49 protein-coding genes (1 of these 49 cut by a window edge) are annotated in these 57,058 nt (G+C 66.8%); 31 read left to right on the forward strand and 18 right to left on the reverse strand.

Going from position 1 to position 57,058, the window contains the following annotated elements; all coding sequences use genetic code 11:
- Nucleotides 1-127: 127 nt before the first annotated feature.
- A complete protein-coding gene (locus tag FVQ98_RS15120) occupies nt 128-685 on the reverse strand; it encodes a disulfide bond formation protein B (RefSeq protein WP_147914288.1) in 558 nt (185 codons plus the stop codon).
- A 206-nt stretch (nt 686-891) separates the two neighbouring features.
- Complete coding sequence (locus tag FVQ98_RS15125) at nt 892-1,449, reverse strand: NADPH-dependent FMN reductase (RefSeq protein WP_147914289.1); 558 nt, start codon at nt 1,447-1,449, stop codon at nt 892-894.
- A 139-nt stretch (nt 1,450-1,588) separates the two neighbouring features.
- Between FVQ98_RS15125 and FVQ98_RS15130 the strand changes: the two genes are divergently transcribed.
- The 7 genes from FVQ98_RS15130 (at nt 1,589) to FVQ98_RS15160 (ending at nt 8,447) form a co-directional block, all read left to right on the forward strand.
- Nucleotides 1,589-2,440, forward strand: coding sequence for an IclR family transcriptional regulator (locus FVQ98_RS15130; protein ID WP_147914290.1), 852 nt, complete (start codon nt 1,589-1,591; stop codon nt 2,438-2,440).
- Between the two features lie 44 nt (nt 2,441-2,484).
- Nucleotides 2,485-2,925 carry a lysozyme inhibitor LprI family protein gene (locus FVQ98_RS15135; RefSeq protein WP_147914291.1) on the forward strand — a complete coding sequence of 147 codons (441 nt, stop codon included), beginning with the start codon at nt 2,485-2,487 and terminating at the stop codon, nt 2,923-2,925.
- 144 nt (nt 2,926-3,069) lie between these two features.
- Nucleotides 3,070-4,035, forward strand: coding sequence for an MBL fold metallo-hydrolase (locus FVQ98_RS15140; protein WP_147914292.1), 966 nt, complete (start codon nt 3,070-3,072; stop codon nt 4,033-4,035).
- 257 nt (nt 4,036-4,292) lie between these two features.
- The gene (locus FVQ98_RS15145; RefSeq protein WP_147914293.1) at nt 4,293-5,972 is read left to right on the forward strand and encodes an FAD-dependent oxidoreductase; all 1,680 of its coding nucleotides are present in this window, start codon (nt 4,293-4,295) and stop codon (nt 5,970-5,972) included.
- Between the two features lie 15 nt (nt 5,973-5,987).
- The gene (locus tag FVQ98_RS15150) at nt 5,988-6,221 is read left to right on the forward strand and encodes a DUF2783 domain-containing protein (RefSeq protein ID WP_147914294.1); all 234 of its coding nucleotides are present in this window, start codon (nt 5,988-5,990) and stop codon (nt 6,219-6,221) included.
- Nucleotides 6,222-6,253: 32 nt separating this feature from the next.
- Nucleotides 6,254-6,799 (forward strand): VOC family protein, encoded by a 546-nt coding sequence (locus tag FVQ98_RS15155; RefSeq protein ID WP_147914295.1) that lies wholly within the window; start codon nt 6,254-6,256, stop codon nt 6,797-6,799.
- Between the two features lie 322 nt (nt 6,800-7,121).
- Nucleotides 7,122-8,447 (forward strand): hypothetical protein, encoded by a 1,326-nt coding sequence (locus tag FVQ98_RS15160; protein WP_147914296.1) that lies wholly within the window; start codon nt 7,122-7,124, stop codon nt 8,445-8,447.
- A gap of 97 nt (nt 8,448-8,544) precedes the next feature.
- Here the strand turns inward: FVQ98_RS15160 and FVQ98_RS15165 are convergent, their stop codons facing one another.
- From FVQ98_RS15165 to FVQ98_RS15190, 6 genes are all read right to left on the reverse strand, one after another.
- A complete protein-coding gene (locus tag FVQ98_RS15165) occupies nt 8,545-10,068 on the reverse strand; it encodes a rhomboid family intramembrane serine protease (RefSeq protein WP_147914297.1) in 1,524 nt (507 codons plus the stop codon).
- A gap of 250 nt (nt 10,069-10,318) precedes the next feature.
- Nucleotides 10,319-10,741 (reverse strand): DUF6559 family protein, encoded by a 423-nt coding sequence (locus tag FVQ98_RS15170; RefSeq protein WP_147914298.1) that lies wholly within the window; start codon nt 10,739-10,741, stop codon nt 10,319-10,321.
- Nucleotides 10,738-11,094, reverse strand: coding sequence for a heavy metal-binding domain-containing protein (locus FVQ98_RS15175; RefSeq protein ID WP_147914299.1), 357 nt, complete (start codon nt 11,092-11,094; stop codon nt 10,738-10,740). The genes FVQ98_RS15170 and FVQ98_RS15175 overlap by 4 nt, the downstream gene beginning before the upstream one ends.
- A gap of 188 nt (nt 11,095-11,282) precedes the next feature.
- Nucleotides 11,283-12,581, reverse strand: a complete 1,299-nt coding sequence (locus FVQ98_RS15180; protein ID WP_147914300.1) for an O-acetylhomoserine aminocarboxypropyltransferase/cysteine synthase family protein — start codon at nt 12,579-12,581, stop codon at nt 11,283-11,285.
- 360 nt (nt 12,582-12,941) lie between these two features.
- Nucleotides 12,942-14,048: a DUF6817 domain-containing protein gene (locus FVQ98_RS15185; RefSeq protein ID WP_147914301.1), complete on the reverse strand. Its 1,107-nt coding sequence runs from the start codon at nt 14,046-14,048 to the stop codon at nt 12,942-12,944.
- A 68-nt stretch (nt 14,049-14,116) separates the two neighbouring features.
- Nucleotides 14,117-15,037, reverse strand: coding sequence for a LysR family transcriptional regulator (locus tag FVQ98_RS15190; protein WP_147914302.1), 921 nt, complete (start codon nt 15,035-15,037; stop codon nt 14,117-14,119).
- 172 nt (nt 15,038-15,209) lie between these two features.
- Between FVQ98_RS15190 and FVQ98_RS15195 the strand changes: the two genes are divergently transcribed.
- The 7 genes from FVQ98_RS15195 (at nt 15,210) to mnmC (ending at nt 21,856) form a co-directional block, all read left to right on the forward strand.
- Nucleotides 15,210-15,908: a hydrolase gene (locus FVQ98_RS15195; RefSeq protein ID WP_147914303.1), complete on the forward strand. Its 699-nt coding sequence runs from the start codon at nt 15,210-15,212 to the stop codon at nt 15,906-15,908.
- Between the two features lie 74 nt (nt 15,909-15,982).
- Entirely contained in the window at nt 15,983-16,264 is a 282-nt protein-coding gene (locus FVQ98_RS15200) for a XapX domain-containing protein (protein WP_147914304.1), read from the forward strand.
- A 172-nt stretch (nt 16,265-16,436) separates the two neighbouring features.
- A complete protein-coding gene (locus FVQ98_RS15205; RefSeq protein WP_255507803.1) occupies nt 16,437-18,332 on the forward strand; it encodes an amidohydrolase in 1,896 nt (631 codons plus the stop codon).
- Nucleotides 18,333-18,776 carry a DoxX family protein gene (locus tag FVQ98_RS15210; protein WP_147914306.1) on the forward strand — a complete coding sequence of 148 codons (444 nt, stop codon included), beginning with the start codon at nt 18,333-18,335 and terminating at the stop codon, nt 18,774-18,776.
- Nucleotides 18,777-18,954: 178 nt separating this feature from the next.
- A complete protein-coding gene (locus FVQ98_RS15215) occupies nt 18,955-19,227 on the forward strand; it encodes an oxidative damage protection protein (RefSeq protein WP_147914307.1) in 273 nt (90 codons plus the stop codon).
- A 34-nt stretch (nt 19,228-19,261) separates the two neighbouring features.
- Nucleotides 19,262-19,690, forward strand: a complete 429-nt coding sequence (locus FVQ98_RS15220; RefSeq protein ID WP_147914308.1) for a hypothetical protein — start codon at nt 19,262-19,264, stop codon at nt 19,688-19,690.
- A gap of 135 nt (nt 19,691-19,825) precedes the next feature.
- Entirely contained in the window at nt 19,826-21,856 is a 2,031-nt protein-coding gene (mnmC, locus tag FVQ98_RS15225; protein ID WP_147914309.1) for an FAD-dependent 5-carboxymethylaminomethyl-2-thiouridine(34) oxidoreductase MnmC, read from the forward strand.
- A 180-nt stretch (nt 21,857-22,036) separates the two neighbouring features.
- Here the strand turns inward: mnmC and FVQ98_RS15230 are convergent, their stop codons facing one another.
- The 4 genes from FVQ98_RS15230 to FVQ98_RS15245 form a co-directional block, all read right to left on the reverse strand.
- Nucleotides 22,037-23,167: a branched-chain amino acid ABC transporter substrate-binding protein gene (locus FVQ98_RS15230; protein ID WP_147914310.1), complete on the reverse strand. Its 1,131-nt coding sequence runs from the start codon at nt 23,165-23,167 to the stop codon at nt 22,037-22,039.
- Nucleotides 23,168-23,288: 121 nt separating this feature from the next.
- The gene (locus FVQ98_RS15235; RefSeq protein WP_147914311.1) at nt 23,289-23,672 is read right to left on the reverse strand and encodes a hypothetical protein; all 384 of its coding nucleotides are present in this window, start codon (nt 23,670-23,672) and stop codon (nt 23,289-23,291) included.
- Nucleotides 23,673-23,679: 7 nt separating this feature from the next.
- Nucleotides 23,680-24,108: a DNA polymerase III subunit chi gene (locus FVQ98_RS15240; protein WP_147914312.1), complete on the reverse strand. Its 429-nt coding sequence runs from the start codon at nt 24,106-24,108 to the stop codon at nt 23,680-23,682.
- A 42-nt stretch (nt 24,109-24,150) separates the two neighbouring features.
- Nucleotides 24,151-25,695, reverse strand: a complete 1,545-nt coding sequence (locus FVQ98_RS15245) for a leucyl aminopeptidase (protein WP_147914313.1) — start codon at nt 25,693-25,695, stop codon at nt 24,151-24,153.
- 23 nt (nt 25,696-25,718) lie between these two features.
- Here FVQ98_RS15245 and lptF point away from each other — a divergent pair, with 23 nt between their 5' ends.
- From lptF to ligD, 8 genes are all read left to right on the forward strand, one after another.
- Complete coding sequence (gene lptF / locus FVQ98_RS15250) at nt 25,719-26,822, forward strand: LPS export ABC transporter permease LptF (RefSeq protein ID WP_147914314.1); 1,104 nt, start codon at nt 25,719-25,721, stop codon at nt 26,820-26,822.
- Nucleotides 26,819-27,925 carry an LPS export ABC transporter permease LptG gene (lptG, locus tag FVQ98_RS15255; RefSeq protein ID WP_147914315.1) on the forward strand — a complete coding sequence of 369 codons (1,107 nt, stop codon included), beginning with the start codon at nt 26,819-26,821 and terminating at the stop codon, nt 27,923-27,925. Before lptF ends, lptG begins: the two co-directional genes overlap by 4 nt.
- Nucleotides 27,926-27,927: 2 nt before the next feature.
- Nucleotides 27,928-28,311, forward strand: coding sequence for a sirohydrochlorin chelatase (locus FVQ98_RS15260; protein WP_255507804.1), 384 nt, complete (start codon nt 27,928-27,930; stop codon nt 28,309-28,311).
- 71 nt (nt 28,312-28,382) lie between these two features.
- On the forward strand, nt 28,383-29,324 hold the full coding sequence (locus FVQ98_RS15265; protein WP_147914316.1) for a CysB family HTH-type transcriptional regulator: 942 nt from the start codon (nt 28,383-28,385) through the stop codon (nt 29,322-29,324).
- A 262-nt stretch (nt 29,325-29,586) separates the two neighbouring features.
- Complete coding sequence (locus FVQ98_RS15270; protein ID WP_147914317.1) at nt 29,587-30,753, forward strand: pyridoxal phosphate-dependent aminotransferase; 1,167 nt, start codon at nt 29,587-29,589, stop codon at nt 30,751-30,753.
- 201 nt (nt 30,754-30,954) lie between these two features.
- Nucleotides 30,955-31,443 carry an EVE domain-containing protein gene (locus tag FVQ98_RS15275; RefSeq protein WP_147914318.1) on the forward strand — a complete coding sequence of 163 codons (489 nt, stop codon included), beginning with the start codon at nt 30,955-30,957 and terminating at the stop codon, nt 31,441-31,443.
- A gap of 94 nt (nt 31,444-31,537) precedes the next feature.
- Nucleotides 31,538-32,473: a non-homologous end joining protein Ku gene (ku, locus tag FVQ98_RS15280; RefSeq protein ID WP_147914319.1), complete on the forward strand. Its 936-nt coding sequence runs from the start codon at nt 31,538-31,540 to the stop codon at nt 32,471-32,473.
- Entirely contained in the window at nt 32,412-35,195 is a 2,784-nt protein-coding gene (ligD, locus tag FVQ98_RS15285; RefSeq protein ID WP_147914320.1) for a DNA ligase D, read from the forward strand. The genes ku and ligD overlap by 62 nt, the downstream gene beginning before the upstream one ends.
- A 6-nt stretch (nt 35,196-35,201) precedes the next feature.
- Here the strand turns inward: ligD and FVQ98_RS15290 are convergent, their stop codons facing one another.
- A complete protein-coding gene (locus FVQ98_RS15290; protein ID WP_147914360.1) occupies nt 35,202-36,152 on the reverse strand; it encodes a class I SAM-dependent methyltransferase in 951 nt (316 codons plus the stop codon).
- A 241-nt stretch (nt 36,153-36,393) separates the two neighbouring features.
- Here FVQ98_RS15290 and FVQ98_RS15295 point away from each other — a divergent pair, with 241 nt between their 5' ends.
- From FVQ98_RS15295 to FVQ98_RS15310, 4 genes are all read left to right on the forward strand, one after another.
- Nucleotides 36,394-37,311, forward strand: a complete 918-nt coding sequence (locus FVQ98_RS15295) for a Bug family tripartite tricarboxylate transporter substrate binding protein (RefSeq protein WP_255507808.1) — start codon at nt 36,394-36,396, stop codon at nt 37,309-37,311.
- A 645-nt stretch (nt 37,312-37,956) separates the two neighbouring features.
- Nucleotides 37,957-40,566, forward strand: a complete 2,610-nt coding sequence (locus FVQ98_RS15300) for a xanthine dehydrogenase family protein molybdopterin-binding subunit (protein ID WP_255507805.1) — start codon at nt 37,957-37,959, stop codon at nt 40,564-40,566.
- A complete protein-coding gene (locus FVQ98_RS15305) occupies nt 40,566-41,135 on the forward strand; it encodes a (2Fe-2S)-binding protein (RefSeq protein WP_147914322.1) in 570 nt (189 codons plus the stop codon). Before FVQ98_RS15300 ends, FVQ98_RS15305 begins: the two co-directional genes overlap by 1 nt.
- The gene (locus tag FVQ98_RS15310; protein WP_147914323.1) at nt 41,128-42,417 is read left to right on the forward strand and encodes a cytochrome c; all 1,290 of its coding nucleotides are present in this window, start codon (nt 41,128-41,130) and stop codon (nt 42,415-42,417) included. Before FVQ98_RS15305 ends, FVQ98_RS15310 begins: the two co-directional genes overlap by 8 nt.
- Before the next feature lie 312 nt (nt 42,418-42,729).
- On the opposite strand, the gene FVQ98_RS15315 is transcribed toward FVQ98_RS15310, so the two are convergent.
- From FVQ98_RS15315 to aceE, 4 genes are all read right to left on the reverse strand, one after another.
- Entirely contained in the window at nt 42,730-43,068 is a 339-nt protein-coding gene (locus FVQ98_RS15315; RefSeq protein ID WP_147914324.1) for a hypothetical protein, read from the reverse strand.
- Between the two features lie 127 nt (nt 43,069-43,195).
- On the reverse strand, nt 43,196-45,061 hold the full coding sequence (gene lpdA / locus FVQ98_RS15320) for a dihydrolipoyl dehydrogenase (RefSeq protein ID WP_147914325.1): 1,866 nt from the start codon (nt 45,059-45,061) through the stop codon (nt 43,196-43,198).
- 15 nt (nt 45,062-45,076) lie between these two features.
- The gene (gene aceF / locus FVQ98_RS15325; protein WP_147914326.1) at nt 45,077-46,765 is read right to left on the reverse strand and encodes a dihydrolipoyllysine-residue acetyltransferase; all 1,689 of its coding nucleotides are present in this window, start codon (nt 46,763-46,765) and stop codon (nt 45,077-45,079) included.
- Between the two features lie 16 nt (nt 46,766-46,781).
- On the reverse strand, nt 46,782-49,490 hold the full coding sequence (aceE, locus tag FVQ98_RS15330) for a pyruvate dehydrogenase (acetyl-transferring), homodimeric type (RefSeq protein WP_147914327.1): 2,709 nt from the start codon (nt 49,488-49,490) through the stop codon (nt 46,782-46,784).
- A gap of 187 nt (nt 49,491-49,677) precedes the next feature.
- On the opposite strand from aceE, the gene FVQ98_RS15335 reads away from it, so the two are divergent.
- The 5 genes from FVQ98_RS15335 (at nt 49,678) to FVQ98_RS15355 (ending at nt 56,710) form a co-directional block, all read left to right on the forward strand.
- On the forward strand, nt 49,678-52,200 hold the full coding sequence (locus FVQ98_RS15335; protein WP_147914328.1) for a PAS domain-containing sensor histidine kinase: 2,523 nt from the start codon (nt 49,678-49,680) through the stop codon (nt 52,198-52,200).
- The gene (locus FVQ98_RS15340) at nt 52,197-52,823 is read left to right on the forward strand and encodes a response regulator transcription factor (RefSeq protein WP_147914329.1); all 627 of its coding nucleotides are present in this window, start codon (nt 52,197-52,199) and stop codon (nt 52,821-52,823) included. The genes FVQ98_RS15335 and FVQ98_RS15340 overlap by 4 nt, the downstream gene beginning before the upstream one ends.
- Before the next feature lie 119 nt (nt 52,824-52,942).
- On the forward strand, nt 52,943-53,797 hold the full coding sequence (gene folD / locus FVQ98_RS15345) for a bifunctional methylenetetrahydrofolate dehydrogenase/methenyltetrahydrofolate cyclohydrolase FolD (RefSeq protein WP_147914330.1): 855 nt from the start codon (nt 52,943-52,945) through the stop codon (nt 53,795-53,797).
- A 163-nt stretch (nt 53,798-53,960) separates the two neighbouring features.
- Nucleotides 53,961-56,003, forward strand: a complete 2,043-nt coding sequence (locus FVQ98_RS15350; RefSeq protein ID WP_147914331.1) for a M3 family metallopeptidase — start codon at nt 53,961-53,963, stop codon at nt 56,001-56,003.
- 59 nt (nt 56,004-56,062) lie between these two features.
- A complete protein-coding gene (locus tag FVQ98_RS15355) occupies nt 56,063-56,710 on the forward strand; it encodes a DUF4124 domain-containing protein (RefSeq protein ID WP_147914332.1) in 648 nt (215 codons plus the stop codon).
- A 92-nt stretch (nt 56,711-56,802) separates the two neighbouring features.
- Here FVQ98_RS15355 and FVQ98_RS15360 read toward each other — a convergent pair whose 3' ends face one another.
- A protein-coding gene (locus FVQ98_RS15360; protein ID WP_147914333.1) for an AEC family transporter crosses the window boundary here: on the reverse strand, nt 56,803-57,058 show its 3' portion. 692 nt of this gene lie beyond the right edge of the window; 256 of the gene's 948 nt are visible here — the last part of the coding sequence; its start codon lies off the right edge, out of view — the gene reads right to left on this strand; the stop codon is at nt 56,803-56,805.

Genomic DNA, 57,058 nt, shown 5'->3' on the forward strand with positions numbered 1-57,058 from the left:
AAAAGGGAACGTCGTTTCAACGTTCCCTTTGTAAGCCATCAGCGAAGCAGTAGGGCTTAACTGACTGGCATTGGCCCGCGAGGGCCGCTTTTTCATGGTCAGGCTGTTCGCACTGCCCGCGCGGGGGTCAGGCAGGCATCACGCCGTTGCGAGGCCCGGGCTGTTTGAGCAGCGTGATGAGAATCGCCGCGATGAAGATCAGGAACCAGACGAAGGACCAGTTGGCGATGGTGCCGCCCAGCAAGGTCCAGTCGACCGCGCTGCAGTCGCCGCCGCCCTTGAAGATCATGGGAATGGCGCGCTGCAGGGGGAAGGATTCGATCATTCCGTAGATGTCGCGCCCGCAGGTCGCAAATTCAGGCGGGTACCACTGCAGCCAGCTCTGGCGCGCGGCGGTGAAGGCGCCGAAACCGGCCACGCCCACGGCCATCAGGCCCCAGAAGCGCCAGGCTGCGACCTTGCGGCTGAACGCCGCAATGGCGCAGAACACACCCACCACGATCAGCGCGTAGCGCTGCACGATGCACATTGGGCACGGATCAAGCCCCACCACGTTCTGCAGGTAAAGAATGCCGAACGCCAGCATGGCGGCACTGATGGCGGCGATGGCGCCGAACACGCGGCGGGGATGGGCGAAGAAGGCGTTGAGCAAAGCGGTTGTCCGAAAAAAGGTCGGTCTGCACATGGCAGGCTGCCAGCTAGAGCGCTGCGCCGCGCCGAGGTTCCCCACCGGCGCCGAACGCGCTGCGCCATCAGACAGGTGGCGGCCAAGTTTGCTATTTTTTCGATAGCTGGCCGCGCTTTACCCGTCTGCGCAGAAGGCCGATTTTAGGTCAAAACCGCTTGGTGGTCCCGCTCGCCGCCTGGCTTGCGCAGCGGGAGGGCCGGGCCTTACTTGGCCTGCGGGAACTTCCTCACCCAGGCGACGAAGGCGTCCATGATGCCCTGGGCGAATTCTTTGCTCTGTTCGCCCATTTCGCCGTTGACCACCAGCCCGTCCTTCCACTGGATGAAGGCTTCGTTGCCCGCCAGCGTGGGCATGGCCAGGTAGGCCAGCACGTTGCGCAGGTGCTGCTGAGCCAGCGCGGTGCCGATGACGCCGACCGACACGCCCATGACGGCGGTCGGCTTGCCTGCCCACACGCTCTTGCCCCAGGGGCGCGACGCCTGGTCGATGGCGTTTTTCAGCACGCCCGGGATGGACCGGTTGTATTCGGGTGTGACGAACAGCACGCCGTCGGCCTGCTTGATCTCGTCGCGCAGACGTGCCACGGTCGGGACGGCAGGCGCGGCATCGGCGTCCTGATCGTACAGCGGCAGATCGTCGATGCGCACGAACGAGAACTTGAAGTCGGCCGGTGCCAGTTTGACGAAAGCCTCGGCAAACTGACGGTTGAAGGATTCCTTGCGGATGCTGCCGACGACGACAGCGATATGGGTCTGGCTCACGGAAAAACTCCTGAAAATGCGTGGGAAACACGCGGGGGTGTACTGCAACCGCGCATCATGCTGCGCCGCGCAAAACCTTGCAGGCAACGCCCTTCACCAGAACGTGTAGGACGACAGGCTGACCGTGATAATCGCCCACATGGTCAAGCCACTGTCTTCCGACGACCCGCTGGATCTGGCGCCCGACGCCGACCCAGGCCTCTCCGAGCCCAAGCGCCAGCGCCGCATCCAGTCCATCGAGGTCGGCATGCGAGTGCTGCAGGCGCTGACCGAACAGCAGCGCCCTCTGGCGCTCAAGGAACTGGCCGCGCTGGCCGGCATGCCGCCGGGCAAGGCGCACCCTTATCTGGTCAGCTTCATGGCCGCGGGCATGGTCAAGCAGAGCCCGCTCACCGGTCATTACGAACTCGGTCCGGCCGCGCTTCAGATGGGGTTGGCCGCGCTGCAGCAGCTCGATCCACTGACTGAGGCCAGCCAGGAGGCCGCCGTACTCGCCACCCGCGCCGACCTGAGCATCGCGCTGGCGGTGTGGGGCCAACTGGGCCCGACGGTAGTGCGCCTCGACGAGCCGCGCTACCCGCTGCACGTGAACCTGCGCGTGGGCACCGTGATGTCGCTCTTCAACACCATCACCGGGCGCGTCTTTGCCGCCTACCTGCCTGAAAAGATGGTGCGCACCATGCTGGAGGACGAGCACCGCCGCGTGGTGGGCGGCCCCAGTGCGGACTTCGATGCGCCCGAGATCCAGCGCCTGCTGGCCGAGATCCGTGCCAGCGGCATGGGCCGCGGACTGTCGATGCCGCAGCCGGGCGTCAACACCCTGTGCGCGCCAGTGTTCGACGCGGCCGGGCACCTGGCGCTGGTGATGACCATGATCGGCCCGCACGGCGAGTTCGGCGCCGAGATCGACAGCCCGGCCGGGCGCCTGCTGCGTGAACATGCCGCCAACGTCTCGCGGCGCTTGGGCTACGTGGCAGCGCAGACCGATTGATCGACCGGGCACATCCGCCCGTCTTTTCAGGACATCCGATACCCATGGCACTGTATTTCCCCGCTCCCCCCACCCGTAAGTGGGCGCGCTGCAGCGCGTCGGCCGCCGCCTTCGCCTGCCTGCTCGGCGCCTTCAGCGCCGCAGCGCACGCCGATGACAGTGACTATTCGGCCAGCTACCGCAGTTGCATGGACAAGGCCAGTGGGGTGACGGCGTCGATGATCGATTGCATCGGCGTGGAACTGCAGCGCCAGGACCAGCGGCTCAATGCGGCTTACCGCCAATTTCAGCAGACGCTCAAGCCAGCGCGCCGCCAACAGCTGCAAGCGGTGCAGCGCGAGTGGCTGCAGTACCGCCAAGCCAACTGCCGCTTCCAGGGCGACCCCGATGGCGGCACCGCCGCGCGCGTGGCGGGCAATGCCTGTGTGTTGGCGATGACTGCCACGCGAGCGCGCGAACTCGAACAGATGATGCCGGTGCGTTGACGTATTTCGGGTCTGCGCGCCTGGCGGCACCCGGGGTCGCGTGCGCCGCCACTGAAATTAAACATTAACGAACGAATTGACGAATAGATAATTCGCGCGCACAATCCGGCCCACCGATTCCCACCCCACGGAGACCGCATCCCCATGGCCGACAAAAAATTCGCCTCCCACGCCGACCTCGAAGAAAAGCAGATCAGCTGGGACAAGCTCAGCGACAACGCCTACGCCTACACGGCTGAAGGCGACCCCAACACCGGCGTCATCATCGGTGACGACGGCTGCATGATCATCGACGCCACCGCCACGCCCGTGGCCGCGCAAGGCGTCATCCAGAAGATCCGCGAGATCACCGACAAGCCCATCAAGTACGTGGTGCTGACCCACTACCACGCCGTGCGCGTGCTGGGCGCCAGTGGGTACAAGAACGAAGGCTTGGAGCAGATCATCGCCAGCCACGACACCTGGGACCTGATCGTCGAGCGCGGCCAGCAGGATATGGATTCGGAGATCGGCCGCTTCCCGCGCCTGTTCCAGGCCGTCGAAAGCGTGCCCGGCCTGACCTGGCCCACCATGACCTTCACCGGCGAGATGACCGTGTGGCTGGGCAAGCTGGAGGTCAAGATCAAGCAGGTGGGCCGCGGCCACACCAAGGGCGACACCATCGTCTACCTGCCCAGCCAGAACATCTGCTTCTCGGGCGATCTGGTGGAAGCCGACGCCGCCTGCTACACCGGCGACGCCTACCTGGCCGACTGGCCGCAGACGCTGGACAACCTGGCCGCCATGAAGTTCGACAAGCTGGTGCCCGGCCGTGGCCCCACGCTGATGACGCCCGACGCCGTCGCCAAAGGTCTGGCCTACACACGCGACTTCGTCAGCACGCTCTACAGCAGCGCCCAGGAAGCCGTGGCGCAGGGCATGGACCTGAACGCCACCATGAAGCACACGCGCAGCAAGATGGACCCGAAGTTCGCTCAGGTCTTCATCTACGAGCACTGCCTGCCCTTCGACGTGACCCGTGCGCACGACGAGGCCAGCGGCATCCGCGACCCGCGGATCTGGACCGCGGAGCGGGATCAGCAGATGTGGCATGAGCTGCAGAAGGTTTAACCCCCTGAGGCGCTGACGCGCCATCCCTCTTTTGCTGCGCAAGGGGGACGACGCCGATGTGCGGCGCAGGTCCGCACATGGCGTCCGCTGGGCGGGTGCGCACTTTGCGCAGCGTGCGCGAGGTTGGACGGTCAGCGACGTCGCTTTGTGGGACCGCAATTGCTTCTCAATTGATAGCTGCTTGCGCAGGTAGTTGTAGGGCCAGAGGCCAAAAAGACTTAAAAATCGTTCCGATCGCCGGAACACAGGAGACACAGGTGCAAAAGACCTTCACCTACCCCAAGTTCACATACGAGCGGCCGCCGGAGATTGCCGAAGGGCGCCCCGGGCATTACCCGGTGATCGTCATCGGCGCCGGCCCGGTGGGGCTGACGACGGCGATCGATCTGGCGCAGCAGGGGCAGGACGTGCTGCTGCTGGACGACGACGACACGGTGTCGATCGGCTCGCGCGGCGTGTGCTACGCCAAGCGCACGCTGGAGGTGCTGGACCGCATCGGCTGCGACAACCGCTTTGTCGACAAGGGCGTCAGCTGGGACGTGGGCCGCACCTTCTTTGGCGAAGGCGAGGTGTTCAACTTCAACCTGCGCCCGCAGGACCGCCACCTGCGCCCCGGCATGATCAACCTGCAGCAGTACTACCTGGAAGAGTTTCTGGTGCAGCGCTCGGACGAGCTGCCGCAGCTGCACAAGCGCTTCAAGAGCAAGGTGACGGCCGTCGCGCCCGGCGCCGAGCGCGTCACGCTGCAGGTCGAAACGCCCGATGGCCCCTACACGCTGACGACCGATTGGCTGGTGGTGGCCGACGGCGCGCGCAGCCCGGTCCGCACCATGCTGGGCCTGGACATCGACGGCAAGGTCTTCATGGACCGCTTTCTGATCGCCGATGTGGTGATGAAGGCCGACTTCCCGGCCGAGCGCTGGTTCTGGTTCGACCCGCCCTTTCACCCCAACCAGAGCGTGCTGCTGCACAAGCAGGCCGACAACGTCTGGCGCATCGACTTCCAGCTCGGCTGGCAGGCCGATCCGGTGGAAGAGAAAAAGCCCGAGAACGTCATCCCGCGCATCAAGGCCATGCTGGCGGCGCAAGGGGGATCGGAGCGCGAATTCGAGCTGGAATGGGTCAGCGTCTACACCTTCCAGTGCCGCCGCATGAACCGCTTCACCCATGGTCGCGTGCTGTTCGTGGGCGACGCGGCGCACCAGGTCTCGCCCTTCGGCGCGCGCGGCGCCAACAGCGGCATCCAGGACGCCGACAACCTGAGCTGGAAGCTCAAGCTGGTCATGGCTGGCCAGGCGCCCGCCACGCTGCTGGACAGCTACCACGAAGAGCGCTCCTACGCGGCGGACGAGAACCTGCTCAATTCGACCCGCTCCACCGACTTCATCACGCCCAAGAGCGCCACCAGCAAGACCTTTCGCAACGCCGTGCTCAGTCTGGCGGGCAAATACCCGTTTGCGCGCGCGCTGGTCAATTCCGGGCGCCTCTCGGTGCCGAGCTGGCTGGCCGATTCGCGCCTGAACACGCCCGACAGCGACGGCTTTGCCGGCGACATGATCCCGGGCGCCCCGCTGCTGGACGCGCCGGTGCAGGTCGCAGGGCAGCCCACGTGGCTGCTGCACCAGTTGGGCAACCGCTTCCAGCTGCTGTACTACACCGACGACGCCAGCCAGATCGACGCGGCGACGCTGGACGGCCTGGCGGCGCTGAACCGTCTGCCGATCGGCATTGAAGCCGTGGTGGTCGCCCCGCGCGGCCAGGCCGGCGCCGGCCTGAAGACGCTGACCGACGCCGAAGGCTGCGTGCGCGAGCGCTACGACCTGGCGCCCGGCAGCACCTACCTGCTGCGCCCCGACCAGCACGTGGCCGCCCGCTGGCGCGGCTTTGACGCCGCCCGTGCCCAGGCCGCGCTGGCGCGTGCCACCTGCAACGCCTGAAACCCGAGGTCTGCCATGCCCCTGAACACCGACCCCAATTTCCGCGAAGCCGGCAAGCGCTACTTCCAGACCTTCTCGCCGGGCGACGACTTCTATGAAGCGCTGATCGAGATGCACCGCGAGCTGAGCGACGATCAGAGCGCCGTCGTCAACGCGCGCCTGATCCTGCTGCTGTCCAACCACATCGGCGACATTGCCGTGCTGCGCGAAGCCATGCAGATCGCGCGCGCCGATGTTCAAATGGATTGATTGACCGCTACCGACGCAAGGAGACCTTAGCCATGCCCTTCATCGACCGCATCCACCACGTCGCCTACCGCTGCAAGAACGCCAAGCAGACCGTCGAGTGGTACCAGAAGTACCTCGACATGGATTTCATCCTGGCGATCGCCGAGAACGAAGTCCCCTCCACCAAGGAGCCGGACCCGTACATGCACATCTTCCTGGACGCGGGCAACGGCAACGTGCTGGCGTTCTTCGAGCTGCCAACCCGCCCCGAGATGGGCCGCGACGAGAACACCCCGGCCTGGACCCAGCACCTGGCGCTGAAGGTCGATTCGATGGAGACGCTGGACAAAGTCAAGGCCAAACTGGAAGCCGATGGCATCGGCGTGATCGGTCCCACGGACCACACCATCTTCAAGTCCATCTACTTTTTCGACCCCTCTGGCCACCGCCTGGAGCTGGCCGTCGACACCGCCACGCCGCAGATGAACAAGGCGCTGGATGCCGTCAAGTGGGACATGCTCAATGAGTGGGACCGCACCAAGAAAGCGCCGCAGCACGCGCGCTGGATGCACGACGGCAGCGCGGTCGAGTCGCACTGACGCGGCGACGCAAGCGCCCTCGCCCCGAACCAGGCGGTCATTGACCGCCTTTTCATGCCTGGGCAAGGCATGGTCAGCTATGCTTACAGTAGCTGCCAGCGCAGACAGGTCTTTGTCTTTGGGCCCATCTAATTCAACAAATCGACGATCTGGCATGGATGGGCCAGCCAGCGTCCGTCGCCGCACAGCGGCTTGACCCCACCGCCTGGCCGATATCCAGCGGCCCCACCCCGTATTTCGTAGCGTTCTGACACAATTGCGGCTGCCGCCGTCGCTCCGTCTGGGGGTAACCGCGTCCTTTCACCCTTGCCTGCTGTACCCCATGGCCGCCCTTTCTGCCCCTGCCTCCCTCTCCGATGACGACGAACGCCCGGCGGCGATCGCGCCGTTCTGGCAGCGGTTGAACAACTTCTTCCTGTTCCCGTTCCAGGTCGAGCCGCTGATCTTCATGACGCTGCTGGCGCTGGGCAGTTTTGGGTTGTTTTTGCCCTGGGTGGCGCGCATCCTGATCGCCATCGGCCTGCTGCTGGGCGCGAGCCGCTACGCCTTCAAGGTGGCGGCGCTGGCCTCGCGCGGCGTGCTGCACAGCCGCGACTACACCAACGCGCTGAACGACCCGGACTGGAAGGTCCTGCCCTGGAAGTTCTTCGCCGTCCTGCTGGTGCATGGCTTGGTGATCGGCTTTCTGGGCAGCCAGAACGAGTGGCTGGGCTTGCTGGCATCGCTGGTGTCGTCGCTGCTGCTGCCCGCCACGCTGATGGTGCTGATCCAGTCGGCCAGCCTGCGCGCGGCGCTCAACCCGTTCGAGCTGCTGGGCACCATGACCGACATCGGCGCGCAATATCTGTTGCTCTGCCTGTTCCTGTTCCTGCTGCAAGCGGGCTTCCCCAAGGCGGTCGAGCTGCTGCTGCCGATCACGCCGGGCTGGCTGCTGCTGCCCATGCTGACCTTCTGCGCGGTGTACTTCCTGTGGGTGATGGCCGCACTGATCGGCTACGTGATGTACCAGCACCACGGGTCGCTCGACATCGACCTGCTGCGCGAGCCCGAACCCGACGCCGCCGCCGTGGCCGCGCGTCCGGTCAAGACCGAAGCCCAAGTGCGCGACGCGGAAGTGGCCGAGCTGGTGCAAAAAGGCGATCTGAACGGCGCCATCGCCCAGGCGCGCGAATGGGCGCGCGTGGGCTTTGACAACGTTTCTGACCAGCGCCGCTACCACCGCGTGCTGCTGCTGGACGACGTGCATTCCGGCCGGCTGCGCGACCACACCCAGCGCTACCTGCCGCTGCTGCTGATCCGCAAGCTGGGCCCCGAGGCGCTAGAAGCGCACGCCGCCGTGCTGAAGCGGATCCCCGACTTCGCCATCGACAAGGCCGACACCACGCTCGCCCTGGCCGAACAGGCCTGGAAGCGCATGGACGCCAAGCAGACCATCGCCCTGCTGCGCGGCTTTGACCGGCATTACCCTGGCGTGGTGGAGATCCCGCGCGCCTACGAGTTGATCATCCGCGCGCTCAAGCAAGGCCTGGGCAAGGGCGACAAGGCCATGCCGGTGATGCAGGCCATGCAGCGCCGCTACCCCGACCACCCGTCGACGCAGGAAGCCGCCTGGGTGCTGCGCGACGAGCTCGAAAAGCTATCTTCCTGATAGCTGCCTGCGCCGGTGGTTGTAGGGCCAGCGGTCGATTTGGCTTGAAATTTTCAGCGTGACGACCCGGGCCTGATCGGCGCCACGCGCCCCCTTCTCAGCTTGCGCCCTGCCCCGCCAGGCGCCGCGTCAGTGCCTCGTGCGGCGCGTGCCGCTCCAAGAGCGGCAGCCAGGTCTGTGCCTGCTGGTGGCGCCCGGCCTTCATCTGGGCGTTGATCAGCAATTCGAACGTGTCCAGCCAGCCCTCGGGAGGCGGCGCGCTGCGCGCCAGCACGCGCGCCAGTTGCTCGGCGTCGTGGATTTCCCCTTCCAGCACGAAGCTGCGCACCAGCTGCTGCAGCGTCGCCGGGCTGATGCGAATGCCGGGTTTGGCGCGGTCCAAGTACACGCGGTAGCTTTCCACCTGAAGGCGCCGGTGCGGCGCGTGGCGGGTCGACAGCTTGAAGATCTGCCGCGCCGCGGCGTGAAAGCTGTCGCTGGCCGGGTCGTGCCGGGCCGCGTCAAACCAGGCGCGCAGCAGCTCCGGGTCGGTTGGCGCGAGGCGCGCGGCGCGCTGCCAGACCAGCGCAGCGTCGGCAAAACGCAGGCTCTGCGTCAGCGCGCGGGCCTTGTCGACCAGCGGCTTCAGCTCGGCATGGCGCGCAGCCGCCGCCGCATCGGCTTGGCTCGGCGCAGGGGCACTGGGCGCCTCCACGCGGCGCGTGGCCATGATCAGCGCCATCAGCAGCGCGCCGGTGATCAGCCCGCCCAGGTGCGCCATGTAGGCCACCTGCGCGCCGCCCATCAGGTGCTGCACCAGCTCAAACGCCATCCACACCGGCAGCATGACCAGCGCCGGCCAGCGCGCGTAGTTGAAGTAGAAGAACAGCATGTAGAAAAACGGGATGCGCCGCAGCCGGTACAGCACCACGTACATGCCCATCAGCGCCGACACCGCGCCCGACGCGCCCAGGCCCAGCCCGCCGTTGCCCGCGTACACCCAGGCCGCCAGCGCCGACGCGCCGATGCCGCCCAGCAGGTAGCACGCCAGGTACAGGCCGCGCCCCAGCGCCATTTCCAGCGTGAAGCCAAACAGGAACAGGAAGACCATGTTGCCCACCAGGTGCCCCACGCCGCCGTGCAGGAAGGTGTTGGTCAGCCAGGTGATGGGGCGAAACGGCGCGTTGGCGTCATGGTTTTGCGACCAACGTTCGGTGAAGCGGGCGGGCTCGGTCGGCGTGAAGGCGTCGCGCGCGGCCTTCCAGTCTGCGTGGCGCGGGTCGCCCGGGCCGATCAGCCGGCCGTCCAGCAGGCGCTCGCGGAAGGCGCTGTCATGCCACATGGCCTGGTAGACCAACTCGACCATGTCGGCGCGCTGTGCCTGCTCGACGGCGTCGGCGCGCCGGCGGTCGCGCGCCTTGCCCGAGGCGGCAGCCCGTCGATCCAGCTCCTGTGCGTACAACGGCAGCTCGATCTTCGGCAGCGGCGTGTGCTGGTAGCGCTCGGCCGCGCGCTGCACCGCGCGTTCTTCCGGCACCTGCCAGGCGAAGAACACCCAGCAGTTGATGGCGATCAGCAGCAGCGTCATCCACGGCGGCGAGCGCCAGGACGGCTTGGTTTCCAGCGGGATGGCGATGAACATGGCGCGAGGCGCCCTCTCCTGCGCCGTCCGGTCGGGGCCGCGCGGCGCCAGGCACCGGCGCGCACGATCCGCGAGTCGCTACAACTTGTAATAGCTGGCGATTCTAGGGGGTGGCGCGCTGGCAGGCGCTGCGGCGGCGCATTCCCTCGATCATGGAGAAAGAAATACGGCTTTTACCTCAGTGGCGCTTACGCTGGCAGCTATGCAATTCAGAGCGTTTGCCCGGCAGGGTCGCGCTGCGCCTGACGCATCAAAGGTCGAAAAAGTCGAAGATCGACCAGTCCAGGTCGGGCAGCTCCAGCCACGACAGATCCCAGTCGAAATCCAGCCATGACGCCGCGTCGACCTGCACACTGTCTACGCTCAGCGCCTCGGTCAGCTCTGCCTTCATGGCGGCGTAGTTACAGGCCTGGCCGCTGCCCGCGTGCAGGCGGTCGAAGTCGGCGTGGGTGTTGAAGAAAGCGTGCGACCAGCAACCCACGTCGAGCGGGATGGCCTGGCGCTGGTTGGCGCGCCGCACCTGTTCCACCGTGTAGTAGCGCAGCTTGCCGTACTGGCGCACCAGCTCATCGCCCACCTTCTTGATCTGGCGGCGCGCCTGCAGCGGGCGCGTGCTGCAGGCGGGCGGCAGGGGTGTGGCTGGCGCTTGGGCTGTCGGCGCGGCGCCGTTCATGCCATTTTCACGGCGGTGCCGCTGACCGAGACCATCATCATGCCGTTGGTCTCGCCCAGCACCTCGTAGTCGAAGTCGATGCCGACGATGCCGTTGGCGCCCAACTCGCGCGCGGCGGCCTTGGCTTCTTCCAGCGCGGCTTCGCGCGCACCGGCCAGGGCGCGCTCATAACCGCCTGCGCGGCCGCCGACCACGTCGCGCACGCTGGAGAACATGTCGCGGAAGATGTTGGCGCCGATGATGGCTTCGCCGTTCACCAGGCCCAGAAACTGCGCCACCTGCGCCCCGCCCTGCCCTTGCGGCACGACGGTGGACAGGAAGAAGTCGTCGGACGACTTGGAAAACCATCCCATGTTTCACCCTCCTTGAGGGCGGCAGCGCCAGCGTCGGCGCCCCGCCTAGCCCCCCGCGCATCCGATCGGACGCGCAGTGGGTCACTACATTTTACATAGCTGCTCGCGCAGGTGGTACTAGGGCCAGCGGCCGAATTTACCCTGAATGCGCGAATTCGGCGCCGCCCCGGCCCCGTGCGCCCCGCGCCTCAGACCTTGGCCAGCGCCTGGTCCAAATCGGCGATCAAATCGTCGATGTGCTCGATGCCCACGCACAGGCGCACGGTTTCTTCCTTCACGCCGGTCTTGGCCAGCTCATCGGGCGACAGCTGGCGGTGCGTGGTGCTGGCCGGGTGCGTGGCCAGCGACTTGGTGTCGCCAATGTTGACCAGGCGGGTGAACAGCTGCAGCGCATCCAAAAAGCGCGCACCGGCCGCACGGGCGTCGTCACCGGCCGCCGACTTCACGCCGAAGGTGAACAGGCCGGACGCGCGCCCGCCCATGTACTTCTTGGCCAGCGCGTGGTCGCGGTGGTCGGGCAGGCCGGCGTAGCTGACCCACGCCACCTTCGGGTGCTTTTGCAGCCATTCGGCGATCTTCTGCGTGTTCTCGCCAATGCGGTCCATGCGCAGCGCCAGGGTTTCGATGCCCTGCAGGATCTGCCAGGCGTTGAAGGGCGACAGCGCGGCGCCCATGTTGCGCAGCGGCACGACGCGCGCGCGGCCGATGTAGGCGGCGGCGCCCAGCGCTTCGGTGTAGACCACGCCGTGGTAGCTGACGTCGGGCTCGTTCAGGCGCGGAAAGCGCGCTTTGTGCTCGGCCCAGGGGAACTTGCCGCTGTCGACGATCACGCCGCCGATGCTGGTGCCGTGGCCGCCCATGTACTTGGTCAGCGAATGCACGACGATGTCGGCGCCGTGCTCGAACGGGCGCAGCAGGTACGGGCTGGCGACGGTGTTGTCCACGATGACGGGCACGCCGTGCTTGTGCGCAATGGCGGCGACCTTGGCGATGTCGGTCACGTTGCCGGCCGGGTTGCCGATGGATTCGACGTAGACGGCCTTGGTGCGCGCGTCGATCAGCTTGTCAAAGCTGTCCGGGTCGTTGTGGTCGGCAAAGCGCGTTTCGATGCCGTACTGCGGCAGCGTGTGCGCGAACAGGTTGTAGGTGCCGCCGTACAGCGCGGTGCTGCTGACGATGTTGTCGCCCGCCTCGGCAATGGTCTGGATGGCGTAGGTGATGGCCGACTGGCCCGAGGCCACAGCCAGCGCGCCGATGCCGCCTTCCAGCGCCGCGACGCGCTTTTCCAGTACGTCGTTGGTCGGGTTCATGATGCGCGAATAGATGTTGCCCGGCACCTTCAAATCGAACAAGTCGGCGCCGTGCTGCGCGCTGTCAAAGGCGTAGGCCACCGTCTGGTACAGCGGCACCGCCACGGCCTTGGTGGTCGGGTCGGGCGTGTAGCCGGCGTGCACGGATTGGGTTTCAAACTTCCAGGTGTCGGACATGGGGGCTCCTGAGGGTCGCTATTGTTTGAGTAGCTGTATGCGCTGATGGTTGTAGGGCTGGAGGCCGATTTCTTTAAAATCCGGCTTGTGCAGACGCGCGAACAGCGGAATCTTGCAGTCTAGTGCCCTGTTGCGGCGAATCCCCGGACGCGCTGAGACCGTTTCGTCATGAGCTTATGTCAGCTGCGTCGACCCACGTTCGCCGCCGTCGCTGGGCAACGCACCGGGAGGCGGTTTGTCGCCAAGCGACTGCGCACAGCGATTTTTCATTGCCAAATTGATAGCAGCCTGCGCAGGTGGCTGTAGCGCTGGCGTGCCATTTCATTTCGATCAAAACCTGCCTCGGCACCCCGGCGCCACTCAGGCACCCGCGCGCAACGCCACGTTGTTCAACTTGTCCAACCGCTCCGGCCACGCACCCGGGCCGTCGGTGGTCGCGCCTTGCAGCAGGATGCGGGTCCAGGCGATCCAGGCGTCCCATTGCACGCGTTTGTCCCAGGCGTTGCCCCAGCTGCAGAACGCTTGCAGGGCGCTTTCTGCCGCGCGGGCGGCGTCTTCGCGGCGGCCGGCGCTCAGGTACAGCTGGGCCAGCACCATCTGCGGCTCGCCCACCCAGGGGTTCAGGCGCACGGCCTGCTCCAGCACGCCGGTGGCCACGTCCAGGTCGGCCAGCGGCTGGTCTTGCTGGATGACGGACCAATACAGGCTGGCGGCGGCCGCGTCGTCGCTGGCGCTGAACGGCGCGGTGCAGGCCTCAAACACCGGCGGCATCGGCAAACGCCCTTTCAGTTTCGGGTGCTGCAGCGCCAGGCCCAGGCGGTTGATCTGGTGCAGCATGCGGCCGGACGGGCGCATCGGCCCGGGCCAGAGCGAGGCCATCCAGTGCACCTTCTGCTGACGGCTGGTGTCGGTGTCGGGAAAGCGCGAATAGATGTCGTCCTGCCAGCTGAACCATTGCTCGATCGTGTCGGCCATGCTGACGACCAAAAAGGCGGCCACCACGTCCGGCGCCAGCGTGATCGGCTCGCCCTGGTTGGTGTGCAGCGGCAGGCTGCCGTCGGGCTCGATCTGCCCGGCCAGCACCTTCTGCGTGAATTCGCGGCGCGAGGCGGTGCAGAACAGGTAGACCAGCTCTTCCTCGCCCTGGCCGACCAGCGCCTGCAGGCGCCCGCGCTCGGTCGCCATGTCGAACTTGACCAGGTCGACGAAGGCGTTGCCGTACACGCTGTGCAGCAGGCCCAGCAGGCGCACGGCGCGCGGCTGCTGCCACAGCGCCAGGCTGCGCGCCACGCCGATCAGGTGGTGGCGAAAGGTGCCGGCCTTGTGCCAGTCCTGCCCCACACCGCGCGCCAGCACGGTGGGCAGCACGGGCGCCAGGTCGGCGTCGTGCGCCAGCCATTCGTCGTCCAGCAGTGCCTGGGCGCGGGCGAACAGGTCGGGGTCGAGGGCTTGCAGGGGCAGCTTCATCGGGCGCAGATCCAGTCAGAGGGGGGCAAACTCGGTCGCCCGAGCATAGCGCCGACCGGCTTCGCCGCTCAGTCCAACTCTTCGGCCCAGGGGGCGTGCGCGAACTGCTGCACCGCGTAGTCGATGAATGCCTGCACCCGGGCCGGCCGGCTGCGCCCCGACGGGCTGACGAGGTGCAAGCCGATGGCGTCGACCTCCCAGCCCTCCAGTGCGGTTTCGAGGCGGCCATCGCGCAACTCCTGAAACACCAGAAACGACGGTTGCAAGGCCAGCCCCAAGCCAGCCAGCAGCGCGGGTTGCAGGGCCTCGGCATTGTTGACCTGCAGTTGCATCGGCAGCGCCTGGGTGAAGTCGCCGTGTTCGCGGTGACGGAAGGTCCAGTTCATGCCGTAGCGTGCATAGCTGTACTGCAGGCCCTTGTGCTGCGCCAAATCACGCGGGTGCTGCGGGCGGCCATATCGCTCGAAATACGCAGGGGAGCCCACCAGCAGGATGCGCACCTTGCACAGCTGCCGGGCAACCATGCTGGAATCGACCAGGTTGGCGATGCGCAAGGCAACGTCGAATCGGTCGCGGATCAAATCGACCTGGTCGTCGCTGAAGTGCAGGTCCAGCTCGACCTCGGGGTGCGCCTGCATGAAGCCCGGCAGGATGGGCGAAAGCCGCGGCACCCCAAAGGACATCGGCGCGGCGATGCGAATCTTGCCGCGCAAGGCGCTGGACTGGTCAACCACCTCGGCTTCGATCGCCTCGCCTTCCTGCAGGATGCGCGCGGCGCGCTCAACGGCGTACTGCCCCGCGTCCGTCAGGGCGATATGGCGCGATGTCCGCTGAAACAATGTGGTCTTCATCCGGTGTTCCAGCCGGGTGATGGCCTTGGAGACGGTGCCCTGCGAGAGCCCCAGCTCTGCCGCGCTGCGCGCGAATGAACCGGTCTCGGCCACCTTGGCAAAGATGGCCCAGGCTTCCAGATCGGGGAGCTTGCTCATGGGTCGGGCATTGTGCTGCACGCAGCCCGAAAAAAACGGAAAGACTGGTTTTCCGAATTGTCTATTTCTGACCTACCGCAAGGCGCCTAGACTAAAAATGAAGTAGGTGGCACAACGTGACCGACCGCCACCCACCCTTCTTTCCGGCGCCCTCCAATAGAAAGCCCAGCGCATGCCCAACAAGCAATACCAGGAACTGCTGACCCCGCAGAACAGCCAGATCATCTTCATCGACCAACAGCCGCAAATGGCGTTCGGCGTGCAGTCCATCGACCGTCAGGTCCTGAAGAACAACGTGATTGCCCTGGCCAAGGCGGCCAAGGCATTCAACATCCCGACCACCATCACCACGGTCGAAACCGGCAGCTTTTCCGGTCACACCTACCCCGAGCTCCTCAACGTGTTCCCCGAAAGCCCGCTGCTTGAGCGCAGCTCGATGAATTCGTGGGATGACCAGAACGTGCGCGATGCGCTGGCTGCGAATGTGGCCAAAGGCCACACAAAGATCATCGTTTCGGGCCTGTGGACCGAGGTGTGCAACACCACCTTCGCCTTGTCGGCGATGCACGACAAGGACTACGAGATCTACATGGTGGCCGACGCCTCGGGCGGCACCTCGCTCGACGCCCACAACTACAGCATGCAGCGCATGGTGCAGGCCGGCGCTGTGCCCATGACCTGGCAACAGGTGCTGCTGGAATGGCAGCGTGACTGGGCCCGCCGCGATACCTACGAGGCGGTGATGGACATCGTGCGCGAACATTCGGGTGCCTACGGCATGGGCGTGGACTACGCCTACACCATGGTGCACAAAGCGCCCGAGCGCGCCCAGCACGGCCTCAGCATCGGCCCCACGCCCGCCCGTGACTGAACCCGCAGCGACACCTTCCTGCGAGATTCACGGGATCGGCATGGCAGGGGTTGCGCACACAAGGAACCATGCGAATGAAGATGTATGTACTGTCGTTGGGGGCGGGCTTGTTGATCGGTGTGATCTACAGCCTGCTGCAGGTGCGTTCACCCGCGCCACCGCTGGTGGCCTTAGCCGGATTGCTGGGCATTCTGCTGGGCGAGCAAATCATCCCGGTTGGAAAGCAGCTGATGGCGGGCACCGCCTTAAAGGCGGCATGCGAACAGACGCAGGCCACGCAGCACGTGTTGGGGCCGCTGCCCGGCAACCAGGCTTGTCAGGCCACCGTCGCAGCACGCGACACCTCTTCCAACTGACACGGGCGCCGCAGCGAGGGCCGAAGGGCCAGCCGGCGCCGCCATTCGTTGATCTTCCATTTTTGTTAACGCTATGACTTCACGTCGCAAAGTCCTTGGCGCTGCCACTTCGGTAGCGTTGGGTAGTTTGGTGGGCTGCGCTGGCAGCACACCTTCACGTTCAGGAGCCTCCATGTCCTCGTCCCCTGAGATCGTTTTTCACAACGGCCAGTTCACCACGCTAGACAAGACCAAGCCCACGGCCACGGCGGTGGCTGTCCGGGGCGGCAAGTTCGTCGCTGTCGGCTCCGACGCCGAGGTGTTGGCGCTGGCTGGCGACGGCACGCGCAAGATCGACCTGCAGGGCCGCAGCGCCCTGCCCGGCCTGTTTGACAATCACACCCACGTGATCCGCGGCGGGCTGAACTACAACCTGGAATTGCGCTGGGACGGCGTGCGTTCGCTGGCCGACGCCATGGCCATGCTGAAGGCGCAGGTCGCCATCACACCGGCGCCGCAGTGGGTGCGCGTGGTGGGTGGTTTTACCGAACACCAGTTCGTCGAGAAGCGCCTGCCCACGCTGGAAGAAATCAACGCCGTGGCACCCGACACCCCGGTATTCCTGCTGCACCTGTACGACCGCGCGCTGCTCAACGCCGCTGCGTTGCGCGCCGTCGGCTACACCAAGGACACGCCCGAGCCCCCGGGCGGCGAGATCGTGCGCGACAGCAGCGGCAACCCGATTGGGCTGCTGGTGGCCAAGCCCAACGCCACCATCCTGTACGCCACGCTGGCCAAGGGCCCCAAGCTGCCGTTTGACTACCAGCTCAACTCCACGCGCCACTTCATGCGCGAGTTGAATCGCCTCGGCGTGACCGGCGTGATCGATGCCGGTGGCGGCTACCAGAACTACCCCGAAGACTACGAGGTCATCAAAAAGCTGGACGAGCAGAAGCAGCTGACGGTGCGCCTGGCCTACAACCTGTTCACGCAAAAGCCCAAGGAGGAAAAAGAAGACTTCATCAAGTGGACCCAGACCGTCAAATACAAGCAGGGCAACGACTACTTCCGCCACAACGGCGCGGGCGAAATGCTGGTGTATTCGGCGGCCGACTTTGAAGACTTCCGCCAGCCGCGCCCAGACATGCCCGCCAGCATGGAAGGCGATCTGGAAGGTGTGATCCAGGTGCTGGTGCAGAACAAGTGGCCGTGGCGCCTGCACGCGACCTACGACGAGACCATCAGCCGCGCGCTGGATGTGTTCGAGAAGGTGAACCGCGAAACGCCGATCACTGGCCTGAACTGGTTCTTCGACCACGCCGAAACCATCTCCGACAAATCCATCGACCGCATTGCGGCGCTGGGCGGCGGCATCGCCGTGCAACACCGCATGGCCTACCAGGGCGAGTACTTTGCCGAGCGCTACGGCGCCAAGGCGCTCGAAGCCTCGCCCCCCGTCAAGAAGATCCTGGAAAAAGGCGTCAAGGTCTCGGCCGGCACCGACGCGACGCGCGTGGCGTCGTACAACCCCTGGGTTTCGCTGTCCTGGATGGTCACGGGTAAGAGCCTGGGTGGCCTGCAGATGTACCCGCAGCGCAACCTGCTCGACCGCGAAACCGCCCTGCGCATGTGGACCGAGAACGTGGCCTGGTTCAGCAACGAAGTGGGCCAGCGCGGCCAGATCATGGTCGGTCAGTTGGCTGACTTGATCGTGCCCAGCAAGGACTACTTCAAGGTGCCGGAGGACGAGATCTCCTTCCTGACCAGCGACCTCACCGTGGTCGGTGGCCGCGTGGTTTACGGTGCCGGCAACTTCGCCAAGCACGACGACAACCCCTTGCCACCCGCCATGCCCGACTGGTCGCCGGTGCGGCGCTACGGTGGCTATGGCGCCTGGGGCGACCCCGAAGGTGCGGGCAAGAATTCGCTGCACCCGGCGCGCTACCGACAGATGGCCGCCGCTTGTGGCTGCGGCACCGGCTGCGGCATGCACGGCCACCAGCACGCCAGCGCCTGGGCGTCCAACATCCCCGCGTCGGACCTGAAGGGCTTCTTCGGTGCGCTGGGCTGCAGCTGCTGGATGGTTTAAATGGCGGCACCGACGTCCTTCGCCGGCCGCCTGACGCAGTCTGTGCGCCCTGTGCTGGGCAGCCCGGCGATCCGCTGGCTGGCCTACCTGGGCCTGTGTGCGGCCTACCTGCAGGGGGGGCTGAACAAGCTGACCGACTTCCCCGGCGCCGTGGGCGAGATGACGCATTTCGGACTGACGCCGCCCGCCCTGATGGCGGTGCTGGTGATCGTGCTGGAGCTGGGCGCGTCGCTGATGATCCTCACGGGCTGGCTGCGCTGGCTTGGCGCCCTCGCGCTGGCGGCGTTCACGCTGATGGCAACCTTCATCGCATTGCGCTTTTGGGAGCTGCCCGTGGGACAGGAGCGCTTCATGGCGGCCAACAGCTTCTTTGAGCACCTGGGCCTGGTGGGCGGTTTTCTGCTCGTCGCCTGGCTCGACGTGCGCGAGTCTCGCTCGGCTTGAGGCCGGCGGCAGTTCTTCCCGCCGCGCTCGTGTGAAGAACTGCCGGCATCGACCCCGGGAGTAAGGGCACTCCGAGCCATGCGTCGGACTTGTTACAGTGTCGGGTTCACATCCCCTGCTCGGGGGCGTCGCGCGCCGCCGCGCCGCGTCCACCGGCCAACCACGACGAAGGATCCCCATGGCACGCATGGTCAACTGCATCAAACTGGGCCGCGAGGCCGAAGGCCTGGACTTTCCCCCCTACCCGGGCGAGTTGGGCAAGCGCATCTGGGAAGGCGTGAGCAAGGAAGCCTGGCAAGACTGGCTGAAGCACCAGACCATGCTGGTGAATGAGAACCGCCTGAACCTGGCCGACCAGCGGGCGCGCGAATACCTCAAGCGCCAGATGGAAAACCACTTCTTCGGCGGCGGCGCCGACCAGGCGGCCGGTTACGTGCCGCCCGCGGCCTGAGCACCACGCCTCCCCCAGCGCGCGCCTGCACGCCATGACCGGCGCGCCAACCCCGGCCGACAGCGAAGCCGCCCTGGGCGCGCTGCGCCGCCAATACCACTTTCGGCCTGGCCCGCAGGGCCTGCGCGCGTGGGACGTGCACCGGCTGATCCGCCTGGCGCGCGACTTGCCGGTGCAGCAGGTGCCGCTGTCCGCCATCCGCGAGCTGGACGACAACTGGTGGTTTGCCCATGGCGACGCCGTGCCCACACCGCGCGCCATCGTCGAGCACGTGCGCCTGATGGACACCACCGATCTGCGCTGGCCGGTGATCCTGAGTGCCGACGGCGGCGTGATGGACGGCATGCACCGCGTCGCGCAGGCGCTGCGCCTGAGGCACACGCACATCGCCGCCGTGCGCTTTGCCGTCGACCCGCCGCCCGACCATGTGGGCGTGCAGCCTGGCGCGCTGGACTACGGATGAACGCATCGGCATTCGCGCTGGCAAGGCTGCCCATGCCGCGTTGACCTGCATCACGCTGCGCCCCGCGAGTTTCAAGCAAAATCGCCCTCTGGCCTTACAGCAGATTGCGCGACCAGCTCCTCTTACGATAGCAAAATGGCGAACCCGACGGTCGAATGGCGTGCAGACGGCACGCCGTACAGCCCGCGCTTTGGCGACATCTACCGCAGCACCAGCGGCCTGGCGCAGGCGCAAGCGGTGTTCCTTGAAGGCTGCGGCCTGCTGCGCGGGCCAGTGGGCAGCCCGATGGCCGTGGCGCGCCCGCTGTGGGCCCACGCGCCACGCTGGGCGGTGCTGGAAGCCGGCTTCGGCCTCGGCCTGAACTTTCTGGCCACCTGGCTGGCCTGGCAGAGCGACCCCGAGCGCCCGCAGCGGCTGTTCTACAGCGCCGTCGAAGCCTTTCCACCCGACGCCACCGACCTGCTGCGCAGCGCCGCGCCTTACCCCGCGCTGCGCCCCTTGGCTGAAGCGCTGGCCGCCCAGTGGCGCGGCTTGCTGCCGGGCCTGCACCGCCTCAGCCTGAACCAAGGTCGCGTGCAACTGACGCTGGCTGTGGGCGACGTGCGCGCGATGCTGGCCGAGCTGAGTGGCGCCTTCGACAGCGTCTACCTCGACGGTTTCGAGCCTGAGCGCAACCCCGACATGTGGGGCCTGCCGGTGATCAAGGCGATCGCGCGCCTGGCGCGCCCCGACGCGCGCGCGGCGACCTGGTGCGTGGCCGCGCCGGTGCGCGAGGCGCTCATCACCTGCGGTTTCGAGGTCGAACGCGTGCGCGGCCCGGCGCCCAAGGGCGAGGTGCTGCGCGCCCGCCTGGCGCCGCGCTGGTCGCCACGCCGGCGCCAGGCACCCGACGCGCCGGTGCAGGTGGCAGCGCCGGGCCATTGCGTGGTGATCGGCGGCGGCCTGGCCGGGGCGTCAGCGGCCTACAGCCTGACGCAACGCGGCTGGCGCGTCACCGTGCTCGACGCGGCCCCAACGCCCGCCACCGGGGCATCCGGCCTGCCTGCCGGCGTGGTGGCGCCGCACGTCTCACCCGACGACCGCCCGCTGTCGCGCCTGACCCGCGCTGGCGCCCGCGCCACCCTGGCGCGGGCCGCCGCACTGCTGCAAGAGGGAGTGGACTTTGGCGCCACCGGCGTGCTGGAGCGCCACAGCCCCGGCGAGCGCCGTCCGCCCGCCGCCTGGCAAGACGTGGCCGCTGACGGCGCTACCGCACCCGAATCCTGGCCCGACACCGACCCACGCACCCGTGCGCACGCCCAAGCCGCCCACGTACCGCTGGACGACACCCAGCGCGCGCTGTGGCACGAACACGCCGGCTGGATTCGTCCGGCGGCGCTGGTGCGCGCCATGCTGGGCGCACCAGGCGTCGCCTGGCAAGGGGGTCAGGCCGTGGCCAGCCTTCGCCCACACGGCGCGCAATGGCAGGTGCTGGGCGCCGATCGCACCGTGCTGGCCGAGGCCGACCTGGTCTTCGTCACCGCCGGCTTCGGCTCTCTGGCCCTGCTGCCAGCACGCGGCAACGCGGCGCTGCCCCTGCACGCCCTGCGCGGCCAGGTCGCGTGGGGCCCCATGCCGGACGACGCCGCCAGCCTGCCGCCCTTTCCCGTCAGCGGCCACGGCAGCCTGATCGCGCACGTGCCTGGCAACGGTGGTCCCATGTGGGTGACCGGCTCCACCTTCGAGCGCGGTGAAAGCCAGCCACTGCTGCGCCCCGAAGACCACGCCCACAACCGCCAGCGCCTGGCCGAACTGCTGCCCGCCGCCAGCGCGACGCTGGACGCGCAATGGCCGGACGGCCGCGCCCAGGCATGGGCCGGCGTGCGCGCCACCCTGCCCGATCGCCTGCCGGCGGTCGGCGCGTGGCCGGTGTCGATGGTGCCGGATTATGAGAAAAATCGGCCTCCAGCCGTACAACCACCTGCGCAAGCAGCTATTGAAACCGCAGCACGCGACACACCGCTCCCCCTCCACGTGCTGACCGGCCTCGGCGCCCGCGGCCTGACCCTGGCCGTGCTGTGCGGCGAGATCGCCGCCGCCTGGCTGCACGGCGAGCCGCTGCCGGTGGAAGCCTCACTGGCGCGCAAGCTGCGCGCGGGCCGGTTTGGCGGCACCCCTGCAGGCTGAGGCGCGCGGCCGCTTTGGCCCGTCGGTCGGACGCGGCGCGAACGAAGGCCAGCGGGGCACTTCAGAACACACTCGCCTTCAGATGCGTGCGCAGGCGAGAAAAAGAAAAACCACCCCGAAGGGTGGTTGGGCTGACGAGGCTGGCGACGGCGGTGTTGACACCATCGCCTGGCGCCACGATCAGTTCAGCGGCGTCTTCTTGCCGTCCTTGTAGACGTACAGCGTGATGGCCGCGTTCTTCAGTTCGCCGTTCGGTTCGAACTGGATGTTGGAAGTCACGCCCTTGTAGTTGGACTCGGCCAGCTTGGGGATGTAGACCTTGGGGTCCCACGAGTTGGCACGCTTCATGGCGTCGGCCAGCAGCATGGTGGCGTCGTAGGTGTACGGGCTGTAGACCTGGAACTGACCAGGGTACTTGGCGTCGTACTTGGCCTTCCAGGCGGTGCCACCAGGCATCTTCTGGATCGAGGCGCCGCCTTCGGCGCAGACCACGTTGCCCAGCGTCTTGGCGCCGCCGGACAGCTTGGCGATCTCGGTCGTGCAGATGCCGTCACCGCCGAAGTACTTGACGTTGGCCATGCCCAGCTGTTCCATCTGGCGCAGCATCGGGCCGGCCTGGGGGTCCATGCCGCCGAAGAACACGCCGTCCGGGTTCTTGGACTTGATGGCCGTCAGGATGGCCATGAAGTCGGTGGCCTTGTCGGTGGTGAACTGCTCGTCGACGATCTGGATGCCCTTTTTCTTGGCCGTGGCCTTGAACACGTCGGCGACGCCCTGGCCGTAGGCCGTGCGGTCGTCGATCACGGCGATCTTCTTTAGCTTGAGCGCGTCGGCGGCGTAGTTGGCCAGGCCAGCACCCAGCGCCAGGTCGTTGGCGATGATGCGGAAGGTGGTCTTGTAGCCGGGCTTGGTCAGCGCGGGGTTGGTGGCGGCGCCGGTGACGTGCGGAATGCCGCAGTCGTTGTAAACCTTGGAGGCGGGGATGGTGGTGCCCGAGTTCAGGTGACCGACCACGCCGGCGACCTTGGCGTCGCACAGCTTCTGTGCGGCGGCGGTGCCCTGCTTGGGATCGGCGGCATCGTCTTCTGCCTGGATTTCCCACTTGATCTTCTTGCCGTTGATCGTGATGTTCTGGGTGTTCAGCTCTTCAATGGCCATGCGCGAGCCATTCTCGTTGTCCTTGCCGTAGTGCGCCTGGGGGCCGGACACGGGGCCAACGTGACCGATCTTGATCACCTGCTCCTGGGCCATCACGGCTCCGGCCACCAGGGTCAGCACTGCGGCTGCGGTCAACTTCAGCTTCATCTGCATAGAAATACCTCCGAGAAAGGAAATGGGTTGAGATGTATGAGTAAGCTCAACGGGCTCGAACGGTATCGCAATTCGTGTGCCACCACATCAGGGAACACGATAGTGTGGTGGCATGCGCAATTTAGGGGTTTCTCCTGACATCTTCCCCATGCGCACCACGGGCGTGCGCAGTAGCGATGGCATCTCGCACCACTTCGGCCACCGTCTTTTGCACCCGACCATTGAGGCCGAGCAACTGCTCATGCAGCACACGGCCAATGGCTTCGCTGATGAGCCGATCGAGTTCCGGTCCCAAGAGGGCCAGCAGCGCCTGTGCGTCGGGTTGCGCAGACAGGGCATCGGCGGCTGACGCCTGTCTGGGCGCTGGCGCCTGCGGCGTATTGGCAGGGACTTCAGCACCCACGACTTCGGTCAAGGTCGGAACGTTGCGCGGCACGAGGCGCTGCGGCGGGACTTCCTGCTCGGCGCCGGAGGGCTGTTCGGACGGTTGATCTTCCTCAGACATCTTTCGATTACTCCTTGGCGGCCGCATCGTGCCGCTTGATCTCATACCCCCTGTCTGCGTAATGCCGCCAGCGCTGGCGCGCATGCGCCCGGCCCGCCTGGTCTGTGCCGACCAGTTCAATCAATCGTTCAAAGCGCTCGAAGCCAGCGGGCACCGTCTCCCCCAGGTGAACCATGATCTGCGCACCCTCCACCTCTTGAGCGTCGGTGGCCAGCACGACGGGCGTGTGGGCCAGCGTCTCGGGGGGCGCCGAGGCGCGGGCGTGCGGGATGAAGTCGAGCGCAGAGAACGTCCACAGCGCCGTGTCGAGCGCGTGAATCTGCTCCGCCGAGCCGACGACGACCGTGCGACCGCCGGTCGCGTACGCCTTGCGCAGCAGTCGACAGGCGTAGCCCAGCCGGTCTGGTACGTTGAAATGGAAGGCCACTTCGGTCATGGCGGGTCAGCGCGCCGCACGGGCGCTAGATGGCGTCTCAGGTCAGCGCTTGGTCGACGCGGCACGCTTGCCGCCACCAGCTTTCTTGCCGGACGGTTGCTTGGTCGTGCGTTGCGGCGACTGCTGTGCGCCCTGGCCTGCCGTGTCCAGCAGGTACTGCACGAGCAAGCCGACGGGGCGCCCTGTCGAGCCCTTGGCGGCGCCGCCTTTCCAAGCGGTACCGGCGATGTCCAGGTGCGCCCACGGGTAGGCGCTGGTGAAGCGCTGCAGAAACTTGGCCGCGGTGATGGCGCCGGCCGGCCGCCCGGCCACGTTGGCGACGTCGGCAAAATTGGTCTTGAGCCCGTCGGCGTAGTCGTCGTCCATCGGCATGCGCCAGCATGGGTCCTGCGCCTGCTGGCCCGCGGCTTGGAGCGCCTGCGCGAGCGCGTCGTCGCTGGCGAACAGGCCGCTGCGCACGCCGCCGAGGGCGATCACACAGGCGCCGGTCAGCGTGGCGATGTCGATCACGGCACGCGGCTTGAAGCGCTCGGCGTACGTCAGTGCGTCGCACAGCACGAGTCGGCCTTCGGCGTCGGTGTTGAGGATCTCGATGGTCTGACCGCTCATGCTGGTCACGACGTCGCCTGGCTTGACCGCGCGCCCGTCCGGCATGTTCTCGCAGGCAGGTATCAGCCCGACCACGTTAAGCGACGGCTGCAACTCCGCCAGCGCGCGGAACACGCCCAGCACGCTGGCCGCCCCGCCCATGTCGAACTTCATTTCGTCCATCTCGGGCGCAGGCTTGAGCGAGATGCCCCCAGTGTCGAAGGTGATGCCCTTGCCCACCAGCACGACCGGCGCATCGGCCTTGGCCGCCCCCTGGTAGCGCAGCACAATGAAACGCAACTCCTGCGCCGACCCCTGCGCCACCGCCTGGAAGGCGCCCATGCCCAGCTTGGTCACATCCTTGGGACCCAAAACCTCGCAGCTCACGCGCACGGACTTGGCCAGATCCTGCGCAGCCTGCGCCAGCATGGTGGGCGTAGCGTGGTTGGCGGGCCGGTTGGCCCATTCACGCGCAAACGCCACACCACGTGCAACGCCAAGCGCCTGCTGGTAGGCCGCCCGGACTGCGGGCGCATCGGGCACGCCGATCACCAATTTCTTGAGCGGTGACTTGCTCGCGGCACTGCCCTTGCCCTGTCCTTTGGTGGTGGTGTACTGGTAAGCCGCGTCGTTGGCGGCGCACACGGCCGATGCAACGGCTTCGGCCGACGCCGATCCAGCGAAGCAGACGGTGAGCGCCGTCGCCGGGCCGCGCTTGAACTGACCGACCGCGGCCGACACCGCCTTGCTCACCTGCGCTGCAGAGGCACTGCCCACACCCACCAGCATCACCCGCTCGGTCGTGATCCGCGGAGCGCCAAAGCTGGACAACATCGCCCCCGCCTCGGTCTTGAAATCGCCGCTGGCCAGCGCACGCTGGATGAACGCCGACAGCGCGTCTTCGCCGGGCTCAAAGCCGTCGGCCACCAGAACGGCCAAGGCCGGCGATTTGTAAGCCGCTGCTTCAGGCAGCCGCAGCGTCTTCAGTTCGAAGTCCATAATCAGCGTTTTCCTTTCGACCGATGTTATTCGATTCCTCCCTACGCAAGGAGCTTGGCCGCAGCTTCGGTGCGACCCTGGTGGTGCTGGTGACGATCGTGGTCACCGTCATGCTGATCCGCACACTGGGTCAGGCCTCGGTCGGGCGCGTCAACCCCTCCGAAGTCATGCTGGTGATGGGCTACACGGTGCTGGGGCACCTGCCCACCATCCTGACGCTCAGCCTGTTCGTCGCCATCACCGCCACGCTGACGCGCATGTACGCCAGCAGCGAAATGGTGGTGTGGTTTTCTGCCGGCCAGGGGTTGATCAGCTTCCTGCGGCCGGTCCTGCGCTTTGCCTTCCCTGTGCTGGTGGCGGTGTTCGTGCTGGCGCTGTTCGTCTGGCCCTGGTCCAACCAGCAGATCCGCGAGTTGCGCGACCGTTTTCAGGGCCGCAACGACATCGAGCGGGTGGCACCCGGCCGCTTCATCGAATCGGCGGGCGGCCAGCGCGTGTTCTTCATTGACAAGGATACGGCCGACGCGAAGTCGGGCAGGAACATCTTCATCGCGTCGAATGAACGCGGCAAGGAAAGCGTCACAACCGCCGCCAGCGGCCACCTGACGGTGCAGAACGGCGAACGCTACCTGATCCTGGAAAAAGGCAACCGACTGGAAACCGAAGTCAAGAGCGGGGCCACCCGCGTCAGCGAATTCCAGCGCTACGGCAACCGCATCGATGCCCGCGAGCTCGGCCCTACCAACAACAACTCGCCGACCATGAAGCCCACCCGTGTGCTGCTGTCGGACCCCAACCCCACCAACATGGCCGAGCTGTCCTGGCGCATCGGCCTGGCGCTGGCCGCGATCAACTGTGTGCTGATCGCCGTGGCAGCCACCCGCGTGAACCCGCGGGTCGGCCGCAGTGGCGGGTTGGTGTTTTCGCTCTTCGCCTTTGCCAGCTACTACAACCTGCTGAGCGCAGGTCAAAGCTGGATCGGCAATGGGCGCGTCGGCCTGGTGACTTACCTCATCCTGCTGCATGGCGGCATCTTCGTGCTGACCATCGGCTGGCTGCTGGCGCGCAACGGCAACTGGAACCTGCGCCTGCCCGGGCGCGGTCAGCGACGGGAGGCCGCAGCATGAGGACCATTCGGCGCCTGATCTACACCGAGATCCTGCGCTCGGTCGGCTTCGTCACGGTTGCCTTCCTGGCGCTGTTCTTCTTCTTCGACTTCGTGGACCAGTTTGGCGAACTGCGCCGCGGTGCCGAGCACGGCTACAGCGTGGGCTACGCGCTGCTGTATGTCGCGCTGCAATTGCCCAACCACCTGTATGAGTTGCTGCCCATCACGGTGCTGATCGGCACGATCTACGTCATGGCGCGGTTGGCTGAAAGCTCCGAATACACCATTTTGCGCACCAGCGGGCTGGGGCCGCAGCGTGCGCTGGTCACGCTGCTGTCGCTGGGGCTCGGCTTCGTGGCGCTGACATTCGTGTTCGGCGACTACGTGGCACCGGCGGCGAACCGGGCCTCTCAGCAACTGCAGGCGCGCTTTTTGGGCGACATCACCATCGGCCGAACCGGCGCCTGGATGAAGGATCGCCAGGCCAGCCACAACTATTCGGTCAACGTCGGGGCGTTGGCGTCAGATGGCACGCTGGGTCAGGTGCGCATCTTCGAGTTCGACCAGACCGGCGGCCAGCTCACTTCGGCCACCAGCGCGGCCAAGGGCACGTTCGAACCCGATGGCTGGCAGCTGCACGACGTGGTGCGCCGCGTGTATGTCAGCACCGACCCGAACAACCCGACGCTCAAGTTCGAGAAGCTGGCGGACTTGCGCTGGCCGACCACCATCTCCATGGACATGGTCGCGGCCGCCCTGCTCAGCCCCGACAAGATGCAGACGCTGGATCTGTACCAGTACATCAACCACCTGCAGGCCAACGGCCAGAGCGCCCAGCGCTACGAGATCGAGTTCTGGCGCAAGGTGTTTTACCCGCTCAGCTGCCTGGTGATGATGGTGCTGGCGCTGCCCTTCGCCTACCTGCATTTTCGCTCGGGCAACATCGCCGGTTACGTCTTCATGGGCGTGCTGGTGGGCATCAGCTTCTTCCTGCTGAATAACGTGTTCGGCTTTGTGGGCAACCTGCGCAACTGGGAACCCTGGGTCGCGGCGGCCTTGCCCGGCATTCTGTATTCCCTGTTGTCCTTGGGCGCCTTCAGCTGGCTGGTGTTGAGGCGTTAGCGGTGACCTCTGCAGCCACCCCACGCAGCGGCACCGTGCTGTTCGCCCACGGTTCGCGCGACCCGGCCTGGCGTGCGCCGATCGAAGCGGTGGCCGCGCGCATGCGCCAGCTCTCGCCCGGCGCGCTGGTGACCTGCGCCTACCTCGAATTCACCGCGCCCGATCTCGCCGCCGCGGTGCAGGAGCTGTTGGCACAGGGCGCGGCCCGCATCACCGTGTGGCCGATGTTTCTGGGCGCCGGACGCCACGCACGCGAAGACCTGCCCCGTCTCATCGACCAACTGCGGCAAACCCATCCGGACGTGCCGATGCATCTGCAGGCCGCCATCGCCGAGGACCCGCGGGTGCTGGACGCCATGGCCCGCAGCGCGCTCGATTCACCATAGCGCGCCGGCCTGTGGCGTGGAATCTTTAGAACCAATATTGCATAATAAACAGGTTCTATATTCCAAACACCATGAACCTGCACCAGTTTCGCTTCGTTCAGGAGGCCGTGCGCCGCAACCTGAACCTGACCGAAGCGGCCAAGGCGCTGCACACCTCGCAGCCCGGCGTCTCCAAAGCCATCATCGAGCTGGAAGAAGAGCTCGGCATCGAGATCTTCACGCGCCACGGCAAACGCCTCAAGCGCGTGACCGAGCCGGGCGAGAAGGTGCTGGAGGCCATCGCCATCATCCAGCGCGAAGTCGGCAACCTTAAACGCATTGGCGAGGAATACAGCGCGCAGGACACCGGCACCCTGTCGATCGCCACCACCCACACCCAGGCGCGCTACGTGCTGCCACTGCCGGTGGCCAAGCTGCGCGAACGCTACCCCAAGGTCAACATCAGCCTGCACCAGGGCGCGCCCGATCAGGTGGCGCGCATGGTGATCGAGGAGACGGCGGAGATCGGCATTGCCACCGAGTCGCTGGCCAACTACCCCGAGCTGGTCACCCTGCCCTGCTACGAGTGGCAGCACGTGCTGGTGCTGCCGCGCGCGCACCCGCTGGCGCAGAAGACGCGCCTGTCGCTGGAAGACATCGCCGTTGAGCCGCTGATCACCTACCACCCATCGTTCACTGGCCGCACGCGCATCGACAGCGCGTTTGCGCAGCGCCAGCTGACGCCGCGCATCGTGCTGGAGGCGATCGACTCCGACGTGATCAAGACCTATGTGCGCCTGGGCCTGGGCATCGGCATCGTGGCCGAAATGGCGGTGGAGGCAGAGAAAGACCCCGACCTGGTCACCCGCCCGCTGGGCCAGCTGCTGGGCCAGAACGTGGCGCGCATCGCGCTCAAGCGCGGCGCCTATTTGCGCGACTTTGTCTATCAGTTCGCCAGCCTGCTGTCCGACCGGCTCGACAAGGATTTGATCCTGCGGGCGATGAGCGGGCACGTCGCTGATTATGAACTCTGAGCTCCCCCCTGTGGCGCTGACGCGCCTTCCCCCTCTCTCTTCGCGCTCCGCGCTTCGGGAGGGGAGACAACGCCAATGCCCGGCGCAGGTCCGGGCATGGCGTTTGCTGGTTTTGGGGGTATGCGGCGCTGACGTGCACTGCGAGCGTCGGTGAGTTGCCAACGCCCTCATGCTCTTAATTTTCTAGCTGGCCGCGCAAGTCCCACTAGGGATAGACGGCGATTTCTCTTGTAAAACACCTTTTCACTTTCTCGCGACTCCGATGACGACGACGCCTGTTTTTCCTTCCCGGCTGCCGAACGTGGGCACCACCATCTTCACCGTGATGTCGGCGCTGGCGACGGAGCACCAGGCGGTGAACCTGGGTCAGGGCTTCCCCGATTTCGACTGCGACCCCAAGCTGGTGGACGGCGTGAACAACGCCATGCGCGAAGGCCTGAACCAGTACCCGCCGATGACCGGGGTGCCCGTGCTGCGCGAGGCGATCGCCGCCAAGATCCTGGCGCAGACCGGCCGCGCCTACGACGCGGGCAGCGAGATCACCGTGACCGCCGGCGCCACGCAGGCCATCCTGACGGCCATCCTGTGCTGCGCCGGTCCGGGTGACGAGGTGATCGTGCTCGAACCCTGCTACGACAGCTACGTCCCCAACATCGAGCTGACCGGCGCCACCGTCGTGCGCGTGCCGCTGACGCCCGGCACCTTCCGCCCCGACTTCGACAAGATCGCCGCCGCGCTCAGCCCGCGCACCCGCGCCATGGTGATCAATTCGCCGCACAACCCCAGCGGCACCGTCTGGTCGCCCGCCGACATGCAGCGGCTTGACGAGCTGCTGGCGCCGACCAACGTGCTGGTCATCAGCGACGAGGTGTACGAGCACATGGTCTTCGCGCCGCTGCGGCACGAAAGCGTGGCACGCTTGCCGGGCCTCGCCGCGCGCAGCTTCATCGTGAGCAGCTTCGGCAAGACCTTCCACGTCACCGGCTGGAAGATCGGCTACGTCGCCGCGCCCGCGGCGCTGACGGCCGAGTTCCGCAAGGTGCACCAGTTCAACGTGTTCACCGTCAACACGCCCATGCAGCACGGTCTGGCCCGCTACCTGCAGGACCCGGCGCCCTACATCAACCTGCCGGCCTTCTACGCCGCCAAGCGCGATTTGTTCCGCCAGGGCCTGGCGTCGACCAAGTTCCGCCTGTTGCCCTGCGAAGGCACCTACTTCCAGTGCGTCGCCATCGACGGTCTGGGCGTGCCCGAGCGCGATTTGAGCGAAGCCGACTTCTGCCAATGGCTCACCCGCGAGATCGGCGTCGCCGCCATTCCGCTGTCGGCCTTCTACGGCAACGGGTTCGACCAGAAGGTCGTGCGCTTTTGCTTCGCCAAGAAGGACGAGACCTTGCGCGCGGCGCTGGCGCGGCTGGCCAAGCTGTAAGCTGTGGCTGCGAAACGCTATAACTTGAATAGCTGGTTGCGCCGGTGGCTGTAGGGCCAGCGGGTCATTTCTCTTGAATTCAACGTACCTGGCAGACGCGTGTGCCGTGTGCCGTGTGCCAGCTAGCGTGACCGCCGGGTCTGGTTGAGCCATCCACCGTTGCGAGCTTGCGCCCCCAGCCGCTCGCCGCACAATGGCGCAATGGCTTCCACCGCACCGCCCACCGACCGCCCGCCGCGCTACTGGCTCATGAAGTCCGAGCCCGACGAGTGCAGCATCGACGACGCCCTGGCCGCGCCCCAGCACACCGTGCCCTGGACCGGCGTGCGCAACTACCAGGCGCGCAACTTCATGCGCGACGACATGCAGGTGGGCGATGGCGTGCTGTTCTACCACTCCAGCTGCCCCGAGCCCGGCATCGCCGGCATCGCGCGCGTCGCCTCCGCCACGCGGCCCGACCCGACGCAGTTCGACCCCGAATCGCCCTATTTCGACCCCAAGTCGCCCACCGACAGGCCGCGCTGGCTGCTGCTGGACGTGCAGGCGCTGCGCAAGACGCCCTTGATCAGCCTGGCCGAGCTGCGCGCCGTGCCCGCGCTGGCCGAAATGCGCGTGCTGCAGCGCGGCAACCGCTTGTCGATCACGCCGGTCACGGACGCGGAATGGGCGCGCATCCTGACGCTGGTGTGATGCGCTGCCGACGCTCGGCGCCGTCCTACAGCCTGCACCGGCGCGGCGCCCTAAGCTGATCGGGCTTGTACAGCCTGCCAGGCTCTTTCGCGCCATGCCCAAAACCAGCGAATCCACCGACGAAGACGACACCCCGCCCCGCGCCCCGGCGCGTGTGGTGTGGAAGGGCGCGATCAGCTTCGGGCTGGTTCACATCCCGGTGGCGCTGTACACCGCGACCACCAGCGGCGGCGTCGATTTCGACTGGCTGGACCGCCGCACCATGGAGCCGGTGGGCTACAAGCGCATCAACAAGAAGACCGGCAAGGAGATTGCGGCGGCCGACATCGTCAAAGGCGTGGAGGTGGAAGACGGCCAGTACGTGGTGCTGAGCGCAGACGAGATCAAGGCGGCCTTTCCCAAGACCACGCAGACGATCGAGATCGAAAGCTTCATCCACGCCAGCGAGATCCCCTTCACCTACCTGGAACGGCCGTACTACCTGGCGCCCATCAACCGCGGCGAGAAGGTGTACGCGCTGCTGCGCGAGGCGCTGCTGGAGACCGAGCGCGTCGGCGTGGCCCGCGTGGTGATCCAGACCAAGCAACACCTGGCCGTGCTGGTGCCCAGTGGCCCGGCGCTGATCCTGAACCTGCTGCGCTGGGGCGGCGAGATCCGCTCTTTTGAAGCCCTGAAGCTGCCGCCGGCGGGCGTGAAGGCGGCCGGCTTGAAGGAAGGCGAGCTGAAGATGGCGCGCCAGCTGATCGAGGAGATGACCGCGCCCTGGGACGCGGACGACTTCCGCGATTCCTTCCGCGACGAGATCATGCGGCTGGTGCGCCAGAAGGCCGAGTCGGGCGAAGCGAAGAGCGTCGAAAAGGTGGCGCCCACCGGCGAAGGCGGCAGCGCCAAACCGGGCGCCGAGATCATCGACCTGACCGAATTGCTCAAGCGCAGCCTGCAGGGCGGCGCCAAGGACAAGGACGACGATGGCGAGTCGAAAGCCACCCCCGCCAAGGCCAAGCCGCGCGCGCCGCGCAAGCGCGCCTGAGGCGGCCAAGCCCTCGCCGGCGCAGCGCCCAAGCCGCGCACCCGTCCTTGCGGATTTCAAGGAAAATCCGGACTCCGCCTTACAACCATCTGCGCAGACAGCTACCAAATCAGAAGCGAATGGAGCGCCGGACGCGCTGCGCGCCTACCGCGCCAAACGCAACTTTGCACGCACGCCCGAGCCCGACGGCAGCGCGTCCGTGGCGCCTGGCGCGGGCGACCTGCGCTACGTCATCCAGAAGCACTGGGCCAGCCACCTGCACTACGACCTGCGCCTGGAATGGGGCGGCACCATGCACAGCTGGGCCGTGCCCAAGGGCCCGAGCCTCGACCCGGCCGACAAGCGCCTGGCCGTGCAAGTCGAAGACCACCCCATCGCCTACAACGACTTCGAAGGCCAGATCCCGCCCGGCCAGTACGGCAGTGGCCGCGTCATCGTGTGGGACCGCGGCACCTGGACGCCGGCGGGCGACCCGGCGCAAGCCTTTGCGAAGGGCCACCTCAAGATCGACCTGCACGGCGTCAAGCTGCGCGGGCGCTGGGCGCTGGTGCGGTTGAAGGACGCGCAGGCGCGGCAGCCGCCGTGGCTGCTGGTCAAGGACCGCGACGCCGAAGCGCGCCGCGCCAGCGAGTACGACGTCACCGCCGCGCTGCCGGATTCGGTCGGGCCGTCAGGCAACGCGGTGCCAAGCGCGACCCAGGCCGTCAATGCGCCACGGTCGGCTGGCGCAGGCGCGGCAAAGGCCTCGGCGAAGGCCGCGGCGCCCAAGTCGACCGGCCGCCAACGCAGCGCACCACAGCCCCCTGCGGCGGCGCTGCCCGACACCTTGTCCCCCCAACTCGCCCAACTGGCCGACGCGCCGCCGCCCGACCCCGCCGACTGGCAGTGGGAGATGAAGTTTGACGGCTACCGCCTGCTGGCGCGCGTGGACGCCGCGGGCGCGGTGCGCCTGCTCACCCGCAACGGCCTGGACTGGACGGCGCGCATGCCGGCGCTGGCGCAAGCCGTCGCCGGGCTGAATCTGCCCGGCAGCTGGCTGGACGGCGAGGTGGTTATGCCGAACGACGACGGTGTGCCCGATTTCGCCGCGCTGCAGCGCGCGTTCGACGAGCGACGGGCGGGCGATTTGGTGCTCTACCTGTTCGACGCGCCTTGGCTGTGCGGCGTCGACCAGACCGCGCTGCCGCTGACCGACCGCCGCGCCGCGCTGGAAGCCGCCCTGCCCAAGCTGCCCGGCGCGGGCACGGTCCGCCTGTCCGCCGTGCTGCCCGGCGACCCCGCCAGCCTGCTGGCCAGCGCCTGCCGCATGGGGCTGGAAGGGCTGATCGGCAAGCGGCTGGGCGCGCCCTACCGCGCCGGCCGCTCGGCCGACTGGATCAAGCTGAAGTGCCAGCAGAGCGACGAATTCGTCATCGCGGGCTTCACCGGCGGCCAGGGCGCGCGCAGCGAACTGGGCGCGCTGGTGCTGGCCGCGCACGACGCGCAGGGCCGGCTGCGCTGGGCGGGCAACGTGGGCAGCGGGTTTTCGGGGGCGACGCTGGCGGACCTGCAGCGCCGGTTGACGGCCCCGCAGCAGGCAGACAACCCGCTGGCGCCCGGCGACAAGGTGCCGGGCCGCGTGCAGTGGGTCGCGCCCCAGCTGGTGGCCCAGGTGCGCCACGCGGGGCTGACGCCGCAGGGCCATGTGCGGCAGGCCGTATTCCTGGGCTTGCGCGAAGACAAGGCGGCGCGGGACGTCGAATTCCCAGGCGTTTCAAAGTCAAATCGACCCACAGCCCTACAACCACCTGCTCAGGCAGCTACCAAACAAGGAGCAAAAATGCCCGCCCCCCCAACCATCGACGGCCAGCGGCTGACCCACCCCGAGCGCGTCATCGACCCCGCCAGCGGCACCACCAAGCTCGCCCTGGCGCGCTACTACGCCACCGTGGCGCCACTGATCCAGCCGCACCTGACCGACCGCCCCGTCGCCCTGCTGCGCGCGCCGGACGGGCTGGGCGGCGAGCTGTTCTTCCAGAAGCACCTGCAGGGTCGCCCGATCGCCAGTGTGACCCAGTTGCCGGCCAAGCTGGACCCCGGCCACGCGCCGCTGCTGGCGATCGACAGCGCCGCCGCGCTGCTGGCGGTGGTGCAGTTCAATACCGTGGAGTTGCACACCTGGAACGCCGCCGCCGACAAGATCGAGCGACCCGACCGCTTCGTGCTCGACCTCGACCCCGGCGAAGGCGTGGCCTGGGCGCAGGTGCAAGAGGGCGCCCAGCTGGCGCGCACGTTGCTGACCGAGCTGGGCCTGGTGCCGTTTTTGAAAACCAGCGGCGGCAAGGGCTTGCACGTGGTCGTGCCGATCAAGCGCCTACAGGGTTGGGACGCGGTCAAGGACTTCAGCCGCGCGCTGGCCGAACACCTGGCGCGCCTGATGCCGGACCGCTTCACCGCCGTCAGCGGGCCCAAGAACCGCGTCGGCCGCATCTACCCGGATTACCTGCGCAACGGGCGCGGGGCCACCACGGTGGCGGCCTGGTCGGCGCGCGCGCGACCGGGCATGGGCGTGTCGGTGCCGATCGGCTGGGACGAGCTGGCGCGCGTGGGCGGCGGCGCGCACTGGACGCTGGGCAACATCGAACAGCGCCTGCGCACCGGCAACGCGCCGTGGGACGGCTGGGGCGAATCTGCGCGCGCGATCGGCGCCGCGGTGAAGACGCTGGCGAAAGCGTCCCGATAGGCGCGTTCAGGCCGGCTGGCGGTACACGATCACCTTGAGCGAGCGCGCCTCGTCCCGGTCGGCAAATGCGGGCGGGTTGGGCAGGCGGCCCACGCGCTGCAGGCTGGGCGCCTGTTCGCGCATCGCGTCGTCAATGAAGTCGGGGCCCAGCTCGGGCGCGTTCAGGCACAGCAAGGCCTGGCCGCCGGGCGCCAGCAGATCGGGCAGGCGGCGCATCAGGCGCGGGTAGTCTTTGGTCGCGATGAAGCTGCCCTTCTGGTAGCTGGGCGGGTCGACGATCACCAGGTCGTACGGGCCGGCGCGGCCCAGCTTGCCCCAGGTGCTGAAGATGTCGTGCGCCAGAAAACTGGCGCTGCCCTGCCCCGGCCCCAGCAACCCGTTCAGGCGGTGGTTCTGCTGCCCCACCGCCAGCGCGCCGCGCGCCATGTCGATGTTGACCACCTGCGCCGCACCGCCCAGCAAGGCCACGACGGAAAACGCGCAGGTGTAGGCAAACAGGTTGAGCACGCGCGCGCCGCCGCCTTCGCGGTCGGCCAGCGCCGCACACTGCTCGCGCACCCAACGCCGCCCCTCGGCCATGTCCAGAAACAGGCCGTGGTTCTGCCCGCGCAGCAACTGCAGGCGGTAGCGGGCGCCGGCCTCCTGCACGGTGTGCGGCTCGGGCAATTCGCCCGCCATCAGCCGCGTGTCGGCCTGCCCGCCCGGCGCGCGCGACTGGAACGCCCAAGTCAGCGGCGCGCCAGTGGCCAGCGCATCCCAGCGTGCCTGCAGCCGCGCACCGACCTCGGCCAGCTGCGCGTCCGTCACCGCCTGGAAGCTGGTCAACACCAGCGCCGGTGGCAGCGCGTCCAGCGTCCAGTGCTCTTCGCCAGGGAAAAGCCCACCGCGGCCATGGAACAGGCGCGTGGCCTCGGCGCACACGGGCATGGCGGCGATGGCTTCGGCGAGGTGGTGCATGTCAGACGCGGCGCAGCGGTTGGGAAAAGCGGCGGCCATCCTACCCGCAGAGGCAAGTTGACCTGAAGCAGGGTTCGGGTTGCACCTCTTGCCACGGGCGCGCTGGCGACCCTACAGTGGGTTTGCAAGCGGCGCGTTGCCGCTGGATGTACCTCTAGGAGATGGTTGAATGGCTGTGAATACTCTCTGGACCCGCCGTCGCATCGCGCAAGTCAGCGCTGCCTGCCTTGCCGTGTGCGCCATGGGCGCTTCGGCCGAGGCGAACTACCCCACCAAGCCGGTGCGCATCGTGGTGGGCTTCTCGGCGGGCGGCACCACCGACATCGTCGCGCGCATCATGGCCAAGGAATTGACCACGGCACTCGGCCAGTCGTTCGTGGTCGACAACAAGCCCGGCGCCGGCAGCAACATCGCCACCGACATGGTGGCCGCGGCGCCGCCCGACGGCTACACCCTGCTCTTCGTGGCAGTGACCAGCGCGATCAACCAGACGCTCTACCCCAAGGTCAAGTTCGACCTGAACCGCGACTTCGAAGCGGTGGCCCTGGGCGCCAAGGTGCCCAACATCCTGGTCGTCAACCCCAGCGTGCCCGCCAAGAACGTCAAGGAATTCATCGACTGGGCGCGCGCCAACGAAGGCAAGATTTCCTACGCCTCGTCCGGCAGCGGCACGTCCATCCACATGGCGGGCGAGATGTTCAAGGTGCGCACGGGTCTGAAGACCCAGCACATCCCCTACAAGGGCAGCGCGCCGGCCGTCACCGACCTGATCGGCAACCAGGTGCAGTTCATGTTCGACAACATGCCCGCGTCCTGGCCGCATGTGCAGGCGGGCAAGCTGAAGGCATTGGCGGTGACGACCAAGACCCGTTCGCCCTCCGCGCCCGATTTGCCGACGATGGAAGAAAGCGGCGTCAAGCCGTTCGACGTCAGCTCGTGGTTCGGCCTGATTGCGCCCAAGGGCACGCCCAAGGACATCGTCGACAAGCTGAACAAGGCCATGAACGCTGCCTTCGACAAGCCTGAAGTGAAGGAAGCCTACGCCAAGCTCGGCGCCGTGGCCGAGAAGAACACGCCGCAGGATTTCAGCAAATTCATCGCCGCTGAGGTGAAGAACTGGGCGCCGATCGTGAAGGCGTCGGGGGCGACGGTGGATTGACCATCCACCGCGCAGCTGTTTGAAGTGAAATGTGCTGCCTGCGCGCTCTGGTCCTGCGCGGGCAGCTATTTTTTTTATAGCGTTTGCGTAGCGCACCAAATCCGTTCTTGAAGCCGCGAACGGTCGTCACCGCTCAACGTATTCGGCGTGCAGTGGCTCAACACTGCAGCGCTGCCGCGCGCCACGCCTACCAGGCTGCGCCCCCGGCGTCCTTGATCTGCTGCAGGGTTCGCGCGTTTTTTCTATACTGCCCCCACTTGGTCTGAAAAGACGAGAGCGTGGCGGGCGGCTGACGACATACCCGCAAGCGGCTTGGCCGCGGTGGTCGTCGCAACCGTTATCACCTGCTTGCTGAGGCCTGTGCGCGTTGCGCCAGGCTGGAATAGCCATCCTGCAACGCGCCTCTTCAGCGCCCGCTGTCGCCCGCACGTTGCTGTCAGGAGCCAAAGCAGTGGGTAGACATCATGTGAACCGGCGCAGTTTTCTGAAGACCGCCGCCGCGCTGGGCGTCATCGCCAGCATGCGTCCGATGCACGACGCGCTGGCGGAATTGCTGGTCCCGCGGGCGGTCAGGACGCCCAGTGGATCAGCGGCAACAAGCTCAACTACCGGCGTGACGGGCTGGCCAAGGTGCGCGGCGAGAAGGTGTTCGCCATCGACCTGCGCGCCAAGAACATGAAGGGCTGGCCCGACCGCCAGTCTTACGCCCTGACGATCCACGTGCCGCGCGCCGACCGCATCTACGAAGGTCTGGACCTGGCCGCGCTGGGCCCCGAGTTCCAGCCCGACGTGCTGATCGACGCCGAATCCATTGCCGCCGACGGCGTCGGCATGCCCGAACCCAGTTTCTATGGCGACTTCTTCGTCAAGAAGGGCCAGGTGCCTCCCATGCTCGGCCATCCGGTGGCATTGGCCATCTGGCACGACTACGAGAAGTTTCGCGTTGCCAACCAGCGCCTGCGCTTCAACGACGCCATCTTCCGCTTCGGCGCGGCCGCCCAGCAACCGGCGCGCGCGCCCTACGTGGCGGCGCGCTTTCTGCGCATCCAGGGGCAGGACGCCTACGGCGAAGACCAGGTCTCGCCGATGAAGAACACCACCGTGTGGCCCAAGGTGGACGAACAAGGCGTGCACTGGCCGGACGCCAGCGACCCGGCCTTTGGTGAACTGATGGCCGCATCCGCGCGCATCCAGGCGGAGATGAAGCAACCCAAGGAAGGTGTGCGCACCTTTGCGCGCAAGTACCGCAGCCAGTCCATCGACCACGTGGCGATGGAGATGGACAACGGCCTGGCCTGGTACGACACCGCCACCAGCACCCTGCACATGGTGGGCGCCACGCAGGCGCCCTACAGCACGGCAGAACACGTCATGCACATGGTCAAGGCCAGCAAGCTGCCGCTGGAGCGCCTGGATTACATCAGCGCCTACACCGTGGGCTACGGGCAGAAGGAGCACCATCCTTTCCCCTTCTACTGCGCGCTGGCTGCGCTGTACGCGCAGGGCCGGCCGGTGCGGCTGGCGCTGGACCGCTGGAAGCACTTCCAGTTCGCGCTCAAGCGCCACCCGTTCGACGTCGACACGGCGATCTCGGTCGACAAGGACGGCAAGTTCCAGGGCCTGACCTGCCACATGCTGGGCGACGGCGGCGGAGTGATGAACTTCAGCCCATCGGTCGGCACGGTGGCGGTGACGGCGGCGCAGTCGATCTACTACTTCCCGCAAAGCGACCTCAGCACGCAGGTCAACCCGTCCGTCGGCGTCACGTCGGGCTCGATGCGCGGCTACGGCACCGTGCAGTCGATGGCCTACACCGAAATGCTGGTGGACGAGATCGCGCACGAGCTGAAGCTGGACGCCATCGAGCTGCGCCAGCGCAACGCGATGCGCAGCGGCATGAAGAACACGCAGGGCGCTTCGCCGGCCGGCGCGATGCGGATCGGCGAAATCCTGGCGCTGGCCGCGAAGGAGCCGCTGTGGACCGAACGCACCAAACGCAAGACCGACTATGAGGCCGCCCATCCTGGCATGCGCTACGGCGTGGGCTTTGGCGCGGTGCAAAAGGACTTTGGCACCGGCGCCGAAGCCTGCATCGCGCAGCTGGAGATCACGCCCGAAGGTCGCATCAAGATGCGCCACATTGCTACCGAGATCGGCACCGGCAGCACCACCTCGCAGCTGATCGCGGTCGAACCCTTCCTGGGCCGCCCCGCAGACGAGGTGGAATTTGCCATCAACCAGTGGGACACGATGCCGCTGGAGACCTCGGACGAGCCCTATACCACGCCGCAGCACAAGGAAGACGAGCTGGCGCGCAACCCGCACTGGGTACCGCGCATGGTGTCGCCCGTGTCCGCGTCGAATTCGGCTTACTACTTCCGGCACGCCACGCAGCAGGCGGCGCAACTGCTGCTGAAGCTGTCGATGTGGCCGGCCGCCCAGTCGATCTGGGGGGGCGCCTCCGGTGGTGGGCAGCTGCTGCCCGGCACCGTCAGCGCCGACCAGCTGGAATGGCGCAACCGCATGCTGGTCGCCGGCGAGATGGAACCGCTGAGCCTGGAACGCCTGGCGGCGCGCGCGCACGAGTTGGGCGGCGTCACCGGCGTCTGCGTGCACACCTTCAACCGCTGGGCCTGGGCCAAGGCGGACTTCACCGTGGACGGCACGCCGTTACAGGCCTGGATCGACGCCCTCTCCGTGCAGTACGGCCAGGGCGCCAGCGAGGCGAAGAAGGCCGCAATGACCAGCGGCGGCTACGCCTTCATCCCGCGCGACAAGGTGGCCTACCCGCCGGTGCAGCGCAACAACGCGGGCACCGTGTACTACGCGCCTTGCGCCACGATGGTGGAGCTGTCGGTGAACGGCGCGGGCGTGGTCAAGATCCTGTCGCACAAGACCTGGCTCGAATGCGGCACCCAGATCGTTCCGGAACTGGTGTCCGGGCAGATTCAGGGCGGCGTCGCCATGGGCGTCGGCCACGCGCTGTACGAAGATCTGCCGACCGACGCCAGCGGCCCCGGCAACGGCCAATGGGGCCTGAGCCGCTACCACGTGCCACGCGCCAGCGAGGTGGCGGTGTGGACGGCGCAAGGCCATGTGCTGCCGCCCTTGTCCGGCAACGACCCGCCCAAGGGCATGGCCGAGGTGGTGATGATTCCGGTGGTGGCCGCCTGCGTCAACGCCGTGGCCCACGCGACCGGCAAGCGCTTTTACGCCACCCCGTTGACCGCCGAGAAAATCAAGGAAGCCCGCTGATGTCCGACCGAATCCAATTCTCGGCCACGATCAACCGCAAGCCCGTGGGACCGATCGACCTGCCAAAGGACTTGATGATGATCGAGTTCCTGCAGGAATACGCCGGCCTGAACGGCACGCGGCTCGGCTGCGGCCAGGGCGTGTGCCGTGCCTGCACCATCATCGTCGACGATCCGCAAAAAGGCGCGACCACGGTGCCGGCGTGCATCACCGGCGTGGCGTGGCTGAACGGCAAGACCATCCGCACCGTGGAAGGCATCGCCACGGTGGACGACAAGGGCGTCGTCAAGCCCTCGGCCGTGCAACAGGCCTTTCTCACGCACTTCGCGTTTCAGTGCGGCTACTGCACGCCGGGCTTCGTCAACTCCGCCACGGCCCTGGTCGAACGGCTGGCGAAGAACCCCGTGCCGGCCGACGATGTCGAGAAGGTGATCGAACAGCAGCTGGAGCCCCATATCTGCCGCTGCACCGGCTACGTGCGCTACTACGCCGCCGTGCGCGACGTCATCCTTGGCACCCCTGGCCTCACCACCGGACAACGCACGAATAAGGTGGAACAACATGGCTAAGCGCAAATGGCTTCGCGGCCTGGCCCTCCTGCTGCTCGTTGCGCTGCTCGTGGTCGGCGGTATGTACCTGTACGGCAGCTCCTCCGGCACCGTGCCCCCGGCCACGGTGGACTTCGCCAAGCTCAGCCCCGAGCAGGAAAAAACGCTGTACGCGCGCGGTGAGCAGGTCTTTCGCGCCGGCGACTGCGCCGCCTGCCACAGCTCGCCCCAGACGGGCGCCGAGCTGGCTGGCGGCGTGCCCATGGTCACACCGATGGGCACGCTGTACGGCACCAACATCTCACCGTCCAAGCAACACGGCATCGGCAACTGGACGGCGGACGACCTGTACCGCGCCATCGCCAGCGGTGTCGCGCCGAGCCGCAAGCTGCTGTACCCCGCCATGCCCTACACCAGCTACCACCAGGTGACCCGTGGCGACGTCGACGCGCTGTGGGTGTGGCTGATGAAGCAGCCGGCCGTCGAGGTGGCCAACCGCGCCAACGCGATGCAGTTTCCGTTCGACGTGCGCCCGGCCGTCGCGCTGTGGAACGCGGTCGAGCGCCCCGCTGCCAAGCCGTTTGATGCATCAACCGACGCGCTGTCGCGCGGGAAGTACCTGGTCGACGTGATGGGCCACTGCGCCGAATGCCACAGCCCGCGCACGCTGACCTTTGCACTGGACAAGTCCCGGTACCTGGAGGGCAGCATCATCGAAGGCGCCTACGCGCCCGCCATCACGCCGGCGGCGCTTTCGGGCCGCGGCTGGACGCGCGACGACCTGGTGCGCTTCTTCCGCACCGGCCTGTCGCCCCAGGGCGTGATGACCTTCCGCATGGCGTCCGTGCTCGACCATTCCACCTCGCACATGCCCGAAGAGGACCTGCGCGCCATGGCCGCCTACCTGACGCAAGACCAGGCCATGCCCGGACCCAAGCCAAAGGCGCCGCAAGGCGAGGTGAATGTGAAGGGCGAGGCCATCTACGTCGGCCTTTGCGCGGGCTGCCACGGCGTGCAAGGCCAGGGACAGCCGCAAAGCTCGGTGCCATTGAACACCAACACCACGGCCATGTTCCCCACCCCGATCAACCTGATCCGCGTCACCCGCGAAGGCCTGCAAGAGCGCGACCTGCCGCACGGCGGCCGCATGCAAAGCATGCCCGGCTTTGCCGACAAACTGAGCGATCAGGACATGGCCGACCTGGTGAACTACCTGCGCCAGACCTGGGGCGGCCAACCCGGCGACGTGACGCCCGCGCAGGTGGCGGACCTGGTCAAGACGATCGAACACGGCGACCAGTAATGTCGTGATCACGGCCGACGCGCTTGCATCCACCTGGGGGTGCCGATCCCGCACCTCCAGGTTGGTTGGCGGTGTCGACGCAGCCTTTGAAAATGGTGTGATCCGTCATGAAAACGCCGATCGCCCCTACGAACATTTGCGCAAACAGCTATTGTTTCAATAGTGACTCCGCCTCAGAGCCGACCGCTTCTTGCGATGGCGCCACGAACGTCTGCCAGCGCGTCGGGCGCTGCCACGGCTGCTTTTGAAAAGCGTATGGAGCGTTCTGGCAGGACACCGCCCCGCTCCCGTTGGCGATCCCCCCAAGAGCGCCTATGCGGCGCTGTCCGCGTGATCGTCGAACACTGACCACCCCAGAAAATCAGCAATCCGCCCAGCCAGCGATTCGTACCAAAGCGCATTCTCCGTGTCCGAGCACACCAGTTCCACCACATTGACACGCGTCAGCGCCTCTTCGTTGGAAGCATAGCCACCGGTCGCGTCACATGACGCCAGGATCACGCAGACCCAGGGTTGTCCTTCGGTCGACGCAAAGTGCGCTGGCGCGGTCTGGCGAAGCTCCGGCAAGGCGGCGAGAAACGCCACCAGTGGCGCCGCCGGGGCGTGGTGTGAATAGTCAGGCGCTCCACGCAGGGTCAGGTACCAAGTCACGCGAGCCTCATCGACGCGATGACGAGCACGAGCCACGAAAGCACAGCCCCATCGCACTCCCTCATCACAATAAAAAAGCCGCGCAGCCCTAGAGGGACTTGCGCGGCCAGCTAGCTATTCAATAGCATTACTTCTTCTGCGGCGGCAAATCCGTGCAACTGCCGTGCGCCACTTCCGCGGCCATGCCGATGCTTTCGCCCAGCGTAGGGTGCGGGTGGATGGTCTTGCCGATGTCGACCGCGTCGGCGCCCATCTCGATGGCCAGGGCGATCTCGCCGATCATGTCGCCGGCGTGGGTGCCGACGATGCCACCGCCCAGGATCTTGCCGTGGCCGTGCGCTTCAGGGCTGTCGTCGAACAGCAGCTTCGTGAAGCCCTCGTCGCGCCCGTTGGCGATGGCGCGGCCGGACGCGCTCCAGGGGAACAAGCCCTTCTTGACCTTGATGCCCTGCGCCTTGGCCTGATCTTCGGTCAGGCCGACCCAGGCCACTTCGGGGTCGGTGTAGGCCACGCTCGGGATCACGCGCGCGTTGAAGGCGCTACGCGCCAGCGCTTCGTCGCCCTTCTGCTCACCCGCGATGACTTCCGCGGCGACGTGCGCTTCGTGCACCGCCTTGTGCGCCAGCATCGGTTGGCCGACGATGTCGCCGATGGCGAAGATGTGCGGCACGTTGGTGCGCATCTGGATGTCGACGTCGATGAAGCCGCGGTCGGTGACGGCGACACCGGCCTTGTCGGCGCCGATCTTCTTGCCGTTGGGGCTGCGGCCAACGGCCTGCAGGACCAGGTCGTAGGTCTGCGGCGCGGGTGCGCCCTCGCCTTCAAACGTGACTTCAATGCCCGCGTCGGTGTCCTTGGCGCCCACCGTCTTGGTCTTGAGCATGATGTGGTCAAAGCGCGGCGCGTTCATCTTCTGCCAGACCTTGACCAGGTCGCGGTCGGCGCCCTGCATCAAGCCGTCCAGCATTTCGACCACGTCGAGGCGCGCACCCAAGGTCGAATACACCGTACCCATTTCCAGGCCGATGATGCCGCCGCCCAGCACCAGCATGCGCTTGGGCACGCTCTTGAGCGCCAACGCGCCGGTCGAATCGACCACGCGCGGGTCGTCGGGCATGAAGGGCAGGCGCACGGCCTGGCTGCCGGCGGCGATGATGCAGTGCTTGAACTGCACGACCTTCTTCTTGCCGGTCTTTTGCTGGCCGTCGCCCGAAGTCTCTTCGACCTCCAGGTGGTGCGTTCCGGCAAAGCTGCCGTAGCCGCGCAGCACGGTCACTTTGCGCATCTTCGCCATCGCGCCCAAGCCACCGGTTAGCTTGGCGATGACCTTTTCCTTGTGGGTGCGCAGCTTGTCGATGTCGAGCTGGGGCGCGCCGCCGTAGTCAATGCCCAGCGCCGCCAGGTGGCTGACCTCGTCCATCACCGCGGCCACGTGCAGCAGCGCCTTGGACGGGATGCAGCCCACGTTCAGGCACACGCCACCCAACGTGGCGTAGCGCTCGACCAGCACCACGTTCAGGCCCAGATCGGCCGCGCGGAACGCCGCGGAGTAGCCGCCAGGCCCGCCGCCCAGCACCAACACGTCGCAGTCCAGATCGCTCTGGCCGCTGAAGGCCACGCCGGGTGCCGCACTGGCCTGAGGCGACGCTGAGGGCGCTGCATTTTGTGTAGCTGGCTGCGCTTGCTGGGCGGGCGCTGGGGCCGAATTTGGCTTGGAAGTTTCTGCCGGCGCCGATGCGGCCGCAGCGCCCTGCTCTGCCGCGTCGAGCGAGAGGATCACCGAGCCTTCGTTGATCTTGTCGCCGATCTTCACCTTCAGATCTTTGACGACGCCCGCGTGGCTCGACGGAATCTCCATCGACGCCTTGTCGGACTCCACGGTGATCAGCGACTGCTCGGCCGCGACGGTGTCGCCCGGCTTGACCAGCAGTTCAATGACGGCGACGTCCTTGAAGTCGCCAATGTCGGGGACCTTGATATCAATGGTGGCCATGGATGCGGTCTCCCCTCACAGCAGGATGCGGCGGTAGTCCGCCAGCACCTTGCCCAGGTAGGCGTTGAAGCGCGCCGCGGCGGCGCCGTCGATGACGCGGTGGTCGTAGCTGAGCGAGAGCGGCAGCATCAGGCGCGGCACGAAAGCCTTGCCGTCCCATTCGGGCTTCATCGCGCTCTTGGACAGGCCGAGGATGGCCACTTCGGGGGCGTTGATGATGGGCGTGAAATGGGTGCCGCCAATGCCGCCCAGCGAGCTGATCGACATGCAGCCGCCCTGCATGTCGGCCACGCCGAGCTTGCCGTCGCGCGCCTTCTTGGCGAGTTCACCCATCTCCTGGCTGATCTGGATGATGCCTTTCTTGTCGGCGTCTTTCAGCACCGGCACCACCAGGCCGTTGGGTGTGTCCGCCGCAAAGCCGATGTTGTAGTACTGCTTGTAGACGAGCGTGTCGCCGTCCAGGCTGGTGTTGAACTCGGGGAACTTCTTCAGCGCCGCGACCACCGCCTTGATGACGAAGGCGAGCATGGTCACCTTGACATCGCTCTTGGCCTTGGCGGCCTCGGCATTGGTCTGCACGCGGAAGGCTTCCAGGTCGGTGATGTCGGCTTCGTCGTTGTTGGTGACGTGCGGGATCATCACCCAGTTGCGCGACAGGTTGGCGCCGCTGATCTTCTTGATGCGCGACAGCTCCTTGCGCTCGGTCGGGCCGAACTTGGCGAAGTCGACCTTCGGCCACGGCAGCAGGTCCAGGCCCAAGCCGGAGCCACCGGCCGGTGCCTTGGCGGCCTGTGCCTTGGTCTGCACGGCGCCGGTCATCACCTGCTTGGTGAAGGCATGCACGTCCTCGGCGGTGATACGGCCCTTGTCGCCGCTGCCTTTGACTTCTTCCAGCGGCACGCCCAGCTCGCGCGCGAACTTGCGCACGCTGGGGCTGGCGTAGGGCAGCTGGCCCGTGGGCGCGGCCGCGGGGTTGTGCACTGGCATGGACGCCGGTGCAGCCACGGCCGGTGTTGGCGCCGCGGCGGCCGGCGCAGGTGCGCTGGCGGCAGGGGCTGCAGCAGGCGCCGGGGCTGGCGATGCAGCCGCAGGCGCTTCGGCGCCCGTGCCTTCCACGATGGCCAGCAGGTCGCCGATGTTGAGCTTGTCGCCCAGCTTGACCTTCAATTCCTTCACCACGCCGGCGGCGCTGGAGGGGATTTCCATCGATGCCTTGTCGGATTCGACGGTGATCAGGCTCTGCTCCAGCTTGACGCTGTCGCCGGGCTGGACGAAGACCTCGATCACGGCGACGTCCTTGAAGTCGCCGATGTCGGGCACGCGCACCTCGATCGGGCCGCTGGCCGCCGGTGCGGCGGCCGGTGCGGGCGCAGCAGCGGGCGCAGCAGCGGGCGCAGCCGCTTCTTTTTTGGTAGCTTCTTGCGCAGGAACAGCCTGGTCTGGCGCCTGTTTTGGCTCAGATCCTTCGGCCGCTTCCAGCACCACGATCACGCTGCCTTGCTTGACCTTGTCGCCCAGCTTGACCTTGAGCTCCTTGACCACGCCCGCGTGACTGGACGGGATTTCCATCGACGCCTTGTCGGACTCGACGGTGACCAGGCTTTGTTCGACCTTGACGGTGTCGCCGGGCTTGACCAGCACCTCGATCACCGCCACCTCATCGAAATCGCCGATGTCGGGGACTTTGACTTCCACCATTGCCATGCTCGTCTCCTCCGGGTCAGGCGTTCAGCGGGTTGATCTTTTCGGTCTGGATGCCGTACTGCTTGATGGCAGCGGCCACCCGGTCCAGAGGCACCTTGCCGTCGGCCGCCAGCGCGTGCAGCGCGGCGACCGTGATGTAGTGGCGGTTGACCTCGAAGTGCTCGCGCAGGCGGTAGCGGAAGTCGCTGCGGCCAAAGCCGTCGGTGCCCAACACGGTGTAGCTGCGGCCTTCGGGGATGAAGGGCCGAATCTGCTCGACAAAGCTCTTCATGTAGTCGGTGGAGGCCACCACCGGGCCGGCGTGCGGCTCGAGCTGGGTGGTCACGAAAGCCTTCTTCGGCTTCTCCAGCGGATGCAGCAGGTTCCACCGGGCCACGTCCTGGCCTTCACGCCCGAGTTCGTTGAAGCTCGGGCAGCTCCAGACGTCGGCGGCCACGCCCCAGTCTTTCAGGAGCAACTCCTGCGCCGCCATCGATTCGCGCAGAATCGTGCCGGAGCCCAGCAGCTGCACGCGCGGTGCGTTGCCGGCGGCTTGCGGCGCGGGCTGGCACAGGTACATGCCCTTGATGATCTCTTCCTCGGTGCCGGGCTTCAGGCCGGGCATCGGGTAGTTTTCGTTCAGCAGGGTCAGGTAGTAGTAGACGTTTTCCTGCTTCTCGACCATGCGGACCAGGCCGTGGTGCAGGATCACGCCCACTTCGTGGGCGAAGGTCGGGTCGTAGCTGACGCAGTTGGGAATGGTGCCGGCCAGGATCTGGCTGTGGCCGTCTTCGTGCTGCAGGCCTTCGCCGTTGAGCGTGGTGCGCCCGGAGGTGCCGCCCAGCAGGAAGCCGCGCGCCTGCATGTCGCCCGCTGCCCAGGCCAGGTCGCCCACGCGCTGGAAGCCGAACATCGAATAGAACACGTAGAACGGCATCATGATGCGGTTGCTCGTGCTGTAGCTGGTGGCCGCGGCGATCCAGCTGCACATGCCGCCGGCTTCGTTGATGCCTTCCTGCAGGATCTGCCCGTCCTTGGCTTCCTTGTAGTACATGACCTGGTCTTTATCGACCGGGGTGTACAGCTGGCCCTTCGGGTTGTAGATGCCGATCTGGCGGAACAGGCCTTCCATGCCGAAGGTGCGGGCCTCGTCCACCAGGATGGGCACCACGCGCGGGCCGAAGGCCTTGTCGCGCAGCAGCTGCGTCAGAAAGCGCACGAACGCCTGGGTGGTGCTAATCTCGCGGCCTTCGGCGGTGGGTTCGAGCACGGCCTTGAAGGTCTCGAGCGAGGGGATGGTGAAGCTCTCGTCGGACTTGGTGCGGCGCAGTGGCAAGTACCCGCCCAGGGCCTTGCGCCTCTCGTGCAGGTACTTCATCTCCGGTGTGTCTTCGGCCGGCTTGTAGTACGGCAGCTTGTCGAGTTCGCTGTCCGGCACGGGGATGTTGAAGCGGTCGCGGATGTAGCGGATGTCCTCGTCGGCCAGCTTCTTGGTCTGGTGCACGGTGTTCTTGCCTTCACCGGCCTTGCCCATGCCGTAACCCTTGACGGTCTTGACCAGCAGCACGGTGGGCTGGCCCTTGTGGTGCTGGGCGGCGTGGAAGGCGGCGTACACCTTCTCCGGATCGTGGCCGCCGCGGCGCAGCTCAAAGATCTCTTCGTCGGTCATGTGCTCGACCAGCTTGGCGGTCTCAGGGTACTTGCCGAAGAAATGCTTGCGCACCCAGGCGCCGTCGTTGGCCTTCATGGCCTGGTAATCGCCATCCAGCGTTTCCATCATCACCTGGCGCAGCTTGCCGGACTTGTCGCGCCGCAGCAGTTCGTCCCAACCTTTGCCCCACAGCAGCTTGATGACGTGCCAGCCGGCGCCCCGGAAGTCGCCTTCCAGTTCCTGGATGATCTTGCCGTTGCCGCGCACCGGGCCGTCCAGGCGCTGCAGGTTGCAGTTGATCACGAAGATCAGGTTGTCGAGGTTCTCGCGCGCGGCCAGGCTGATGGCGCCCTTGCTCTCGGGCTCATCCATCTCGCCGTCGCCCAAAAACACCCAGACCCGGCGGTTGTCGGTCTTGGCAATGCCACGCGCGTGCAGATATTTCAAGAAGCGCGCCTGGTAGATCGCCATCAGCGGGCCCAGGCCCATGCTGACGGTGGGAAACTGCCAGAAGCCCGGCATCAGCTTGGGGTGCGGGTAGCTCGACAGGCCTTTGCCGCCGACTTCCTGGCGGAAGTTCTCCAGCTGGTCTTCGGTGATGCGGCCCTCCAGATAGGCACGGGCGTAGATGCCGGGCGCGCTGTGGCCCTGGAAGTAGATGCAGTCGCCGCCGTGGTCTTCGCTCTCGGCGTGCCAGAAATGGTTGAAGCCGGCCCCCCACATGCTGGCAAGCGACGCAAACGAGCCGATGTGACCACCCAGGTCGCCACCGTCTTCGGGGTTCAAACGGTTGGCCCGCACCACCATGGCCATGGCGTTCCAGCGCATATAGGCGCGCAGGCGCTTTTCGATCGCGATGTTGCCGGGGCTGCGCGCCTCCTGATCGGGCTCGATCGTGTTCACGTAGCCGGTCGTGGCCGAGAACGGCAGATCGATTGAATGCTGGCGGGCGCTCTCCAGAAGCTGCTCCAGCAGGAAGTGGGCGCGCTCAGGTCCCGCCTGCTCGATCACGGACGAAAGCGCATCCGTCCATTCGCGGGTTTCCTGTTGATCGGGATCCTGGCCGGGGGCTGCTGCAGTAGGCTCTGCGGACATGTAGTTGTCTCCTTTAGTTGACCTAGGCTCAAGTTCATTGTGAACGAAGACCAGATCATTGCATAAGTCGGCCTCAAATTCCGAGTTCTGGTTTTGATATTCACATTGTGAAATTTCATAGAGAAATTTCGTGGTGTGCGGCCCACAATGCGCGCAGGGAACGCCCTGCTCTACACTGGCGGGTTCCATGTTCACCATGCCCTCCGTCGACAACCTCCCGGCGGCGCCTGCGCCCTGGTGGCGACGGGCCCGGCAATCGCTGACCCAGCGCCTTGCCAACCTCGCGCCGCTGGCGGCCGTACTGCTCTTTCTGGCTGCGATTGCGGCGGCTTTCTGGTACCTGCGGGTGGAAGAAGTCCGTCGCGAGCAGGAAGCCGTCAAGCGGGACGTTGAATACGCCCAGCAACGCCTGCGCCTGCGCCTCATCGAGCGGCAGGAACAGATGATGCGGCTGGCCCGTGACATCTCCAACCGCGACGTCGACGCCGAACAGTTCGCCTCGCGCGCCGAAGCGCTGGTCGCACAGAACCCCGAGCTGCTGGCCATCCACTGGATCGACGAGCACCGCCGTGTGCTGCGCGGTGAAAGCTCGCCCAGCCTGATGATGCCGCGCGACTGGCTGTCGCAAGGCGTGCTGACGCCCAGCGACACGCTGACGGGCTACGACCTGGCGCGCGACCTGATGCAGCCGGTCTACGCCCAACCTATCGCCAGCAAGGACACCGACCCGGTGCTGCAGCTGCACGTGCCGCTCACGGCCAAGGGCCAGTACGCGGGCGAACTGTTGGTCGAGTACTCGGTCGATGGCCTGCTGCGCTACGGCGTGCCAGCGGAGATCCTCGCCAAATACGCCGTGGCCTTGCTGGACGGCAAGAGCCAGTTGCTCACCGGCCAGAGCATCCCGGAACGCGAAAACCTGTCGGACATGCTGCCCTGGACCAGCAAGGTCAACGAGTTCGAAAGTCCGGTGTCGCCCGTGGGCAATGGCCTGGTGCTGCGCGCACAGGCCTGGCGCACCTCGCAGAACGTGGTGGGCGGCACCTTGTTCTGGCTGGTCGCTGTGCTGGCGGCGATGACGGCCTGGATGCTGATCGCCAACTGGCGCCAGTCGCAGCGCCGGCAGGAAGCGCAGCAGGCGCTGCAGGCCGAAACCACCTTCCGCCGAGCGATGGAAAACTCCATGCTGACTGGCATGCGCGCGCTCGACCTCGACGGTCGCATCATTTACGTCAACCCGGCCTTCTGCCAGATGACGGGCTGGACCGAGGAAGAGTTGCTCGGCCAGTCCGAGCCCTTCCCCTACTGGCCCGACGAAGACCACGAGGTGCTGGTCACGCGCCTGACCGAAGAGCTCGCCGGTGCGTCCGACCCGTCGGGGTTTCAGATGCGCGTCAAGCGCAAGGACGGCTCGGTGTTCGACGCACGCCTGTACGTGTCGCCGCTGATCGACGCCAGCAACCGCCAGACCGGCTGGATGGCGTCGATGACCGACATCACCGAGCCCAACCGTGTGCGCCGCCAGCTCTCGGCCTCCTACGAGCGCTTCACCACCGTGCTGGAGGCGCTGGACGCCTCGGTGTCGGTGGCGCCGCTGGGCAGCGAAGAGCTGCTGTTCGCCAACAAGCTGTACCGGCAGTGGTTTGGCGGCACCACGGCCGGCCACATGCAGCTGGTGGTGCGCGCCGGCACGCCCGAGACGCACGTCAGCGACGAAAGCCTGGACGCGGTCGACTCGTTTGCCGGCTTGCCGCTGGAGAGCCTGGCCGCCACGCCGCTGGCCGAGCACGCCGAGGTGTATGTTGAGCGGCTCGACAAGTGGCTGGAAGTGCGGTCGCGCTACCTCAACTGGGTGGACGGCCGGCTGGCGCAGATGGTGATTGCCACCGACATCACCGCGCGCCGTCAAGCCGAGGAGTTGGCCGCCGCGCAGGCCGAACGCGCCCAGACCGCCAGCCGCCTGATCACCATGGGCGAGATGGCCTCCAGCGTCGCGCACGAGCTGAACCAGCCGCTGACGGCCATCAGCAACTACTGCACCGGCATGATTTCGCGCATCAAGGGCGGCGCCATCACGCAGGAAGACTTGCTGGGCGCGTTGGACAAGACCGCACGCCAGGCGCAGCGCGCCGGCCAGGTCATCCAGCACATCCGCAGCTTCGTCAAGCGCAGCGAACCCAAGCGCGAATGGGCCGAGGTCGGCGCCATGATGGACGAGGTGATCGAGCTGGCCGAGATCGAGCTGCGCCGCCGCCAGGTGCGCCTGGTGCACCGCATCGCGCCGCGCCTGCCGGCCCTCTTCGTCGACCCTATCCTGATCGAGCAAGCGCTGATCAACCTGATCAAGAACGGCGCCGAATCCGTCGACGTGGCCCAGCGTCCGCCGCCGCAGCGCACCGTCGAGCTGACTGTGGAGCAGCGCGATATCGACGGCATGCCGGTGGTCGAATTCAGCGTGACGGACCAGGGCCAGGGCCTGGCGCAGGAGGTGCTGGCGCGCCTGTTTGAAGCCTTCTTCTCCACCAAGAACGAAGGCCTGGGCATTGGCCTGAATTTGTGCCGCTCCATCGTCGAGTCGCACCAGGGGCGGATCCAGGCGGAGAACCTCTACAATTCCGACGACGTTGTGGGCTGTCGTTTCACATTCTGGATCCCCGTGGGGCCGGCGCACGACAGCTTTCCTGAGAAGTCCGAAGCGAAGGTTGTGGCATGAGTTTGATTCCCAAGCGCGGCACGGTGTACGTGGTCGATGACGACGAAGCGGTCCGTGATTCGGTCCAGTGGCTGCTGGAAGGCCAGGACTTCCGCGTGCGCTGTTTCGAATCGGCCGAGACGTTCCTTGCCCGCTACGACCCGCGCGAAGTGGCCTGCATGATCGTTGACATCCGCATGAACGGCATGAGCGGCTTGGAGTTGCAGGACCGCCTGGTCGAACGCGGCTCGCCGCTGCCGATCGCCATCATCACCGGCCACGGCGACATCCCGCTGGCCGTCGACACCATGAAGAAGGGCGCGCTGGACTTCATCCAGAAGCCCTTCAAGGAAGAGCAGCTGATCTCGCTGGTCGAGCGCATGCTGGAGCAGGCGCGCGCCAATTTCTCCGAACAGCAGCAGAGCGCCAGCCGCGACGCGCTGCTGGCCAAGCTCACCGGGCGCGAAGCGCAGGTGCTGGAGCGCATCGTCGCCGGCCGACTGAACAAGCAGATCGCCGACGACCTGGGCATCAGCATCAAGACGGTGGAGGCGCACCGCGCCAACATCATGGAAAAGCTGGGCGCCAACACGGTGGCCGATCTGCTGAAGATCGCGCTCAAGCAGGCGCCGGCGCGCGCCTGATGAAGCCAGGGGCGCCGCGGGCGCCCTTTTCGTTTCCGGCTTGCATACTCTTTTTTTGATAGCTTCCTGCGCAGATTTCTCTAGCGCTGGCGGCCTTTTTCATTCATAAGGCATCGTTCATGACCGCACAGCTCATCGACGGCAACGCCTTGGCGCGCCAGGTCCGCGCCGAGGTGGTTGACCGCGTCGCCCGCCTGAAGGCGCGCGGCGTGCAACCGCACCTGGCCATCGTGCTGGTGGGCGACGACCCGGCCAGCCAGGTCTACGTGAAGCACAAGGTCGCCGACAGCGAGCAGACCGGCCTGCAGGCCACGCTCGACCGCCTGCCGGTGGACACCACCGAAGACGCCCTGCTCGCCCGCATTCGTGCGCTGAACGCCGACGCCAAGGTGCACGGCATCCTGGTGCAGCTGCCATTGCCCAAGCACATGAACGCCCAGCGCGTGATTGAAGCGATTGCGCCGCACAAGGACGTGGACGGCTTTCACGTCGCCAATGCGGGCGCGCTGATGGTCGGGCAACCCGGTTTCGTGTCGTGCACGCCCTACGGCTGCCTCAAGATGCTCGAATCGATCGGCGTCGACCTGAAGGGCAAGAACGCCGTGGTGCTGGGCCGCAGCAACATCGTGGGCAAGCCGATGGCGCTGCTGCTGCTGCAGAAGAACGCCACCGTCACCGTCTGCCACAGCGGGACGCGCGATCTGAAGGCGCACACGCTGCAAGCCGACGTCATCGTCGCCGCCGTGGGCAAGCGCAACGTGCTGACGGCCGACATGGTCAAACCCGGCGCCGTGGTGATCGACGTGGGCATGAACCGCAACGACGAAGGCAAGCTGTGCGGCGACGTCGACTTTGACGCGGTGAAAGAAGTCGCCAGTTGGATCACACCCGTGCCTGGCGGCGTCGGCCCGATGACGCGCGCGATGCTGCTGGTCAACACGCTGGAAGCGGCCGAGCGCGCCAGCGGCGGCTGAGGCGCCGAACGCGCCCACGTGTGCCACCGTCAGAAACTCCGTTTTTAGGAGCTGGTTGCGTAGGTGGTTGTAGGGCCAGCGTCACATTTGGCTGAAACCATTGCCGCGCACTCCACGCAGCATCTGTCTTGAAACCCTGGCCAACGCCCCCACGCTAAAGCCCATGAACGCCACCGCACCCAATCCCCTGCTGGACTTTTCCGGCCTGCCCTTGTTTGACCAGATCCGGCCCGAGCACGTCGGCCCCGCCGTCGACACGCTGCTGGCCGGTGCCGAAAAGGCGCTGAGCGAGGTCACGCAGCCGGACTTCCCCGCGGATTGGGCCGCGCTGGCGCGCACGCTCGACGTGGCGACCGAACGCCTGGGTCGCGCCTGGGGCGCCGTGAGCCACCTGAACGCCGTGGCCGACACGCCCGAGCTGCGCGCCGCCTACAACGACGCCTTGCCGAAAGTCACCGAGTTCTACACCCGTCTGGGTTCGGACGAGCGGCTGTACGCCAAGTACAAGGCGATCGACCCGGCCAGCCTGAACGATGAACAGCGCCAGGCCCGCACCAACGCGCTGCGCGGCTTCGTGCTGGGCGGCGCCGAGTTGCAGGGCGCGGCCAAGGACCGTTTTGCCGACATCCAGGCCCGCGCGGCCGAGCTCGGCCAGAAGTTCAGCGAAAACGCCCTCGACGCCACCGACGGCTACGCCTACTACGCCAACGATGAAGAAGTCGCTGGGATTCCGCACGACGTGCAGGACGCCGCCCGCGCCGCCGCCGAAGCCGAAGGTCAGCCTGGCTACAAGCTGACGCTGAAGCTGCCCAGCTACCTGCCGGCGATGCAGTTCGGCACGCACCGCCCGCTGCGCGAGCGCCTGTACCGCGCCTACGTCACCCGCGCGTCCGACTTCGCCGATGGCGACGCGGTGAAGTACGACAACGCCCCCGTCATCCGCGAAATCCTCGCGCTGCGCCAGGAAGAAGCGCAGCTGCTGGGCTACGCCAACTTCGGCGAAGTGTCCCTGGTGCCCAAGATGGCCGAGTCGCCGCAGCAGGTGATCGACTTCCTGCGCAACCTGGCGGGCAAGGCCAAGCCTTTTGCCGAGCGCGACCTGAACGATCTGCGCGCCTACGCCGCCGAAAAATTGCAGTTGAACGACCCGCAGGCCTGGGACTGGGCCTACATTGGCGAACAGCTCAAGGAAGCGCGCTACGCCTTCAGCGAGCAGGAGGTCAAGCAGTACTTCCCGGCGCCCAAGGTGCTGGCCGGCCTGTTCAAGATCGTCGAGACGCTGTTTGAAGTGGCCATCCGCAAGGACAGCGCGCCCGTGTGGCATCCGTCCGTCGAGTTCTACCGCATCGAGCGCGGCGGCCAGTTGCTCGGCCAGTTCTACCTCGACCCCGGCGCGCGCGCCGGCAAGCGCGGCGGCGCCTGGATGGACGACGTGCGCGCCCGCTGGCTGCGCCCCGACACCGGCGCGCTGCAGACGCCGGTGGCGCAACTGGTCTGCAACTTCGCCGAAGGCGTGAACGGCAAGCCGCCGCTCTTGACGCACGACGACGTCACCACGCTGTTCCACGAGTTTGGCCACGGCCTGCACCACATGCTGACGCAGGTGAACGAGCACGACGTGTCCGGCATCAGCGGCGTGGAATGGGACGCGGTCGAGCTGCCCAGCCAGTTCATGGAGAACTTCTGCTGGGAATGGGATGTGCTGCGCCACATGACGGCCCACGTCGACACCGGCGAGCCGCTGTCGCGCGCGCTGTTCGACAAGATGCTGGCCGCCAAGAACTACCAGGCCGGCATGCAGACGGTGCGCCAGATCGAGTTCGCCCTGTTCGACATGCGGCTGCACACGGAGCCCGCGCGCGCCGCGGACTTCCAGAAACTGCTGGAAGAAGTGCGCGATGAGGTGGCGGTGATCCACCCGCCCGCCTTCAACCGCATGGCCAACACCTTCAGCCACATCTTCGCCGGCGGTTACGCCGCGGGCTACTACAGCTACAAGTGGGCCGAGGTGCTGAGCGCCGACGCATACGCCGCTTTCGAGGAATCTGCCCACCCCGACGGCTCGCCGAACGTGGAAACCGGGCGAAAATACCGCCAGGCCATTCTGGAAGCGGGCGGCAGCCGCCCGGCCATGGAATCGTTCAAGGCGTTCCGCGGGCGCGAGCCCTCATTGGATGCCTTGTTGCGCCACCAAGGCATGGCCTGAGCGCGAGGCGCTCTGCCGCCCTGGCTGTTTTCAGGTCTCGACAAGGGAGTCACTGTCCGATGCTGCACCCATCCTCTTCTCGCTTCGTGTCCGCCGCAGCCTGTGCGGCCCTGGCGCTGCTGGCCAGTGCCGCCAGTGCGCAGGTGTACCGGTCGGTCGGCCCCGATGGGCGGGTGGTCTATTCGGACAAGCCGCCAGCGGCCAACGCCCGCGAAGCCGCGCCCACCGCTGCCGGCGGCACGCCAGCCAGCGGCGGCGCCCTGCCCTACCAACTGAACCAGACGGCCCAGCGCTACCCCGTGACGCTGTATTCGGGCAGCGCCTGCGCGCCCTGCAACAGCGGGCGCAACCTGCTGGTGCAGCGCGGGGTTCCCTTCACCGAGAAAACGGTCGAGTCGAACAACGACATTGAAGCCCTGCAACGCCGCGCGGGCGACACCAACCTGCCGGTGCTGACCATAGGCGGCCAGCGCCTGTCAGGCTTTTCCGACGCGGAATGGACGCAGTACCTGGACGCAGCCGGTTACCCCAAGACCTCGCAGTTGCCCGCCAGCTACCGCCGCCCCACGGCCAGCCCGCTGGCGCCGGCGAGCGCGGCCCGCGCGCCCGCTGCAGGACCCGCGGCAGACGCCTCTGCCGCAGCGCCCGCCGCACCGAGCGTGGCGCCCGCGCGTGACGCGAGCAACCCGGCCGGCATCCGCTTCTGATTTTGTAGCTGCCCGCGCAGATCGGGCCTGCGCTGGCACCGTTTTTTCCTTGGAAAACGGGCGGTGGCGTTGCGCTCGACGCGCGAGCGTGGTCACGCCAGCTTCAGCAGCCACAGCAGCGCGCTGATGGTGAAGAACGACGCCACGGTCGTACCCAGCAAGGCCGCTGCGGCCAGCCCGTCGTGGCCCTGGCGCTGCGCCAGGATGGGGTAGATGCCGAACATCGGGCAGGCCGTGGCCAGCAGCACGCCGGTGCGCAGTTCCGGCTGCAGCGGCGCCATGCCGCCCACTTCCAGCGCGGCCAGCACACCGAAGGTCAGCAACGGGTGCACGATCAGCTTGCCCACG

Origin of the sequence: Ottowia flava (assembly GCF_008017535.1) — a bacterium.
Taxonomy (GTDB): Bacteria; Pseudomonadota; Gammaproteobacteria; order Burkholderiales; family Burkholderiaceae_C; genus Ottowia; species Ottowia flava.

Bases quoted from the DNA above. Each gene is read 5' to 3' on its own strand.
- FVQ98_RS15120 (WP_147914288.1), bottom strand. From the start codon at position 685: ATGTGCAGACCGACCTTTTTTCGGACAACCGCTTTGCTCAACGCCTTC.
- FVQ98_RS15130 (WP_147914290.1), top strand. From the start codon at position 1,589: ATGGTCAAGCCACTGTCTTCCGACGACCCGCTGGATCTGGCGCCCGAC.
- FVQ98_RS15135 (WP_147914291.1), top strand. From the start codon at position 2,485: ATGGCACTGTATTTCCCCGCTCCCCCCACCCGTAAGTGGGCGCGCTGC.
- FVQ98_RS15140 (WP_147914292.1), top strand. From the start codon at position 3,070: ATGGCCGACAAAAAATTCGCCTCCCACGCCGACCTCGAAGAAAAGCAG.
- FVQ98_RS15150 (WP_147914294.1), top strand. From the start codon at position 5,988: ATGCCCCTGAACACCGACCCCAATTTCCGCGAAGCCGGCAAGCGCTAC.
- FVQ98_RS15155 (WP_147914295.1), top strand. From the start codon at position 6,254: ATGCCCTTCATCGACCGCATCCACCACGTCGCCTACCGCTGCAAGAAC.
- FVQ98_RS15160 (WP_147914296.1), top strand. From the start codon at position 7,122: ATGGCCGCCCTTTCTGCCCCTGCCTCCCTCTCCGATGACGACGAACGC.
- FVQ98_RS15165 (WP_147914297.1), bottom strand. From the start codon at position 10,068: ATGTTCATCGCCATCCCGCTGGAAACCAAGCCGTCCTGGCGCTCGCCG.
- FVQ98_RS15170 (WP_147914298.1), bottom strand. From the start codon at position 10,741: ATGAACGGCGCCGCGCCGACAGCCCAAGCGCCAGCCACACCCCTGCCG.
- FVQ98_RS15175 (WP_147914299.1), bottom strand. From the start codon at position 11,094: ATGGGATGGTTTTCCAAGTCGTCCGACGACTTCTTCCTGTCCACCGTC.
- FVQ98_RS15180 (WP_147914300.1), bottom strand. From the start codon at position 12,581: ATGTCCGACACCTGGAAGTTTGAAACCCAATCCGTGCACGCCGGCTAC.
- FVQ98_RS15185 (WP_147914301.1), bottom strand. From the start codon at position 14,048: ATGAAGCTGCCCCTGCAAGCCCTCGACCCCGACCTGTTCGCCCGCGCC.
- FVQ98_RS15190 (WP_147914302.1), bottom strand. From the start codon at position 15,037: ATGAGCAAGCTCCCCGATCTGGAAGCCTGGGCCATCTTTGCCAAGGTG.
- FVQ98_RS15195 (WP_147914303.1), top strand. From the start codon at position 15,210: ATGCCCAACAAGCAATACCAGGAACTGCTGACCCCGCAGAACAGCCAG.
- FVQ98_RS15200 (WP_147914304.1), top strand. From the start codon at position 15,983: ATGAAGATGTATGTACTGTCGTTGGGGGCGGGCTTGTTGATCGGTGTG.
- FVQ98_RS15205 (WP_255507803.1), top strand. From the start codon at position 16,437: ATGTCCTCGTCCCCTGAGATCGTTTTTCACAACGGCCAGTTCACCACG.
- FVQ98_RS15210 (WP_147914306.1), top strand. From the start codon at position 18,333: ATGGCGGCACCGACGTCCTTCGCCGGCCGCCTGACGCAGTCTGTGCGC.
- FVQ98_RS15215 (WP_147914307.1), top strand. From the start codon at position 18,955: ATGGCACGCATGGTCAACTGCATCAAACTGGGCCGCGAGGCCGAAGGC.
- FVQ98_RS15220 (WP_147914308.1), top strand. From the start codon at position 19,262: ATGACCGGCGCGCCAACCCCGGCCGACAGCGAAGCCGCCCTGGGCGCG.
- mnmC (WP_147914309.1), top strand. From the start codon at position 19,826: ATGGCGAACCCGACGGTCGAATGGCGTGCAGACGGCACGCCGTACAGC.
- FVQ98_RS15230 (WP_147914310.1), bottom strand. From the start codon at position 23,167: ATGCAGATGAAGCTGAAGTTGACCGCAGCCGCAGTGCTGACCCTGGTG.
- FVQ98_RS15235 (WP_147914311.1), bottom strand. From the start codon at position 23,672: ATGTCTGAGGAAGATCAACCGTCCGAACAGCCCTCCGGCGCCGAGCAG.
- FVQ98_RS15240 (WP_147914312.1), bottom strand. From the start codon at position 24,108: ATGACCGAAGTGGCCTTCCATTTCAACGTACCAGACCGGCTGGGCTAC.
- FVQ98_RS15245 (WP_147914313.1), bottom strand. From the start codon at position 25,695: ATGGACTTCGAACTGAAGACGCTGCGGCTGCCTGAAGCAGCGGCTTAC.
- lptF (WP_147914314.1), top strand. From the start codon at position 25,719: ATGTTATTCGATTCCTCCCTACGCAAGGAGCTTGGCCGCAGCTTCGGT.
- lptG (WP_147914315.1), top strand. From the start codon at position 26,819: ATGAGGACCATTCGGCGCCTGATCTACACCGAGATCCTGCGCTCGGTC.
- FVQ98_RS15265 (WP_147914316.1), top strand. From the start codon at position 28,383: ATGAACCTGCACCAGTTTCGCTTCGTTCAGGAGGCCGTGCGCCGCAAC.
- FVQ98_RS15270 (WP_147914317.1), top strand. From the start codon at position 29,587: ATGACGACGACGCCTGTTTTTCCTTCCCGGCTGCCGAACGTGGGCACC.
- FVQ98_RS15275 (WP_147914318.1), top strand. From the start codon at position 30,955: ATGGCTTCCACCGCACCGCCCACCGACCGCCCGCCGCGCTACTGGCTC.
- ku (WP_147914319.1), top strand. From the start codon at position 31,538: ATGCCCAAAACCAGCGAATCCACCGACGAAGACGACACCCCGCCCCGC.
- ligD (WP_147914320.1), top strand. From the start codon at position 32,412: ATGGCGAGTCGAAAGCCACCCCCGCCAAGGCCAAGCCGCGCGCGCCGC.
- FVQ98_RS15290 (WP_147914360.1), bottom strand. From the start codon at position 36,152: ATGCACCACCTCGCCGAAGCCATCGCCGCCATGCCCGTGTGCGCCGAG.
- FVQ98_RS15295 (WP_255507808.1), top strand. From the start codon at position 36,394: ATGGGCGCTTCGGCCGAGGCGAACTACCCCACCAAGCCGGTGCGCATC.
- FVQ98_RS15305 (WP_147914322.1), top strand. From the start codon at position 40,566: ATGTCCGACCGAATCCAATTCTCGGCCACGATCAACCGCAAGCCCGTG.
- FVQ98_RS15310 (WP_147914323.1), top strand. From the start codon at position 41,128: ATGGCTAAGCGCAAATGGCTTCGCGGCCTGGCCCTCCTGCTGCTCGTT.
- lpdA (WP_147914325.1), bottom strand. From the start codon at position 45,061: ATGGCCACCATTGATATCAAGGTCCCCGACATTGGCGACTTCAAGGAC.
- aceF (WP_147914326.1), bottom strand. From the start codon at position 46,765: ATGGCAATGGTGGAAGTCAAAGTCCCCGACATCGGCGATTTCGATGAG.
- aceE (WP_147914327.1), bottom strand. From the start codon at position 49,490: ATGTCCGCAGAGCCTACTGCAGCAGCCCCCGGCCAGGATCCCGATCAA.
- FVQ98_RS15335 (WP_147914328.1), top strand. From the start codon at position 49,678: ATGTTCACCATGCCCTCCGTCGACAACCTCCCGGCGGCGCCTGCGCCC.
- FVQ98_RS15340 (WP_147914329.1), top strand. From the start codon at position 52,197: ATGAGTTTGATTCCCAAGCGCGGCACGGTGTACGTGGTCGATGACGAC.
- folD (WP_147914330.1), top strand. From the start codon at position 52,943: ATGACCGCACAGCTCATCGACGGCAACGCCTTGGCGCGCCAGGTCCGC.
- FVQ98_RS15350 (WP_147914331.1), top strand. From the start codon at position 53,961: ATGAACGCCACCGCACCCAATCCCCTGCTGGACTTTTCCGGCCTGCCC.
- FVQ98_RS15355 (WP_147914332.1), top strand. From the start codon at position 56,063: ATGCTGCACCCATCCTCTTCTCGCTTCGTGTCCGCCGCAGCCTGTGCG.